The sequence below is a fragment of the Silvanigrella paludirubra genome, assembly GCF_009208775.1.
Classification (GTDB): Bacteria; Bdellovibrionota_B; Oligoflexia; order Silvanigrellales; family Silvanigrellaceae; genus Silvanigrella; species Silvanigrella paludirubra.
Genome location: NZ_WFLM01000004.1, coordinates 461,373 through 519,043, shown reverse-complemented (window position 1 = coordinate 519,043; position 57,671 = coordinate 461,373). Strand labels below are relative to the sequence as shown.

Sequence of the window (57,671 nt, the reverse complement as noted above, 5' to 3'; positions counted from 1 at the left end):
AGGTCCATATTATTATTACTATGTTGAAAAAAATATAAATATTAGTGGAAATAACTATAAATATAAAGTTTTAGCAGAAAGAACTCGACTTATAAATAAACAATTAAATCTTAAAGATAAAATAGTTTATTCGAGTTTAATAATTTTAATTTTACTATTATCAATTTCCATTTTTATTTTAAAAATAATATTATTACCTGTTGAAAATATAGTTAAAGATATTAAAGAAATAGATTCAAATAATTTACAAAAACGAATTCAAGTTCAATGGATCCCAAGAGATCTTGTGATAATTAAAAACTCTTTTAACTCTATATTAAACAAACTGGAAGAATCTTTTCAAAGGCTGTCTCAATTTTCCGAAGACATTGCTCATGAGCTAAGAACACCTGTAAATAATTTAAAAGGAGAAATTGAAGTTTCTTTACAAAGAAAGAGATCAAATAAAGAATACGAAGAGATTTTGGAGTCTAATTTAGAAGAATGTTTTAGACTTACAGAAATAATTGATAGTTTAACTTTTTTAGCAAGAACAGAAAAAAAAGATATTATTATTCAACGAACTCATTTTAATCTTTTTCATGATTTAAATAAACTAATAGAATTATATGAAGCTTTCGCTTTTGAAAAAAATATTATGTTGACTCTTGAATGCCCAAAAGTATGGGACGTAAATTTAGATAAAATATTATTTACACGAATTATAAGTAACTTAATATCTAATGCAATTCAATATAACAAACAAAATGGTAAAGTCCATGTAAAAGTAGAAGGTAATAATCATGATCTTAAAATAACAGTTTCTGATACTGGAATAGGGATAGATAAAAAACATATTTCATTTATTTTTGATCGTCTTTATAGAGTAAATAATATGAGAAGTTCTAATCAAAAAAACCTTGGTCTTGGTTTATCTATGGTAAAAAACATGATGCTGTTACATGATGGATCTATAAATATTGAAAGCAATTTAGGAGAAGGGACTAGTTTTATTTTATATTTTCCTAATTCGTTAAATATTTCTTAATTGAAATAAAAATAATTTATGCCTATATACATGAAGCAGATGTCGGTTGATAATAAATTGTATAATTTGCACTTTGACCACAATAGGACGAATTATTGGAATATATTTGTACATTTGTTGCTGCCCAACTTTGACAAGAACTAAAGGAACAAAAAGGCCCAGCAGATCCAGTATTGTGACCTAATGTATTTATACAAGCAGTTCCATTCAAGCATGACCAACTATTATAATAGTAATTATTACTTGAACTATTACTTTGATCTGTCTTTGAACACCCAATAATTAATAGCAAGAAAAATAAACAAGATAAAGTAACTTTCACTTTCATAGAAATCCTCCTTTTGCATAAAAGATATATAATATTCAAATATAAAGTTCAATTATTTTATAATAAAATTAAAATAAGGAAATCGAATCTCCATTATTTATAGCCTCTTGTTGAATCCAATTTAAATAGGATCCAATTTTCATATGCATTCCTTTTTTGTTTTTGCATATATCCACATTAGAGTTTCCAAGAGTTGCATGAATAACTCCTGATAACATAAATTCATTACCTCTTTTTACAAAAACAGGACCACCCGAATCTCCTTGACAAACTCCATTTTCATTTTCTAATCCTTCCGAAAACAAATAACCATTTTTTAGATTTTGATTCCTATCAAAATCTAATTTTATTTTCATTGAATTAAAATATTCCTGTTTTGATGAAACATTTTGCAAAAAAAGACCTGATAATAAGGATATGAAATTAGAATCGTCAAGCAGATATAAAAAAGAAATACCCCATCTTTTTGTTCTTTGTGAAGATGTATCATGATCGTTAAATTTTCCATACCCTATAAAAGTAACCATTTCACTATCTGATAGATTTCTTGTGATTTTGGCTTTAAATCCATTTAATTGCTGAACACTTTTTTCCGTTTTTAAAATAGCTAAATCAGCAAAGTTACAAAATGTTTTATTTGGATTAGAACAATTTTCGAGGAAATAAGGATGAATTTTAATTTTTGTAATTCTTGAATAATTATCTTGACTCTCATTTCCATTAAATGAATGCACTAGACCATTATATATAGATGCAAATTCACTTTGATTTTTAATTTTATCCATATTAAAACAATGAGCAGCAGTAATAATAGTATTATCTCCAATAAATGTTCCTGTGCAAAGAGAACCACTAGAGTGAACAGAAACAACTGATTTTGATTCTAAATACGTATTTTCAAAATTTTCATCTATATTACATCCATCATAAATTCGATTTGAATTCGAAAATAAAGAAGTATCACATTTATTTTTTGTTCTAGTATTAATTGATTCTTCAGATTTACAGCTATAAATTAATAATAAAACTAAGAAAGAGATTAATATATTTTTCATTTTTTCCGACTAAATTAAATATTTTTAAATATTTAAACTCTAATTAAAAATTAGAGATAAATTAACATATTTAACCTAAATCAATATTTATATATTAAGACTGAATTTTAAATGAAAGAATTGTTATCTATAATAAAAGTTAAGAAATTAATTTGTAATGAAAAAGTTATATTTGAAATTTTATATTATAAAATATTTCATTTTCTTAATCTAAAATAAAGTAAAATATTATAAAATAATACCATATTTTAATTAATAATTTCAATATATTATATAACAATAAAAAATCAAAGTAACTTAAATAATTAAAATCAAAAGTGTTTTTAAAAAAATAAAATTAATATACATAAAAAATTTTTGATGATAATTAAATTCTTGCTGTAAAGGAATTACATCAATTTTAATTCATAAGAATTTTAATGTTTAAAGTTCTTATATTTCTTAAACTCCTAGGAGAATGTTACATGAAATCAGTTCGTTCAAAAGTTTTAATTGCTGTTACTTTAGGATCAGCACTCGTTTTAGCATCTTGTAATAAAGGAGATTCTAAATCAGAAACACCAAGTTCTAATCAAGCTACAAGTGATGAAATAAATGAATTATATAAAAAAATTCAAGAACTCATTGCTAATAATAACAATTCTGAAGAAGTTGTTCAGGATGATAAGTTTAAGCCAATAAAAGATAAAGTAATCCCAGTTAACTTTGCCTATTTCTTAGGTGCAGATGATACCAAGTCAGAAGCAATAGTTACAAAATGCGGTATAAAAGATACTGAGAATATGAAGATTTCAGGACAATGCGAAGATTTAACATCAATTGAAAATAAAGCTTCTATAACAGATAAATTCAAACCAAGAGATATTTTAATTAATGAAAATAAAGCATTTATTCTTGGAGCATATGAACACAAAAGTGGTGTTGGAACAATTACAAATAATACTGCAGGAATAGTAACTCAGTGTGATATTGATAATTCAGGAGATCTTGGAAATTGCCAATACACCAAATTAAATAATTCAAATTTTGATATGTTAAAATACAAAAATTCTAAAATTTTTCAAAATAATTTATTAATATTAGCTAAAAATAAAGTTGGTGATAGAGATATTATTAGAAGTTGTTCAATAGATAAAACAAATGGATTAAAGGTTAATCCATTAGATTCATCTATTTCAGGATGTAAAGATTATACAATACCAGAAAGTGATTTATTTCCTTATATCAAAAAACCTTCTGTAAGTTTTGATATTAATAAACTTGGTACTATTTATGTTTCCCAAGGAGCAGATAAAAGAAACTTTTTAAAATGTTCCATTCCTCAATTTGGAAGCGATTTAAATTGCTCTTCTCCTGTTAGCGGCTCATTAAACACCGGAATTGATGCAAGTCCATATTCAATTGCTATTTTAAATAATAGAATTGTTCAAATGCATAGTGGTTATGTAGCATCATATGATATAGAAAAAGAAACTTACAAAAATGCTGTTAAAATTGATGATGCAGTTTATTTTGAAAACAAATATTTTATGGATTCAGTTAATATTAATTCTATTGTATTTAATAATAGATTATTTATGTTTGGTTCAGACACTAGTGGTGTAGATGCAAAAAATTACAAAATGGCAGGAACTAGCTGCTCATTTATTGATTTAACAAATACAGGAATTAATGGAACAAATAAAGATACTATTGAAGCTAATATTGCTGGGTACTGTAGCTATATTTTTAGCCCAGTTTCAACTTTAACTTCAGATGGAAGTAATGTATCAATTATGAGCAAAAAAGCATTTAAAAGCGTTGCTTTTAAATAAAAATTTCTTATAAATTTATTTTTAAGAAGAAATAATAATTCTATTATTTCTTCTTTTTTATATCTATCTATAAAAAGAAAAAATACCTTTTCAAATAATTAATATTATGAGGAAAATTTTATTAAATTTAATAATTCTAATTTAGATTAAAATATAATTCATTTTATCATAATCCAATAAAATTCCTTTTAGCTTATTAGTCAATCTTATTTTTATTGAGTATCTATTATTTTCAAATTCAACCAACTCTTTTCCCTATTCAAAATTTAAAAATATTATTTAAAGATAACAATTTTACCAAATAATATGATAGAATTTATCTTATTATTTGTATCACTTGATAAAGTATAATTAAAAAACGAATTCAATAAAATGAAAATAATTTTTCTAAAAAAACTTTTATAGTTTAGTTTAACATGTTAAGTTAAAATTTAAATCTTCATTATATTAAAAAATTAAAGGAATTAAAATGCCGAAACATTTATTAAAAAATGATCACAAAAATATTCATATTCTTCAACATCCTTTACTTGCTCATTCTTTATCTATTCTGAGAAAAAAAGAAACCAATAGTGGCGATTTTAGAAGACTCCTTAGTGAAGTCAGTCGTCTTATGGCCTATGAAAGTTCCCGAGATCTAAAAGTAAAAAATTTTATGATAGAAACTCCATTCGAAAAAATGGAAAGCCCGTTTATTTATGAAGATGTTACTATCGTTGGGGTAATGAGAGCAGGTATGGGTATGCTTGATGGATTTATGCAGATGTTTCCACACTCAAAGGTTGGTCATATAGGAATATATCGCGATAAATTTTTAAATAATACCGTAGAGTATTACTTTAGATTACCTAATGACATTGAAAGAAATAAAATATTTTTACTCGACCCTTTACTCGCTACAGGGGCAACCGTCGTTGCCGCTATTGATAGATTAAAACAATATGGTGTAAATGAAATTCGTTTTCACTGCTTACTTGCCTCACCAGAAGGTTTAGAAATTTTGCAAGAAACGCATCCTGATGTATCTGTCTATTGTTTATCTGTAGAAAGATCTATGGATGAAAAAGGCTATCTTCTTCCTGGTCTTGGCGATGCAGGGGACAGAATCTACGGAACAATATAAATCCAGTAATTGATAGAGGTTGGAAATTGAAAAAATCGGCAGGCACAACAATCATAGCTATAACTGGCGGAAGCGGCTCTGGAAAAACAACAGCAGCAAGAAGACTTTGGGAACTTATTGGCAAAGAAAACTGCCAAATTATAAGTCAAGATAGTTATTATCATGATCACAGTGCTCAATTTAAAGGAGATGGTACGGTTAATTTTGATCACCCTAATGCCATTGACTTTAAACTGATGGCTGATCACCTAAAAAAATTATCTCAAAACCAACCCATAGAAATTCCAATTTACGACTTTGTCACACACACAAGAAAAGAAAAAACAATTCGTGTTGAACCCTTTCCCTATATTATAGTGGACGGTATTTTAATTCTCTCTCAGGAAATATTAAGACCCTTTTTTGATTTTTCTATTTTTATAGATATTTCAGAAGAAACTCGATACGCAAGACGCCTAAAAAGAGATGTAGAAGAACGAGGAAGACACCCCGATGGAGTCAAAATACAATTTGATTCCTTTGTAAAACCCATGCATGAAACCTTTGTTCAACCTTCAAAACATTTTGCAACCCATGTCTCATATGACAATCAGAGTCTAAATGAAATGCTTGCCGATTTAACAAAAAATCTACTCTCAAAATAAAATACATATTAAATAATGTTTTCCTTATTAAAGTTCATGTGTATATTTAAATCGTTTTTATATTAATTTTGGAGGAATAATGAATTTACTTTTGTCAAAAATGAAGAAAATAAATAAATACCATATAGGTACATCAGTTACTATTTTAGCAGTTGCGATTGCGGGATGCGTATCTCAAAAAGATAAAACGAGCACCGAAGTTCTAGGTACTTATAACTCAAAACAAGTTAAATTTTCAGATCTTTCTATAGCTGAAAAAACAGAACTCGTGAACGCGCAAAAAAAAGTTTACGAAACAGCACAAGCAATTCTTGAAAAATATTATTTAGACTCTTGGTTTGCTGACTATCAAGCTAAAAATAAGATCGCAAGTTTAGATTTAGCGAAAAAAGACTTTTATACAAAAAATGCAAATATCTCCGATGAAGTTGTGCAAAATTTTATTAAAGAAAATGCAGCAAATCCGCAAATGCAACAAATTCCAGAAAAAGAAAGAGCTGGTTTAGTTAAACAGTATTTAACTAGAATGGAACAATCAAAAGCAGAACAGGGCATTCTTCTAAAGGCTCAAGAAGAAGGCAAAATTAATGTCGTTGGAATTGAAAAGCCAAAAGATATTCAAGTTACATTTAATAATGAAGGTTATAAGTATGACAGTTCATTGAAAGATCCTAAAGTAACTATTGTTGAATTTGCGGATTATCAATGCCCATATTGCGTACAAGCACATGAAACAATTGAAAAAGTTCTGGCAGCATATAAAGGAAAGGTTCAATATGTATTTAAAGACTTTCCTTTAACACAAATTCACCCTGAAGCTATGCCTGCAGCAATTGCTGCAAAATGCGCGTCAAATCAAAATAAATACTGGGAAATGCATAAATTATTATTTAGTCGCGCCCCTATGGATAAACTATCGGGTGATATGTACTATAAATATGCAACAGACTTAAAACTTAATATGAATGATTTTAAATCTTGTATGGAAGATAAAGACAAAACTCTTAGCAAATCTGTTATGGCCCAATTAGAAGAAGGCAATAGCATTGGCGTAAGTGGAACCCCCTCTATTTTTATCAATGGGCAAAAATATGAAGGTAATTTGAGTTTTGAAGGTATTAAAAAAGAAATAGATGAAAAACTGGCTTTAAAATAATAATTTAAACCTCTATTTTTTAATAAATCTTTTTTATGAAAAACAGATCTTACTATCCACTAGTATGATCTGTTTTTTTTATCATTTTTACCATCTAAATAAAAATATAAAATATATAATATTCAATAAAGAATAAAATAATTAAATTTTATATATTTATTATTTAATATAATATTATATAAATTTTTTCTTATAATTATAAATATTATCTATTTATAATCAGTTTAAAATCCATATAAATACTGTAAAAAATTTATACAAAATAAATTATTTATTAATTTTAATTAATTACATAAAATAATTTTATTTATATTTTTTTATAATTATCTATTATATTCATATCACAATGCCTTATCTTTTTAAAGAATAGAAATAATGATTAATAGATAATTATTGAGAGTCATTCTCAAACGCAATAAAGTCATATTTTTTTAACCAGAATTTAATCTATTATTCATTCATACTTATGTTAAAAAAAACAAAAAATACCTATTTTAAAATTTGGCACATGAATTGCTATTAGGTATTCATGGTTGAAATTCTATGGCTAAGGGAGGCTTTAATGGAAAATAAAATATTAAATAACTTTAAATATACTGTATTATATACTAGTTTAATTTCAATATTATCTACCGCATGCAGTAAATCTAATAATAATGAAAATTCGCCATCAAAAGATAATTCTATTCTTTATACAAATAATTTAAAAGATAAAGACCTTTCTATGGTCAGAAGTGCGTATGAAAATAATAGACGCGTTTATTTTGATTATAAATCATCTGATCCTGAAGTAGTTAAATATATATCTGAGCAATTAACTGGATTATCCATTAATGAAGATGAAAATGTGTTATTATTTAAAGAAAACAATATTCCGCACTTTATTTCTGGAAATAAAGAACAACTTAAAAAGTATATTGATTTAAATACAAATTTAAATTCGGAAAAAACAGGAACTTTAAAACAAAATCCAAATACTGAAGTTTCAAGTGCAAAAGCAAAAGTAACTTTAATAAGAGAAAACTTAAAATGCGAAATGCTTAAAATGTATGGTTCTCTTTATTTTTCCGACAGCACTGAATTACTTGATTATTGTGATGGAAATGCAAGTGTTCAGCTAAATTATCAATTAGACTTAATTGGATCTAAAGCTATTGCAAAAAAAGACAACTCAGAATCTGGTTATTCTTATGTGACTCCATCCGGAAAGTTTTTAATAGTGACTGTATCACCAAAAGAAGACAGCGGTTCTGGCTGGAAATTAGCAAATAAGTTAAAACATGATCACTCCTGGTTTCAAACAAATGCTCACAGATTTGATTACTTAGGACCATTTGCAAATGAATATAAATTTTCTATAAAACTTCTTAAAAACAGTGATGATATTCCTGTAAACCTTTCTGAAACGTTTCCTCAAAATATTAATAAAAAGGAAACCGTTACTGAAACAAGAGGTTTTAGCTATGGATTTTCAGGCGGCGTTAGTGGTGATCTTGGTTTTAATGATAAAGGCCCAGTAGGTAAAGTTGGTGTTGATTTAAAAGCAAATGTAAATTTCACAAACTCAAGATCTATCATTTTTGATACTTACAATTATGATGTTGAAAATAAAAGCTCTAAAGATTTAGCTGCTTGGTCTTGGAATGCAAAAGTATTTGAAAATTTGGATAATTACTTAACAGGTCAATCCTCCATTGGTGCTCATTGGGATAATAGTTGGGTCGCAAATATAAATAAATTTTCTGCAATTCACTACGCCCAATTTGTTCCTGCATTTCAAGCCATTTTTAAAGCGGATAAAGAATATATTGGAAAAACAGATTTTGAATTTGAAACTAGTGTTGTCGCAGGAGCTTTATTAGGAGCTGTTGTTCCAAATTTATTTTGGAGTCACTATCATTTATTTTCTACTAGTACCCCTATTCCTTATCTAGGAGCCTCAGATACAGAGCAAAATAGTAGAAAAATTTTAAAGCGTATTACAATCAACTGGAATTCTCCTGTTTTTGCCTCAGAGCAAAACATTGAATTACAAACAGCTACAGATCTATTCTCCGAAAATTACTTAACCGTTAATCCAAATGACATTAGTAGCAGAGGTAAAGTTATTATTGCTCACTCCAGAAAAGACCGTACACAAACTTGGGGTTACGATAACGATAACTATCAGTTTAAATCGAGATCAGGTAACAATAATTTATGTCTAACGATTCAAAAAGAATCTAATAATATTATTGCTGAACCATGCACAAATAGTAACAATAAAAAATGGACATTTGAGAGTGGTCTTATTATTCCTCATTTAATGAGAGATCATGCTATTGGTTATGATGAAAATGAAGATGAAAGTTTAGGAGAAAAACGTAAACTTAAGCTTATTGAGATTAATAATAATGAAAAGAATCTTATTAAATTTGAATCTTTTAAAGCAGCATATTAAATAAAGTTACTTAACTGTAACTTTATTTAGCTAAAGCAGCTACACCAAATAAGCCTTTAATATCTTCATCCGTAATTGAAAAGCCCGCCCCCACAAATGGAAAGGGCTTGCTATACAAGACAAGTCCATCCACACCAGCAGTAAGAAATATATTAGGCGTAATAAAAACATTGGAAAAAGCTTTAATATTAAATGGCCCCTTGCTGCCGTATTGTGTATCTGATGGAGTTGGACTGCCACCAAATTGAGAAAACTCAACGGTACTTACAAATCGATCATTAAATAAATAAACATCAGATGCAAAACCACCCGAACTCGCAAACATTCCTAAACGTAACCCAACAAATCCAAATCTCTGAGAAATTTGCAAATTATATCTTAAATTAGAAGTATTTTCAGTTGTGTTTTCTTGAGTCGTTGTCTGTGTTGTATTTCCATTAATTGTTGAAGTTGTTGTCGTATTTTTTACTTGTCTTCCGTAGGAGGCATTCGTAATCCCCAATAAATAGTACCTATCTGGTCTGGTTGAAAATAATAAATTAAATTCATTTACAAATTTATCTCCCGTGTCCGCATTTGCCACACGGTATTCTGCTCTATCCGTCATTGTTAATTTTAATTGTGATATAGGCTTCACAACATCTTGTATGCTTTTTAGAGTAGCTTTTACTTCTTCTGCTGTTTCATCCTTCGCAATAAGTTGACCAATTGTTCCTTCGCCTTTTTCTATTTTTGCAGCCATTCGTTTAAAGGATGCCGTAGCTTCATCTACGTTTGCAATAATACTTTCAATTCTTTCACGATTTTCAGGAGTAGATATTTGTCTTAATTCAGTTGTAAATGTTTTTATATCAGAAATAATTTGATCTATTTTTGTATCGTTACGTTGAATTAAGGATGAAATTTTTACAGCACTATCTCGAATACCTTGAATGGCTTCTTTTAAATTTGTTTTTTGCGATGCTGTTACTTCACGAAGATCCGAAGTCATTCCTTCAATGTTATCGACAATTTTGCGAATAGAGCTTTCACCATCTTTGGTACCTAAGACATTCGAAAGTGAACCCGTAATTTTTTTAATATCTCGTGCAATATTATTTAAATTTGTCATTAGGGCTTCGATGTCATTTGATTCTGGATTTCGTGGCATCATATCGCCCGATTTCATATATCCAATTCCAGAAGAATTACGAACAATTTCTATATAAACATCACCAAGAATCCCGCGCGACTTTATTTCTATAAATGATCCCTTAGGTATTTTTAGATTTCCATCTACACTAAAGTTAATGCGAGCGCCATCTTGTAAAATATCAACAGAAGTCACTTCCCCTACTTGAACACCTGAAGCACGTACCTGAGTTCTTTCTGCAACTCCTCTAACGTTACTAATTGTTGTATGAAAATATTGTTTTTTGGACGCAAAAGGATTCCCACCAAGAACAACAGCCGTAGTGGTTAAAACAGTTACTCCAGCAATAGCGAATAATCCAACTCTTACTTCTGAGGACAAAGACATGAAAAAAAAATCCTTTAAAAGCCAAAAGGCATTAATGATATTATTTTAGTTTATGCGATAGGAACTTCCAAAGGACCTTTTCTGCCGCCAGTTAAGAATTGCCTTACGAGTTCATCTTTACTTGATGCAAATTCTTGTGCTGTCCCATGAAAGTAAATTTTTCCTTTATGTAAAAGAAAGATATACTCTGCAATATTCATAACAGAAGTGATATCATGACTCACCACAACGGAAGTTATACCATCCAAGTTTTTTTGTGTATTGTAAATTAAATTATCTATCAAATCGGAAACGAGAGGATCCATACTTGTTGTTGGTTCATCATAAAGTAACAATTGTGGTTTTAATGCTAAAGCCCTTGCAAGGCCAACTCTTTTTCGTTCACCAATAGAAATTTCGGGTGGGTATTTATTTTGAATTCCAGGTAAACCTACAATATCTAATAATTTTTCAACTTCTGTTTCCATATCTTTTAAAGACATTTTTAAGTGATTCTGAATAGGGAAAGAAATATTTTCAAAAATATTTAAGCTATCAAACAAAGCGCCATCTTGAAAAAGAATACCAATTTTTTTTCGAGCTTCATTCCATTTAGCTTCATTGGCATCGTTCATTTTAAATCCATCAATCCAAACTTCACCAGAGTCAGGCTTAAGAATACCAATAATATTTTTTAATGTAACAGACTTTCCTTCACCGCTTCGTCCAATAATAAAAGATATTTTATGTTTAGGAATTTCTATATTTAAGCCATTTAAAACATGGTTATTTCCAAAAGATTTTTTCACATCAATTAAAGAAACAAGACTATCTTTAGACATAATTAAACTAAATTACCTTACTTGGAAAAGAGTAATAATAAAATCACCAACTAATATTGAAAGTAATCCCGCAACAACAGCACTTGTCGTCGCTTCTCCTACCCCTTTTGCCCCACCTTTTGCTTTAAAGCCTTTATAACAAGCAATAGAAGAAAAAATAAAGCCAAATACAGTTGCTTTTACCAATCCTTTTACAACGTCACTCCAATAAACAATCCATTTTAATTGCTGCATAAAAGTCATGGTATCGACACGATAAAATACGACTGCAACAAGGTAACAGCCAATAATTCCTACAAACAAAAAAATGCCGGCTAAAAGGGGCATCATTAAAGTACTGGCAATGACTCTTGGAACAACAAGGTAACTTATAGGGTTTACACCCATTGCTTCCATAGCATCAATTTGTTCATTTACTCTCATGGTGGCAATTTCAGCAGCCATTGCCGCTCCTGCACGACCTATAACAATAAAACCACACATAACAGGGCCTAATTCAAGAGCTAAAGATTTTCCTGTAGCTGCCCCCATTAATCCTTCTGCGCTAAATAACCTAAAAATAACTCCAAGCTGCAAACCTAAAACGGCACCAACAAACAAGGCAGAAATAAAAATAATAACGGCGCTTTTATTTCCAACAAATTCGAATTGTTTAATGATTAATCCCAAACGAAAGGGACGTTGAAAAGCCCAGTGAAAAAGTTCTTTTATAAATAGGAGAAATCGACCAAAACCAGCAAGGGTTTTAATTATCATTTGTCCTATGAATTCAGGAAACATGAGTATGAAATTCATTTTGTATTTTTACCTGTTTTTGATCGAATAATGTCACCTAAAGAAGATAAATCGGACAACCGCAAATCCTGTTCACCATCTAAACTAGCAGCAATAGGTATTTCTACAATAGTTAAAGAAGAACTAGAAAGTTGTTCATGAACTTTTAATTGAGTCGCAAAGTAACCAGACAAATAATTAGCAAATAATTTTTCATTTGAATTTATAAAATGATTTTTATTCATAAATAATTTTAAATATTCTTCATTTTTTAGATGAATAGGAAATGTTCGATTAATTACGGCTAATTTTGGGGGTAATCCAAGCTGAGTCAAAACACGATTGATTTCTTTTGCAACAGAAATGGCATCTTCACGAATTGAAGTAACTAATACAATATTTGTTGAAGAATGTTTTAACCATTTTTGAGAATATTTTAATCTTTCTAATGCTGTAATAAAAACTTCATCTAGCATAATTAAAAATTCGCCAAAATTAATAATAAAATTACGGCCACCAACTAAAGCAAGTCCATCTAAAACTTTTCGAGCGCCCGATTTAAAAGCTCTTGCTACAAAATTTTGTTTTTCATGAGCTCCACCAACAAACCATTTTATCCAATCAATAATTTTGCTGTCTAAAAATGAGGAAACTTTTTCAGGCTTAGCAATAAAATCTATTGCATGAATTCCTGGTGCCGTGTCAATCACAAGCTCTTCGGTGTCTGGATATTGCTCTAGCCATTCTGCAACACGTATAGCAGCGAGGGTATCTACCGCACTTGCCATTTTTGAAGATAAAGCTGCGAAATAAGGATTTTTAAATAAGTTTTCTCTTTTTTCGGGTGACATTCCTTTTTCATCAACCCAGCGGACTAAACTCTCGCCAATATGTAATATCGCGGCTCTTAATTCTCCTTTTGAATTATTTAAAGGAATTAAAGTACCAGATTCCGAAATTACACCAACTCCTAATGCTGTCTGAAGTCTTTTTGCTGGGTCTATGCTAATTAATCCTACTTTTTTTCCAGAGCTTGCTAAAGATAAAGCAAAAGAGGCAGAAAGAGTTGTTTTTCCTACACCACCCGCTCCTAAAAAAATATGTAGCTTTGGAAAAACGTTGGCCATTTATATCCTCAATTTAAACAAGTTTATCTAAAAATACTTTGATAATAATTCTATTAAATTTGGAGATGATTCAATTTTATGTAGAATATTTATATCTGGTAAAGAAATAATAGGAATATGATTATTTGATTGTTCTTGATATTGTTTAGACCATTTTATTAATTTTTCTTCACAAATATTTCTTTTTATTAGACTAGATAAAATGAGGTCAAGCTCATTTTTTGAAATATCTAATTTTAAATTTTGTTTTAAATTTATAAACCAGTCATCTTCATGATCCATTTTTAATTCTGGAAAATAATTGGGGTTATTTGATTGATTTACAATGATAGCTAAAGGTGGCCTTTGTAATTGATCTGTTACTTTAGGGACTGTTTCAATACATTCTTCAATAGGTAATTCTTCAGGTAAAGTAACAACCAAAACTCCTGTTTTTTCTTTATCCATAAGAAGTTTGGTAACACGCTCACATTCTGAAGCAAGAGGACCTGTCATTCCCAAGTTGGCAACAGCGGGTGCAATTCCAAATAAAGAAATCCCATGACCCGTTGCGGGGGCATCGACAATCACTCTATCGTAGGAATAGCCTTTTTCTTTTTCAGCAAGTTCCACAAGCCAAAAAAGTCTGCCTAAAAAAAAGAGTTCTTGAATTCCAGGGGCAGCATGAATGAGTCTTTGAACATGACGATTTTCAATGACCATGGAATAAATTAATTTCATTTTTAAATGATCAACAAAATATTCACGAATGGATTCGGATGCAGAAAAATTCATGACTTTATAACCATGTGGAGTCATGGATTCTTTATGAGAACATTGAGCAAGAGAATACAAAGGTGAAATTGCGTCTTTTATAGCCCATTGGACTAAAAGAACTTTCTCTCCTTTTTTCGCATATTCATAAGCTAAGGAAGCAGACACCGTTGTTCTGCCCACACCACCTTTGCCCATAACAAACAAAAGTTTTTGGCTGATATTTTTTAAAAGCGTCATGCCTTAAACTTTTGGAGCTTCTTTGTGTTCAACATCTACAACGTGCGCTTGATTTTGTTGCGCAGCAGGAGGATTTAATTGCTTATCATCCGTTGAAGCACCATTTAATCCTTTTTTAAAATTTGATATTCCTTCACCCAACGCTTTTCCTACAGAAGCAATTCTTTTGCCGCCAAAAAGTACAACAACAATTCCAAAAATTAGAGCAAGTTCACCAAAGCTAAAGGTGTGCATAACCACCCTCCAAATAATAACGAAGAATTTGTCCAACAAATAGTCATAAAGGCAAATTGAAAAAGCCTAAAAATGAACTACTCGCTTGGGATAACCTTAGCACAATCTTATGTCAAATATCAATTCGGCCTTGAGGCCGCTGCATTTTTCGCTTCTTGTGGCATTGCCATTGCAACAGCTTCTGCTAAATCCATAATTTCAATATCTTTTGTTTCTTCTAAGTTTTGAAACGCACTCTTGAAATTTATCATACAAAAAGAGCAGCCTGTTACGAGGGTTTTTGCACCCGTTTTTGCAACATGTTTTAATCTTTGCTCAACAATTTTACCGCCGCCTTCACTTTCATACCACATATTTCCGCCACCCATTCCGCAGCAGCTTGAAGTTTCGCGACTGGCCTCCATTTCAGATAAACGAAGTCCCGCAACTGCTTCGAGAATTTGTCTAGGTGCATCGAATTCGCCATTATGTCTTCCTAAGAAACAAGGATCATGAAAAGTAACAGATTTGTTTACTTCTACAGGCAATGTTAATTTGTTACTTTTAAATAATTCAGTTAATAATTGGGAATGATGAAATACTTGATATTTGCCACCATACTCTTGGTAATCATTTTTTAAAGTATTAAAACAATGTGGACAATGAGTTACTATTTTTTTAAATTTTAATTTATTTAATTGTTCTACATTGCTATTTGCAATTTCAGCAAAAGAATATTCATCGCCTAAACGCTTAACAGGCTCACCATTGCATTTTTCTGCTTTGCCCATAACAGCAAAATCGACACCACAATATTTTAATATATTCACAATTGATCGTGCTACTTTTTGGTTACCTTGATCATAGGATCCAGCACAACCAACATAATATAAATATTCTACTTCAGGAGTGTCTCCCGTAATTATAGGAACATCTAAACCTTCAGCCCATTTAAAACGATCTGCAGAAGGAAGCCCCCAAGGATTGCTATATTGTTTTATATTTTCTATGGCTTTTCCTGCAGAGGCAGGCACTTCTCCTAATGTTAACGTTTGATAACGACGCAACTGCATAATGGTACGTAATTGATCAATTCCTACAGGACATTCATTGACACAACCACCACAATTGGTACACGCCCAAATTTCATCGTGTGTGATCACTCCACTTTCATATAAAAAATGTTTTTCTTCGCTGCCTTCTTTAGGAAACAAAGCTTCAACTGTCATACTATTTTTTAATTTTAAAATGACTTCACGTGGATCAAGTGGTTTTAATACCGCATTTGCTGGGCAGATATCGGTACATCTTCTACATTCTGTGCAACTATCAAAACTTAAAAGATCTTTCCAAGAAAAATCACGAATATCTCTCGCTCCAAAATATTCTACCTCAGCATTTTCAAAATCCATTTTTGCAAGCATCACACTTGGAGTAAGTCTTTGTGTATATAAATTTAAAGTTGCTGTTACGATATGCAATGCTCTGGTATAGGGAATTGTGGCAATAAATGCCATTGTTGTTACCATATGAAAATACCAAATACTGGTATAAATGGCGTTCGCACTTTCAGGAGACATGTTTTTAGGAAATAAAAAGCTTGCTAAATAGCCAACAAAAGCCCACTTTGCATCCAATGCCGTTGGGTCAAATGCCAAGCGAAAACCTTGCAATAAAAATCCTTGAACAACCAATAAAAATAAAAAACTATATAATAAAATATATCCTAAACTATGAGTAAAGTTTTGACTTTTATCGGAGCGCCTTGCTATTCCCATAACAAGACCAATTGCTAAGGCAACACCACCAACTTGACATGTTACTTTAACAAAAGCATAAAACCAACCATGGTATAAATCAGCAACTGAATATTCTTTTAAGGCAACAATGGTTGTTCCAAAAACAAGAGCTAAAAAACCGTAAAAAATAAGACCATGCATCCAAGCTGCATATATGGAACGAGGTTTGGGATCTCGTTGCCTCCGAGAACGTAACACTTTTGCTTGCGCAACAACGTTTCTAAAAAATAAAATCACTCTATCTAATGGTCTATCAAAACATATTTCTTGTTTACCAGCTCTCCAAAGCTTTACATGCTTCCAGACTCCATAAGCAAACACACAAATTGCAATAGCCAACCAAAGATAAGTTGTTTTATGTAATAATTCGTTCAATCCACCAGAAGGGGACCAATAAATCTGTCGAGTAAGTTGTTGAGCGTCCATGCAAAAACCTTTACTGAGATCCCCTGCTATTAAATTAACAAAGGTATTTATGAAATTTTTTTAGTAACAAAATTTACTGCCCTCGCATTAAATGCTTTTGAACATATTTTGTTACTCCAGCTTTTAAACTTACAAACTCATGCGATATTCCAATAGAACGCAAAGTTGATAAATCAGCGCAGGTGTAATTCTGATACTGTTTAATGATATTATCAGGCATTGGAATATATTCAATGGACTCAGGCATAGAAAGAGCTGAAAATACTTCTTTTGCTAACGTGTTCCAAGATTCAGCAACCCCTCTCCCAATATTTAAAAACAACCCATTTTCAGGAAGTGAAATTTGGTTTGGTGATTTTTTTCTTGTAATAGACATACGAATTAAATCCATTGTTACTTCAATTAAATCGTCAATATAAACAAAATCACGCAATTGTTCGCCCGCTTTATATTGTAGAGAATTGCTTTCAAATAATTTTATTTTCCCCGTACGTGTGGCTTGATTGTATCCGTGAAAAACCATACTTGCTTGTCCGCCTTTATGGGATTCAAACTGACCAAAAACATTAAAGTAACGAAGTCCAAACCAAGTAGGAGGTGTTACTTTTTGTTTTAATGTCCAAATATCAAAATCTAATTTTGATTTTCCATATAAATTTAGTGAAGTATATTTTTCACAATCTTCTTTTTTATCGGAAAAGCCTAACGTACCATCACCATAGGTTGCTGCACTAGAAGCATAAATAAATGGAATGTTATTTTTAGAACAATAATTCCATAATGCTTGCGAATACTCTAAGTTTAATTTTAAAAATATATTCGGATCGGTCTCTGTTGTAGAAGAACAAGCGCCATTGTGTATCACGGCGTCGGGTTTTTCAGGTAATTTTTCTAAATATGAAATGAGCTCCGTGTAATCGACATATTGATATCGTGCCGAGCCTAAAAATCGTCTTGCCGTTGCACGACTAATACTATTAGAAAGATCGGTTGCAATAACGGAACAACCCTTTTCTTGATGAGCATTTTCATCAAAATTTGAAAATTTTAGATTTTTTGTTTTTTCAAAGCCAAGAAGCTCCGGATCCATGCCTAAAATCTTTTCAACAACATTTGTTCCAATAAATCCATGGGCTCCTGTAACAACAAAAAGTGGCATAATCCGCATCCTTTAACTTATTTAGTGATCCATTTGCTTCTTAAATGATAATAAGTTGAAACAAACAGCATAGTTTGCAATATAAGTATCTATCACAAATTTAGGAAGAATAGATGCCTAAATTTATGTGAACCACCATAGTATGAGATATAAAAAAGGGGAAATATATGAAAGTTGCTGTCATTGGGGCAGGCCTTGCGGGGAGTGAATGCTCTTGGATACTAGCAGAGCATTATAACTTAGAGGTAACACTCTTTGAAATGAAGTCTAAAAAAACGACTCCAGCACAAATCACGCCCCATTTATTTGCTGAACTTGTTTGCTCGAACAGTTTAAAGTCGAAAAGTCGTTTAAACCCAGCTGGTACTCTTAAAGAAGAAATTCATAAATTAGGAAGTATTGTCATTCCAAGCGCCCGTGCTGCCGAAGTCCCTGCAGGAGAAACCCTTGCGGTTGATAGAGAACTTTTCTCAGGTGCGATAACGGAAAAATTAAAAAATCATAAAAACATTACAGTTAAAGAGATGATCATTGAACAAGTCGATGATATTTTAAAATTTGGAGAATTTTCTGCGATTGTCATTGCCACAGGCCCTTTGACCGATGACGCCCTTGCAATCGACCTCCGCAAAATAACCAAATGCGAACAACTTTATTTTTACGATGCCATTGCACCTATTTTAGATGGCGATACGGTCGATCACGACATTGTTTTTTTAGCCAACCGAAAATCAAAAACCCATTCCTATGAAAAAAAGATTGCCCAAGAAGCCGCTGCTTTGGAAGGTTTACCTCAAATTGATGAGGGTGAAGAAGAAGGCGATTATTTAAATATTCCATTAAATAAAGAAGAATATTTTGCTTTTGTTGAAAAAGTTTTAAATGGTCCTAAGGTACCACACAAAGATTTTGAAGAACCCCGTTACTTTAATGGATGCCAACCAATCGAAGTTTTAGCCGAAAGCGGTCCCAGAACCCTTTCCTTTGGACCCATGAAACCAAAAGGATTAACCGATCCACGTACCGGTAGAATGCCTTATGCCGTAGTACAACTTCGTAAAGAAAAATTAGGGGATACCGCTTGGAATATGGTTGGTTTTCAAACCCGCCTCACTTGGGGAGCACAAAAAGAAATTTTATCTTCTTTACCCGGTTTAAATAAAGTGGAATTTTTTAGAATGGGAAGCATGCACCGCAACACCTATTTTGTTTCTCCTAATGTGTTAAATGAAGATTTTAGTTTAAAAGAAAACAATAAAATTTATTTAGCAGGACAAATTATGGGCGTTGAAGGCTATTTAGAAAGCTCTGCTATGGGTGTTTTTATTGGTCATGTGATTGGCAATAAGTTAACAAAAAAGAAACTATTAACGATCCCTCCAGCAAATACTTCTCTCGGCTGCCTTGCCCGTTACTGTATTTATGGCGAAGCAAAAAAGTTTACGCCCATGAATATTCACTGGGGATTATTTAATGAATTAAGCAAAGAAGATATTAATAAATACAGCTCACAACCTGAACAAGTTTTAAAAATGAAAAAAATAGATAAATCGGTAAAAAGAGAATTGATGGCCTGTCGTTCGGAAGATTTATTTCAGCAGTGGTATAAGATGGAGTTTGGGGAATAGAGAGGTGCTTATTTTTGTTACTGAAATAATAAAATAAATCAAGAGTTAAATTAATATTTCAAAGGAACTAAATATAAATTCAAAACTGACGTGTTTTTATCTACTTTTATCTCAAATTCTAAATTAGAAGGTTTATGTATTATTGCAGTAGTAGGATTATAATTACTATCATAATCACTTTCATTTTTATATTTTTTAGGATGATGCGATAAATCTTTATGAATTACCAATGCTAAATAGTTTGCATTTTTAATTTTTTGATCTTCAATTTTTTCAAGAAAATCATTATAATATCTTTTTTCTGGAGCATATATTAACTTTGCCAATGTAATAGTATATTTATTTATCAACATCGAACGAGTTCTTGTAGTGCTTTCAAGTTCTTTATGACCAGAAACTATATACTCTATATCTTTATCTTTTACTTCTCGGCTATATACGTAAACTTCTGAAGGTTTGTTTTCTCCTAAATAAGCTAAATCATCATAGAAACAAACTTTATATCCTGATGAGTCTATAGGAATTGAGTGAGTATGAATACTTTCTTTTCCTATATTATTATTACTAAATGCTAATTCAATTACGCCTGGCATTTTTGCATATTCATCACAAGGATTAATTTTATTTTGATTAGATAATTTCGCTACTTTTTTCTCTAGTTGTTCATTGCTTAATTTAAGAGAATCTACTTTATTCTTTAATTCATTGAAATTATATTCTGCTGATTTTTGTTCAAGTACTTTTTTTAATAAAGAATCGTAGTTTAAAGCTAACGCTTCGACTTTAGTTTTAAGTTCATTAATTGTGGCTAGTTGAGCCTTGTCTTTTCCGCTTACCATAAAGCCAGATAAATTTTTTACTGAAGTATCTAGTAGCTTAAGCTGATTTTTAAGATAATTAATATCAGCTGAGCAAGTTTCATGTGTTGTCGCAAATGCTGTGTTTGAAACCAAAAGCGCTAATAGTGTTGCAAGGCTTCTATTTCTAAAATGCATGAATAACTCCTTTACATATTTTTAGATTTATTTAAATTTATTGGCAAAGTTTTTAAAATTTCTTCAATTTTTTTTTGGTTTGCGAAAATTTCTTTTATTTTAATGTCCAAGTCTTTCAAAGTCTTTTCTTTTTGATTTTCTAAATCTATTTTCATTTTTGATCTATTTGTATAGGTAACAACTTCTGATTGCAGAGTATAAATATCGTCTTCAAGTTCATTAATTTGCGAAGTTAATGACTCGTTATTGGCAAAAACACTACAAGGAATAATGGCGAAGGTTGGGAGAATAAATTTTAATAAATATTTCATATATGATTAAACCTATAGCAAATTAAAAATGACCAACAAATATTTAAGTAACTATTTAATTAAATTTTGTCAATTTATAAAAATAAAAAAATATTTTTGACTAATTTATTAAATTTAAATATATAAATAAATTAATGTGTATTTAATATGCAAAATCACATTTTATATTAATTTCAATAGAATATGAGAATATTTATGATTCAAAAATTAAATTATTTATTCACTTTTACAACATTATTATGTATTTATGAAGCCAATGCGAATGAAACAAGCATGAAAAGATCGAAGCGCAGTGTTGTGTGGAATAATCATGAAGAAAAATTTAGAAGTTTATTTTCAAATAATAGCGCATTATGCTTAATAGCTAACAATAATAATTTATTATGCTATAATTTACACTCTGATCCCAATAAATTACCACCCAATACACAAAAAATAATTGGACAATATAAAACAGCAGCCGCTGGTGAAAAACATTTTTGCGCAATTGGTTTGCATGATTCTGCAATTTACTGCTGGGGTAGTAATAACGAAGGGCAACTGGGTACGGGCGATCAACAAAATTCGTTCTTCCCAGTCAAAGTATATTCTTTTGAGTTGTTTACTAACTTAGCAGTTAGTAAAAATAATTCCTATGCTTTAGATAGTACCGGTAAGATATGGGGTTGGGGCAGTAATCAATTTGGGCAACTTGGTTATGCCAACTTAGAACTTCCTTCTTACTATCCTTCACAAATTAGTTCAGATGATGATCAGTATTTTGCGATTTCAGCTGGGAATGATTATTTTTGTGCAATTGAACATGAAGGTGAAGATTCCTTTGGAAAATTTGGACAAATTTATTGTTACGGTAAAAATTTTACAGAACAAGAAAATGAGGATTATCCTGAATACAATCCCTTAATTTTAAAAGGAATGGGCGCAAACCATTATTATGCAGTATCATCCGCAGTTAATCATACATGCGCCATAAATAAACAAAGAAAAATTGAATGCTGGGGTGAAAATAAATTTGGACAATTAGGCATAAATCCAAGTGTAAAAAATTATTCTGATGTATCCGTTTTAGTTACCCACCCAACCGATAGCGAATTTAATAATAGCCAATTTAAAAGTATTGTAACAACCGCAAATGCAACTTGCGGAACAACAGATACAAATAAAACCTATTGTTTTGGAGATAATACTTTTGGACAACTTGGCTATAAATTAGGGAATGAAGCCATTAAAGAAGAAAATGGTTTTCGTTATTCTATACAATATTTGCCAAAGCAGTTGGACAAAAATTCAGATGTCATAAATAAAAGTTATGTAAGTTTAGCAGGAAACGCCAAAACATTATGTGGACTAACCCAACAACAAGAATTAGAATGTTGGGGTTTTACAGAAAAAAATTACTTTAAAGAAATTAGTTTAGGCGATGATTTTTACTGTGGATTAAGTTTAAAAGGAACTCGTGCACTTTGTGGGAGTGCTAAAAAAAGTAATGATAATCATTTAACTCATCCTTGGAATACAACAGTTCAGTTTCCCTGGGTAAGTAAAGAAGAATTCATACAAGTTAGTGCGGGAGAATTTGCGGTATGTGGAATCACTGGGGAAAATACAAGTAATACTTACTGTGCATTTAATAAAAAAACTCCATTGTTTGAAAATAAATTTAAATTTAAAAAAGTAAATTTACAAAATTCTAGTTTAAAAATAGCAGTAGGAGATAGTCATGTTTGCTCTATTCAAAAAAATAGTGGACAAATTTATTGTTCTGGAAATAACGCATTTGGACAATTAGGAATAGGGTCATTACGTTCTTCAAAATATGCAGTAGAATTTAAGCCAATAGTTAATCCTTTAAAAATTCAATTTAAAGATCTCGCTTTGAGTGGCAGAACAACGTGTGGATTGTCAGTGACAAATGAAGTTTATTGTTTTGGCTCTAATGAATATGGCGAAATAGGCTCTAACTTAATAGCTTCTATGTCTAAAACCACACTTCATAAAATAAAAGACTTAAAATTAAAAACCATAGTCGCAGGAAATAAGCATTTTTGTGGTGTTACATTAGACGATACTCAAAATAAAAATAAATTATATTGCTGGGGCGACAATTCATTTGGCCAAGTTGGAAAACAAAATATTGCAGACCCTTATCAAAATAATAATATCCATTTGCCACATGAAGTGCTCAATACACAAAATGTAGTTAGTGTTACAGCAAGTGAACATACCACCTGTTTTTTAAATAAAAATAATGAATCTTATTGTTTTGGCAAAGACTTGGAAAATGTCTTTGAAGAAAGATCATTAGCTTTTTTAAACCACATACCATATCAAGTGCAAAAAAATAATTCTTACACTTCAATTTCATTAGGAAAGAAAATGGCGTGCGGTATTTTAAAAACAGATAAAACTATAAATTGTTGGGGTATGAAAAATTAATTTTCATAGGAGTTGAAAATGCGAAAAAAAATATATCACTTATTGCTAGGAATAGCTTTTGTATCATGTAATAAAAACTCGGAACAAAATGTTCAAGAGTATGAAAATAATAAAGTAAACGCAATTAGCAGTTATTCTGCAAATAGTTCTTTTCAAAATATCTCTAGTATAGATAAAATAAGCAAAGAACAAATTGATTACAGAACAAAAAACTGTCCTATCACACACTCTAATTTAACTTCCGAGTTAGGAACTTTAATTAAAGACTTTAAGCAAGAAAATTTATTAAGAGTTGAAAACAGAAATACAATTCCTATATTTAAAATTTTAGAACAAACCAGCGCATTAGTTTCTGATAAGCCATCAAATATAACTTCAATTCATGGCTGTTACTTTCCTGAAATTTATTTAACCAATGCACTGATGATGAATGTGCTTCAGCAAATTCCTTTTAGCCCTTTCAATCAAGAAAATTTAAATATTACAAACGATTCCGCTGATGATTCCTTTGAACAAACAAACTGGCGTGACTTGGAGCAACTAAAAAACAGTCGATTTGCAAAACTAAATGGTTTAATTCGATCTGCTACAATTGCAAGAAAAGTAACTACTGTAGAAAAAGCAACATTAAATAGTGCAAATAAATTAAAAGCAAAAGTAGATGGTGCAGATATTTATTTGTTTGATACCGGAGAAATTCAACAAAAGGAAACATACTACGCAAATACATTAACACTTGCTAATTCATTATTAGCTATAGGGTATTATGAACGCGCACATTTTCGTTGGGACGGAAGTTTTTCAGCGAATGAATTAAACATGCCAGTGAATATGCCAAATGAAAATTTGCAAAATATTATTGATAAAATTTATTTAGGAAATTTATCAAGCAAAAATAATTTAGTTCCTTTAAAGTATGTCATTGCTTACGATTTACTTATGGCAAACAAATACGCCAACGAAGCTACTGAAGTTGATTATAAAAATACTTCATTTTGTGATGGAAAAAATATATCTACTCACCTTATTCCAGTTTGTTCAGAAGCAAAAAAAATACAAACCAAAGCTTATGATGTTGACTTAAAACGTCTTATTTGTACGTCTGGAAAAGAAATTGAAACACCAATTACAAAGGAAGACTATTTAAATAATTATTTTTGGGAAGAAGCTGTTTGTGTCGATTATTTAGAAACAAATCCAAGCTTAAAAAATATGCATTTAAAAGCAAATGGTGAATCTTATCATTCTTTAAATTATGGGTACTTAAACCCTTTAAAGCTAGATGAAAAGGTAAATTCTTTTCAAAAAACATTCCAAATTATCAAACAAAGGCTTGATCAAATTCGTTTTATTGAAAAAATTGATTTTGGAAATAAGCAAGTTGAACTTGCTAATGCTGTTGTTAATTTAAAAGCAGAAAAAGAGTTGCTTTTAAAACAACAAAATAAAGTAAGAGAAGAAATTACTTTAGCTGAATTCAATAAAAAAACTTCAGAAATTATTGCTGAATCTTATAAAGAAGAAAAAAAGAATTTAGAAATAGAGCAAAGTAATTTATTTAGAAATTATGTTACGCAACATTCAAGCTTGAAATCGTTAGAAAAACTGAAAGGAATTTTAGATAGATATGAAAACGATAAAGCAACTGCAATTAACAATTATAAGATAGAATATTGTGGTTCTACTGATGTTAATGCTTGTAACGGTGGAAGGTACGGCTTACAAAATAGACTCATTAATGAAAGAATGATTACTGTAAAAAATGATTGGAAAAATGAATGTCTTAGAGACGCTCAAACATTAAGTAACATCTATCGGCAAATTGGTAAAAGTGGTTGTGACATTAAAAAAATACTTCCAAACTTAAATGGAAATAATGAAAGAGAAATCAATGCTGCTCTTCTTAATGCTTTAAAAAACAACCCTGAAATTACAGCAACATGCCAAACAGCTGTTATTTCTGAAGCGCAATCACAAATAAAAAACAAAGAACTCCAAGATTTCTTAAATTCTTTTAAACCAGGGCAAACGTGTGAAGATATTTATCGGTGGGAAAGAACTGATTGCTCAAATAAAGATCGAGGGTATTGCGACGCATCTATGAGACGAGTAAAAGATAAAACTATTTGTAGAGATAATATTGATAAATTTAAAGATCTAATTGCTAAATTAGGATTAGATTCAACAAAACTGAATCAAAATAACTCATCGGAAAGTGTTCAATCTTATTTATCTTCTATAAGAACAAATTCAACATTTTCTGAAAACATTCTTAAAATGCACTCGGACAAAATAAATTATGAGAAGGTTTTAGAAATCAATGAAGCTAATAAAGATCTTCTTATACAGTCGCAAAATGGGTTTTGTTCAAATCGATTATCAGATATGGAAAATGGAAGTCGTCCACAATTTGATAAAATGTTACAAGTACGTTCTGAGTTTGAACAATTGCAAATGCAAAGATTACAAATTACAAAATCTATCAATGACGATCAAATAGAATTTGATAGGGTTGTAAATGAAAAACGTGTGCAATTAGCAGATCAAATTCAAAGTTTACAGCAAACAAATAAAAATTTAGCAAAACAACTAGGTTTAAACCAAAGTTTTGAACTTTTAGTTGCAAGTAAAGCTCAGGAATTGATGTTATCTGAATTTGCATTTGGGAATTTTTATTCTAATAATTTAAATGCTTTTTATTATTATCCAATTAAAAGTATTGATCTAAAAATAAAATCACAAGAAACGCAAAATTTAGCAGCAAAAACAAACGTCATTATATCGCAACAAAATTTAGAAATTAATAAAAAACAAATTGAAAATATTGATGTTTCCATTTTGCAAACAGAGCAAAAAGTAAAATCACATGATTTAACAAAATACCTTATTACTTCTTTAAAAGTAAATACAAATAGCTTTCAAAATGAGCTTGAATACCTAAAAGATTTAAATGAACTTTCTAAACAAATGGTATTTGTCGCATCAAATAGATTGTTACAAATGAACCCTAACTATACCTTAGATTTTAATGTGTTATACGATCTTTCAAAAGTTAAAGTGTTTTGTAGTTATCTTGCTAGTTTTGAAGATGGTTTGGTTTGTTTAAATTATTTAAAGAGCTTAAAAGAAAACTTTGACTTTAGAACTGAGAAAAAGTTTGCAAAAATTAAAAAAGGCATGACTTTTAAAATTTATTCTTCTGACTTAAGAAAAACAAAAGATGATGAGGATGATGAAGTAACTGAATTGCAACAACATAAAGATAATTTGTTACTCAATGAATTAAATGAAACAGGTATAATGCTAGTTAATATTGATGAGCAATTTTTAATTGACAAAGGATTCTTTCCAAGAAAGTTTGTCGATGAATATTATCGTGCACGTATTTTAGGAATGACAGTAAATATTATTCAAAAAAACCTAAAAAACAAAAAATATATAGACATGCCTTTTGATGAAACAGAAAGTATTGCTTATGTTTTGCATGATGGTTTAAATGCAGAAAAATCTGCTGATTTATTTCAATGTAATAGCAATTATTCAGCATTTTCACAAAAAATGTACGATCGCTTTATGCATGTGTTAAATAATAATCCAAATAAACTAAAAAATTATAGCAGATCAATGAAATATTTATTTTCTGCTGAGCAATTGCAAAATATCATGTGTACAAATGTCTTTGCTATTCATGCAAAAGGAATTACAAAAGAAAATTCTCAATTGAAATATGTTAATGTAAATAATGAACTCACTCCTATTTCTTTATTTAATAAAGATAAAGATATTAATTCGCAATCAAAATCAATTTTAAAAGTTGCAAGTTTTGATTGGATAGAAAATATAAAGGATGATCCAACAAGTTCTCCTGCACCGAGTGAAGTGTTTTGGCAGCCATTAACGGGACATATGACTGATACCTTGACACAAAATTTTCAAATTGGTAACTTAACAAGGCAAATTTATGAATGTATTAATTCTTCTTCATTAGATACATCAAACTGTACAATAGCAAACAATACGGTTTATAAATCGTTTGCTGGTTTTCCTTTGTTAGGTAAGTATACGTTTGTATATGCTCCACATGAAAAAGATAAAATTAAAAATTTAAAAAGAACACTAGAAAAGCAGACTTCCATTGAAGGAATAGAAATTGATATTATTTATTCTGAATAAAGAATAACAACGATACACGCCCTTTTAACAGAAAGGGCTTTTTTTAATTTCAAGGACGAATATGCAAAAATTAAATAATTATATTAAATTTATTATTCTTATTTTATTCTCACATTTATATTCAAATGTAGCATTTGCTGAAGTTTTTTCAGCACCAACACTATCAAAACCATCCGCTCCTGGTACTTTTGGTGCGAGGCATTTAGATTGGAGCGTTAGTGATTTAGGAGAAGTTGGTTATAGCATTCCTATTGCGGCACCTGCATTAAAACAATTAAGCATGAATTTAAGTTTAAATTACTCACCAACGCATGCTTATGGTGATGCTGGAGCGTTTTGGAATTTTTCCTTAATGAAAGTTTCTTTAGATTTAAAAAGAGGACAAACACAATTTTTAACCCGTAATTTATGTACGCAGTCCATGGCAGACAATTTATATATCAATGGGACAAAATTAATTCCGCAGTCTCCTGGTGTTTGGATGACTTCTTTAAATTCAGGAAGAGATATATTAAAATGCCATGAAAATGGATTTGTTTTTTATAAATCTACAGGAGATATTTTTCATTTTGGTTTGACTTCAGAATCTATCAGTATGACTGCGAGTGGAGAGGCTATTGAATGGTTAATAAGTAAACACTCTACTTTTCGTGGTAAGCAAGAAATATTTTATGAATACGAAAAGCCAACAGGTCAACCTACTGAATTTGGTTTAAGCAATACAAATATTCCAAATTTGTATGCAAAGCCAATGTTAAAAAGAATTTACTCTGATGATGTTGAGCTGCAAATTCAATATCAAGAAAATAGCTTTAAAAATTTACATTTTTACGGCGGCATTCCACAAATTTTATTTGGCAGAGTTTCTGAAATTTCTGTGTTAAAAAATACACATTTATTACACAAATATGTTTTTCAATATGAAAATTCTTCTAAATTCGCCTTTTCTAGACTTTATTCAATGCAAGAATTAGGCAGTGATGGGAAGAGTACCTATCCAAAAACAATTTTTAGCTATCGAGGAAGTAACTCAACTATTAGTAATGAATTAAGCAGTGTAAATGAAAAGTTTGATCGATCTTTTCCAAGCTTTTCTGACAACTATTTTAAATTTGCAGATTTACTAAGCACAGGTAAATCACAAATGTTATTTCATGCTGGCAGTGATTCATTTTGGTTAACTTCATTTGATCCCACTAAAGTATTTGCCGCAGAACCAAATGGTGGGCTGGTAACTACCCAAAAAATAAAAGTAAGACTAGAAGCATATGCTCAATATAGTAAAAATTTAAAAGATTTACAGTTTGTGGACTTAATGGGAACTGGTACCACAGATATTTATAGTTCCAATGGCGCCAATCCTGTTATTTTATTAAATGACCGAAAATTTAATGAAAAAGGCGAATTGATTTTTAAACGTTATGCGCGACTCAGTCGCGATGACTTTGATTTTCTCAGACAATGTGGGTTAGATCCTAGAAAGTGGAAAACTTTAAATTTAACTGGACAAGGGCGCAGTGATTTTATTTGTATCGGTAATAAAAATGCATTTATTTTAATAAATAAAGGAATAAAATTAGTTGATGCAAAAGAAAATCGTTACGAAATAATCGCAAAAAGATTAAAAGTTAAATTAGATTATAACTTGCAATCAACTCTCCAAGATGACTACGCAATTATTGATTGGAATGCCGATGGACTTTCTGATTTGCTTGTTAATCATGGAAATAGTATTTACTTATTACTTAATACAGGAAATTTTGCAAAAGGTGAAAATCAAAGTAGCTTTTTTGAAAAAGTAAACTTAGGGCTATACCGTTACCTTGGTGGTATCAAAGCTTCAAAAATGCTTATTGGTGATTTTACTGGTACTGGCTTACCAAGTATTAATTTTAAACACAGCCGTTTTTTAATTAATCACGGTTTAGGAAAACCCTTAACTGAATTATACATTGAAAATATTAAAAAATTTAACCCTGAATATGCTGCTGTTGTACAGTTAACAGGAACTGGCAAGCAACAAATTTTTGCTGCCACACCTGCGACACATGGTAACGCAATTATTGAACTTGCGAGCCGCTCTTTTCCAAATCATTTACACTCAGTGGTTAGCGCAGATGGTAGATTTTTAAGTTTTAACTACACATCTTCCGTCTTAGAAAACCAAGAAGCAATTACAACAGAACAAAATGCTGAAGTTAAACAACTTGAAATGCAACAACCTATCATGCCCGTAGTCTTACCTTTACTAAAACAAATTGGCTTTTCAGATGGGATTAACCCCACAAGAATGACACGCTATGCTTATCGCTTGCCTAGATTTGATAGTTACTTAAATAAGTATTTAGGTTTTTCATTGGTAAGAAAACAAAATGTTGGTGATGAAACGCAATTAGGTACCTTACAAGAAAAAAGATTTTTATCAGGTGTCCGTTTAAGTGAAGTAGAAAAATTCTCTGGATTTGTTGATTATCGCTTACAATCTGAAAAAAATGTGATTCAGCATGAAATGCTGAATCAATGTTTAAACCCTTCATTAACTGCTGAAAATACTCAATGGTGCACCGATTTAGCAGGGTTTTCTTATTACAGTAAATCGGGTGCTACAAATGATTCTATTTCTTTTGCAACTGGTCTTTTAAACACAAAAGAAATCTATACTGAAACCTTCACAAAATTTGAATTAAAATTATTTCAAAGTCATGATTACCCCGAAAATTTAAAATTAGCTTCTGAAAAACCAGAATTGGCTTTTATTGTTAATAAAATGGTAGAAAGTGAAAAAAAAGGGGATAATTATTTAAATTTACAAAAAATTTATGGAAAAGTAACAAATTATTTTGATGAAAAAGGAAGAATTTTATCGACTGTTACATCGAATCCAACGGAATTAATGGGAGATGAAAAAGTTGTAAATTTTAGTTATTTTTGTCCATTAACACATCCAGAAAATTTAAATATATTTTGCGATCAAGTTGAATTTGAGCAAAAAACTTCTTCACTAGGAAATGTAAAATCTATTTCGAAAAAAATTGTTTACGATCTCTTAACCGGCAATCCATTAGAAGAATGGCTAAGTAACCAAGACGGACAATTAACACTTCAAGCCAATGTCAGTTATGACCAATTTGGGCGCATTAAAAAAATTAAAAAAGGTTCTGGCGAGTTTTCCGAGTTTGAGTGGGAAAATAATAATAATAATTTAAGCTCAATTCTTGATCATGATAACATAAAATCCATTGCCATATATGATGAACTTGGGTACATAAAAAAAGTTGAATCAAACCGAGGAAATATTTCAGCTTATGAATACGATTCCTTTGGAAGAGTTACTCAAATTAGTACAAATCATAGCGGTACTGTTCCTTTAAAAGTAATTCACATTGTTCAAGATTATTGGGATATCTTTTTAAACTGGTTAAAAAAAATATTTTCTGCAAACAACAATTCAGAAGATGACTCGCCAAATACTTCATTGGTTAGTTCCGATTTAAAAACATATGTTACTGAAAAATATGAATATCAATTTCCTGAAATAACATTTACAAACTCAAATTCGTTTGATGCAGAAATAGAAAATCTAAATCAATTTGATGTTAATTTAGATAAAAACCCCAATGCTTATTCTTATCATGAAGGTGTTTTAGGAAAATTTAAAAATCATAAATTCATTCCTGGGCATATTATAGCATATAAAAGAAATCATAATGACGAAAATTTAGAGCTTGTTTCTAAATTATGGCTTACTGGTGATGATGAAAGTTTATATTCCGCAGTTAAAACAAACAAGGGAATGTATTCTATATCTAATAAGTCTAAATACAACAGCTTAGGAAACATTTATAAAGAGTTTTTAAATTTAGAAATTAGTCATGCGGACATTATAAATAATAATTTACCTTCACAAGATTCTTTTAAATTAAGAACAATATATCAATATTATGCAGATGGTGGAATTAAATCTGAAATTTTTGCAGATGGTTTAGAAATTAAACATATTGATGGTGTTGATTATGATGAATTAATCACCCCAGCCGGCAGAAAAAATCGAAATATCTATAACTCCATTGGTCAAGTTATTCAAAAACAATTAGGACTAAATTCCCAAAGTAGCATTACAGATAAAACATTAATAAGTAATATTAGCTATGATGCTTTTGGTAGAATTAAAGAAATATCTAATAATGATAACTTACTAGCAAGCCAATCTTTTGGACATAATAATTTAGTTGAATTTCAAAACCATAATGGATTAGGGGTTTCTCGTTTCTTTTATGACAATTATGGAAGACTCAATCAAAATTTAATTTGCCCGGTTGGAACAAATATTGAAGATTGTAATATTTTAACTTCAGCTAAATTAAGCAAAGCCATCACTTATTCAAATACTGGAAAAGTGAAACAAGAAGAATTTAAAAGTTATAATAGAAATTCTAATACAAATTCTGTTGAATTAATTTCATATACATTTGGAACTTTAGCAAATCAAACTCGAAATGAAGATTTAGGTCTTCCGATTGAAATTAAAATAAGTTCCCAACATAATATTGGTTATAGCGAAAGTATAAAAAAATTATCACATAATAGAATTGGTTTAGTTGCAAATGAAGATTTAGAAATATTTGTAGGCAAAACCCAAAACGATAAAAAAAGTATAGGTGTTTACCAAGTTGAACGTGTTTTTGATTTATCTTCTAATTTAGTTCAATTAAAATCCCGTGGTGGTTTTAGTCGTGAAAACTTAAATAAATTAAAAACAAATTACTTTACGGGTTATAGTGTTTCCTATGAGTCAGGAACAAATAAAATTTCGCAACTTAGTTTTTTACAAAATGGCGTTGCGCAGTCTGTTCCTTTAGAAAAAGTCGAAATTGATTCTGAAGGGTATATTAAATCTGTTCAACTTTCTAATAATTTACTTGTTAAGTCTTGTTGGCATCATAGAAAAGAAGTTCCTTTATCAATGTGGGTTGGAAATTCACAAATGTCCTCTTTTGATATTTGTGATGATAACGTATCTCAAGTGTCACAAGGTCTATTTCACAATAAAATTGAATATGATGAAGATTTATACCCTGTTTCTGTAAGAGATCTTTCTAAATTTAATAAACAAAATTCAATTTTGTCTGCCGATACAAATTTTAGTTACGATATTCAGGGAAGACTCATACGAGCTCAAGGAATAAACGAAAACTCTTGGGGACAAATTGATTATGAATATTCCTTAAGTGGAAGAATTCAAAAAATTTCTCGTTCTGGAAATTTTGTTAAAAATAGAATTTCAAAATCTGCAGGAAGTTTAAATGATTCTTATTCTTATTCAAGCTCAGGACAAATAGGTGTTTTAAGTGATGTTCATTCTAGCGATGGATTTGAATCTGCAAATTTAAAATTTCAATCTGATAATTTAGGTTTTAGAAATATTGGTGTTATTCCTTCTTTATCTGTTTTTGGAGAACAAAATAAAAATATATCTTGGAAAAATAAAAATGAAATTCCAATGCAAAAATATGAATGGAATGGCAGAGGTTTAATAGCTGGTACTTATGAAGGAATTATGAATAAAGAAGATCAATTTATTCAAAATGATCTCATAAATTTTAAAATTAGCGATGAAAACGGCGGTACGTTAGCAGAATTAGATGGGATTGAGTTTTTTAATGATACTAACGAAACTCAAGATAAATTTAAAACCACAAAACTTCCTAGAAGTGTTTATGCAGCACAAGGTATTTCATTTGAAAGAGATGAAATTCATTTTAATATTAATATAGGAGCCTTTACATCTCTTAGGCTCATTACCCGCTACCCTACTTTAAATGCGCTAAACCCAACAACTATATCTGATACTCATATGCAAACAAGAAAAGAACTTGTCATTAAAGATCAAGTTTCTTCTATTTCACAGGTTATAGATATAGATACACAGAAGGTAGTAGAACGTAACACAACAGAACCTTATGGTTTATCTAAAGGCATTCCCTTAATAGGAAACTCTATTTTATCTGATTTTAAAACAAATAATAAAAGAGCAGATGTTTCTTTATATGTAAATAGCCAAAGCAATATGCGAGACGATTGGAATATAAAATCATTTGAATCCATAAATCAAAATGATGATTCTGATAAAAAAGGAATGAGAAACTCTACTATTTTTGCCACAGGTAAATTTTCACACTCTACAGGTTTGAGTACTATGGGAGTTCGAACATTTGACCCTGCAAGGGGACAATGGATTTCACCTGATATTCATGTTGCTCAAAATTTTTCCACAATTTTAAGTTCACCTATTGAGCAAAATTTATTTCAATACGCATTAAATAATCCCGTACAATTTAATGACCCATCTGGAAAAATTGCTCCTCTTGTTGTTTATGGAGTTTTTGTTGGGACTGTTCATGTAGTCCGCTTCGTCCAAACAGCCATGGCCGTACAGCGTGTTGTTCAAGCAGCCACTGTTGTTGCAACTGCAGGACATATTGCTTCAAATATTCCGGTTAAAATACAATCGGCAAGTATTCAAAATACAGCAAATATTGGTACGACTGCTTCTGTCTCCATTTCTATGCAAGGACAAACAACAAATAATATTGATACTCAAAAGAAAGCGGTATCTTTAACTAATTCTGCGTCTAAAGTGGATAAATGCGCGCCAAATTTTGACCTAAGAAGCAACCAAGCAAAAGGAAGAAGTGCGGAAGAACAATATGCAGCAAAATATAATTTAACGAAAAACACAAAAACGTATCAAACTTCAATTGGAAACACGATTCCTGACTTTGTTACACCTAGTAAATTTATAGAAATAAAAAATGTAAATAAACAAGGATGGACTGCTCAACTTCGAAGAGAATTGGAAGCTGCTAAAGCAAATGGTAAAACATTAGAAGTCGTCGTTGATGAAAGAACAAAGATTTCTAGTAAATTAGATAAACTAGATAGTGATCCTAAATCAGGATTAAAAGTGACTCGTGAAAACTTTCAAAATAAGAAAGAGTCAAATAATCCTTGTAAATCGGAAGGAAAAGAATCACCAAACAAACCTTCAAAAGACAATAAACCAAATGATAATTCAAATACTGGGGCAAGTAGCGATAGTAAAAAACCAGATACTGGGACTGATAAAAAATAAATTATATTAAGGATTAATTATGACAAGAAACTATTTATCACTACGTTTTTTTACAGATTATGAACCCTATGAAACTAAAGAATTTGGTGCCGAAGTTTTTGACAAATGGTTTGCATTAGACAAAAAGTTTCACCCTGAAGAATTTCAAGCTTATGAGGGTGCAAAAAATAAAGTTATTGTTGAAAGAGATGGTATTAATGCTCTTAAGGAAAAATGGGTGAGTGATATTATTCTTGGCAAAAGAAAAAGCGAACCTAAATATGAAATCAATTTTAGTTGGCTTTTTTCTGTGAAAAAAGACATCGAAGAAGGATATAACTTTCCTATTTATACTGCCATATATATGAGTTTAAAACAAAAAGAAATTTATATAATTGAGTTATTTAAAAATTTAGTCCCTATTTTTAAAACAAAATTTGCTGAGACTTCTAGCAATTATTCGTTAAAAAGAAAATATGAATTTCATTATAAATACCCTGAAGGAGCTACGTCCCAAAGAAAGACCGGACATGGTGTTACAAAATCAATTGCAACAAATATAATAACATTACCTTTAGTAACATGGATAAATTATTATGGAAGCGAACTAGTTAACTATATTGGCGAAGAAAAATTTAAAACCTTAAACACTTATAAAGTTGAAAAATTTTACGAAGGATATTTAGTAATTTGTTACCCTTCCCATAAATTAATGGAAAAAGAAGAAGCTTTAATCGAAGAAGAAAAAGTCATGCAACATTTAGGAAAACATCATTTTTTCGATCGTAGTAAAGTCGATATTCATGAATTATTTAAATAATATTATTTTATAAATTAAAACACTTAAAGTTACTTATGATTCATAATAAGTAACTTTTTAAAATAAAAAAATTATACAAAGGATTAATAATGTCAAGAAATCACTTATCGTTCCGTTTTTTTACAGATTATGAACCATATGAGACAAAAGAATTTGGTGCCGAAGTTTTTGACAAATGGTTTGCTTTAGACCAAATTTTTCACCCCGAAGAATTTCAAGCCTATGAGGGAGCAAAAAATAAAGCCATTGTTTCAAGAGATGGTATTAACGCTCTTAAGGAAAAATGGGTGAGTGATATTATATTTGGCAAAAGAAAAACCGAACCTAAATATGAAGTTAGTTTTAGTTGGCTTTTTTCTGTGCAAAAAGATATAGAAAAAGGATATAACTTTCCAATTTATACTGGTATACATATGAGTATGCGACAAAAAGAAGGCTATATTATAGAACTTTATAAACATTTAATCCCTATTTTCAAAACTAAGTTTGCAGATCTTTCCAGCAATCACTCGTCAATTAGAAAATATGAATTTCATTATAAATACCCCGAAGGAGCTACTTCTCAAAAATGGACAGGTAATAGTGTTAAAAAATCAATTACCACAAATATTATTACATTACCATTAGTTACATGGATAAATTATTATGGAAGCGAACTAGTTAACTATATTGGCGAAGAAAAATTTAAAACCTTAAACACATATAAAGTTGAAAAATTTTACGAAGGTTATTTGGTCATGTGTTACCCATCTCATAAATTAATGGAAAAAGAAGAAGCTTTTATCGAAGAAGAAAAAGTCATGCAACATTTAGGTAAGCATCATTTTTTCGATCGTAATAAAGTCAATATTCATGAGTTATTTAAATAATATTATTTTATTAATAAAAACACTTAAAGTTACTTATAATGAATAATAAGTAACTTTTTAAAATAATAAAATTATACACAGGATTTATCTTATGGAAAGAAATTATTTAAAACTACGTTTTTTTACAGATTATGAACCCTATGAAACTAAAGAATTTGGCGCCGAAGTTTTTGACAAATGGTTTGCATTAGATAAAAAGTTTCACCCTGAAGAATTTCAAGCTTATGAGGGAGCAAAAAATAAAGTTATTGTTGAAAGAGATGGTATTAACTTTCTTAAGGAAAAATGGGTGAGTGATATTATTCTTGGCAAAAGAAAAAGCGAACCTAAATACAGAATAAGTTTAAGTTGGCTTTTTTCTGTACAAAAAGATATAGAAAAAGGATCTAACTTTCCTATTTATACTGGCATATATATGAGCTTAAAACAAAAAGAAAATTATATAATTGAGTTATTTAAAAATATAGTAACTATTTTTAAAACGAAATTCGCTGAAACTTCTAGCAATTATTCATTAATAAGAAAATATGAATTTCATTATAAATACCCCAAAGGAGCTACATCTCAAAGATTAACGGGACATGGAGTCAGAACATCAATTGCAACAAATATTATTACATTACCTTTAGTAACATGGATAAATTATTATGGAAGCGAACTAGTTAACTATATTGGCGAAGAAAAATTTAAAACCTTAAACACATATAAAGTTGAAAAATTTTACGAAGGTTATTTGGTCATGTGTTACCCTTCCCATAAATTAATGGAAACTGAAGAAGCATTAGAAGAAGAAGAAAAAGTCATGCAACATTTAGGAAAGCATCATTTTTTTGATCGCAGTAAAGTCGATATTCATGAGCTATTTAAATAATATTATTTTATAAATTAAAACACTTAAAGTTACTTATTATGATTAATAAGTAACTTTTTAAAATAATAAAATTATACAAAGGATTAATTATGACAAGAAATTATTTAACAATAGGCTTTATAACCGATGAAGAAGCATATGAAACTAAAGAATTTGGCGCCGAAGTTTTTGACAAATGGTTTGCTCTAGACAAAAATTTTCATCCTGAAGAATTTCAAGCTTATGAGGGTGCAAAAAATAAAGTTATTGTTGAAAGAGATGGTATTAACGCTCTTAAAGAAAAATGGGTTGATGGTATTATTTTTGGTAAAAGAATAAAGGAACCTAAATATAGTATAAGTTTATGTGATCTTTTTTCGGTAAAAAAAGACATAGAAAAAGGAATTATTTACCCAAGTTCTACATATATATATATGTCATTGAAAAACAAAGAAAATTATATAATTACACTTTATAAACATTTAATTCCTATATTCAAAACTAAATTTGCAGATATTTCAACTAGACATTCTAATATAAAAAGATATAAATTTATTTATCATAAACCGCAAGGTTGTTCCAGTGAAATAAGCATCGGCAATGGTGTTACAAAATCAATTGAAACAAATATTATTACATTACCATTAGTAACATGGGTAAATTATTATGGAAGAGAACTAGTTAACTATATTGGCGAAGAAAAATTTAAAACCTTAAACACTTATAAAGTTGAAAAATTTTACGAAGGTTATTTGGTCATGTGTTACCCTTCTCATAAATTAATGGAAAAAGAAGAAGCTTTAATTGAAGAAGAAAAAGTCATGCAACATTTAGGAAAACATCATTTTTTCGATCGTAGTAAAGTTGATATTCATGAGCTATTTAAATAATATTATTTTATAAATTAAAACACTTAAAGTTACTTATTTTTAATAATAAGTAACTTTTTAAAATAATAAAATTATACAAAGGATTTATCTTATGGAAAGAAATTATTTATCACTACGCTTTTTTACAGATTATGAACACTATGAAACTAAAGAATTTGGAGCCGAAGTTTTTGACAAATGGTTTGCATTAGACAAAAAGTTTCACCCTGAAGAATTTCAAGCTTATGAGGGAGCAAAAAATAAAGTTATTGTTGAAAGAGATGGTATTAACTTTCTTAAGGAAAAATGGGTAAGTGATATTATTCTTGGCAAAAGAAAAAGCGAACCTAAGTTCAATATAATTTTTAGTTGGCTTTTTTCTTTACAAAAAGATAAAGAAGAAGGATATAATTTTCCTATTTATACTGGCATATATATGAGCTTAAAACAAAAAGAAAAATATATAATTGAGTTATTTAAAAATATAGTAACTATTTTTAAAACAAAATTTGCTGAAACTTCTAGCAATTATTCATTAATAAGAAAATATGCATTTCATTATAAATACCCCGAAGGAGCTACTTCTCAAAAATGGACAGGCAATAGTGTTACAAAATCAATTGCAACAAATATTATTACATTACCTGTAGTAACATGGATAAATTATTACGGGAGCGAACTAGTTAACTATATTGGCGAAGAAAAATTTAAAACCTTAAACACTTATAAAGTTGAAAAATTTTACGAAGGTTATTTGGTCATGTGTTACCCTTCCCATAAATTAATGGAAAAAGAAGAAGCTTTAATCGAAGAAGAAAAAGTCATGCAACATTTAGGAAAACATCATTTTTTCGATCGTAGTAAAGTTGATATTCATGAGCTATTTAAATAATATTATTTTATAAATTAAAACACTTAAAGTTACTTATGATTCATAATAAGTAACTTTTTAAAATAAAAAAATTATTTAAAGGTTTTATCATATGACAAGAAATTATTTAGCAATTCGATTATCTACTGACTATGAAACATTTGGTTCCAAAAAATTTGGAGCAGAGGTTTTTTACAAATGGTTTGCTTTAGACAAAAAGTTTCATCCCGAAGAATTTAAAGCTTATGAAGGCTCAAAAAATAAAGTTATTTTAGAGAGAGATGGTATAAATGTACTTAAAGAAAAATGGCTGAATGATATTGTTCTTGGTAAAAGAAAAAATAAACCAAAATATGACTTTATTTTTTTCTATCTTCCTTCTTGGCAAAAATCATTAGAAAAAGGAGATATGTTCCCTATTCGAACTGGTTTCTATATGCCCATCAATCAAAAAGAAGACTATATTATTGAGTTTAATAAATTTATTATACCCATTTTAAAAACAAAGTTTGCCCATATTTCAACAAATCATTCTATTGAAAAAAAATATAGATTTATTCTTGAAAAGCCAGATGGGGGGTCTTCACAATTAATTTCAGGAACAACAGTTACAAAATGCCTAAATACCAATTTCATTACATTACCTTTAGTAACATGGATAAATTATTATGGAAGCGAACTAGTTAACTATATTGGCGAAGAAAAATTTAAAACCTTAAACACATATAAAGTTGAAAAATTTTACGAAGGTTATTTGGTCATGTGTTACCCTTCCCATAAATTAATGGAAAAAGAAGAAGCTTTAATCGAAGAAGAAAAAGTCATGCAACATTTAGGAAAACATCATTTTTTTGATCGCAGTAAAGTCGATATTCATGAGTTATTTAAATAATATTATTTTATAAATAAAAACACTTAAAGTTACTTATTATGAATAATAAGTAACTTTTTAAAATAATAAAATTATACACAGGATTTATCATGGAAAGAAATTATTTAACAATAGGCTTTATAACTGATGAAGAAGCATATGAAACTAAAGAATTTGGCGCCGAAGTTTTTGACAAATGGTTTTCTTTAGACAAAAAGTTTCACCCTGAAGAATTTCAAGCTTACGAAGGAGCTAAAAATAAAGTTATTGTTGAAAGAGATGGGATTAACGCTCTTAAAGAAAAATGGGTGAGTGATATTAATCTTGGCAAAAGAAAAAGCGAACCTAAATATAATATAAGTTTATCAACAAGAACTTTTATACAGAAATATATTGAGCGGGGCGCCTTTTTCCCTATATGCACTGAAATTTATATATCATTAAAGTATAAAGAAGACTATATTATTGAATTATATAAAAATTTATTACCTATTTTTAGAACTAAATTTGCAGATCTTTCAAGCAGACATTCATCAATTAGAAAATATGAATTTCATTATAAATACCCCGAAGGAGCTACTTCTCAAAAATGGACAGGTAATAGTGTTAAAAAATTAATTACCTCAAATATTATTACATTACCTTTAGTAACATGGATAAATTATTATGGAAGCGATCTAGTTAACTATATTGGAGAAGAAAAATTTAAAACCCTAAGCACATATAAAGTTGAAAAATTTTACGAAGGTTATTTGGTTATGTGTTACCCTTCCCATAAATTAATGGAAAAAGAAGAAGCTTTAATCGAAGAAGAAAAAGTCATGCAACATTTAGGAAAAAATCATTTTTTCGATCGTAGTAAAGTTGATATTCATAAATTATTTAATTAATAAATTGCATCATTATAAATTAATTTTTACTTTTCTATTCTTAAATTAAAAGGAATTTTTTCTTCTGCATAAACTATCAATTGATCAAATGATTGAATATGTATAACATGAATATTTTCTTCATCAAATTTAGAAAAATCAACTTGAGAACGTTCTAATATAGGGACTAAATTCTTTCTTTCAATTAAAAATGATTTAGAATCATCATCATGTGGGATGAGAACATACTCTGAAGGTGGCAAGATAAAATTGACATCCACAAGTAACATAGCAATTAAAACGTTACCTAAAGAATGATTCCCATAATAGTTCCATTGAGAAGCATAAAAAATATCTCTTTCTTCTAAAGTTTGTAAATAGTTCATATGACTATAATAGGCATCTGATAGAGATATATTGTTATCTTTTGAAAATTGATTCAATTTTTCAACCATAAATTTACCCAAATACATGCTTCTTCTAGAGCCTATCACTTCCACTTTTTCTTCTAATGCTTTATTCATAAGAAAATTACAATCCGTCTCAATGCAGCTCATAATCCAATTTTCATTAAATTTATTATTAAAGTCTAGCAAAGAATATTTCTCTTGGTTTTCAAAAATAATTGGTTTTTCTTCTTTTTTAATAGCATAGTTTGTAATTAAAAAATTGATTATTTGAAAGGCTAACTGAAAATCAAACTTTGAAGATCCTGATAATATTTTAATACTATAATTTTTCTCACATATTTTTAAAATTTCAACAGAACGACAGGTATTTTCACTGATAAAAAAATGAACTTCATGAAACGGCCATTTCTTAAAATATAATGGTAATTCAAGTTCTTCTTCTCTACAAATCACATTACTATCTTTAAAATGACTCATAAAATCTTTATATAAAAAATCTTTACATTTTATTTTAAACATATAACTCATTATTAAAACTACCTTTAATTATAAATTCATATAACACAATCCTTATGGATTTAATCAATATTCTACAAAATATCAATAAATTTTTAAATTTCTTAGCATGCAGGACAAATTAGGGGCGTTGAAGGCTATTTAGAAAGTTCTGCTATGGGTGTTTTTATTGGTCACGTAATTGGAAATAAGTTAACAAAAAAGAAACAATTAACGATCCCTCCAGCAAATACTTCTCTCGGCTGCCTTGCCCGTTACTGTATTTATGGCGAAGCAAAAAAGTTTACGCCCATGAATATTCACTGGGGATTATTTAATCAATTAAGCAAAGAAGATATTAATAAATATAGCACTCACCCTGAACAAGTTTTAAAAATGAAAAAAATAGATAAATCGGTGAAAAGAGAATTGATGGCCTGTCGTTCAGAAGATTTATTTCAGCAGTGGTATAAGAGTGAGTTTGGGGAATAGAGATAAAAATTACAGAGGATCTCAACTTTTATTTCATTAAGATCTCGATGTTGTTTTTGAGCGCCCTCATTTTTTTGAAATTTCCGATATATTAAAACCTTGGTCACTCATTTCTTGAACATCATTTTTTAATAGATTAAAATTAATTATTTTTCTTAAACCAAACCAAAGCGAATAGAATGAGGCATAAAAAAAGGGCGATATAAAGCGCAATTGTTGGTATTTGAAAGTAAAATACTTTTTTATTATTATAAGAATACTCAATCGAAAAGCCAATGTTTTTATTGTTCTCTATTTTTCTAATGAAGGGAATTTTTTCCTCTTGTCAAAAAAATTCTTCAGAAAAGGGTCAGCTTTCGCCGACCCAACCCTATGACAAAATTTTCCAACCGAGGATCATTATTGTCAGGAAAACGAGTAGGATTATAAGACCTTGAGTGTTACACTCAATTTTCAACTTAGACTTGCGGTTAGACAATTTAAGTTGAAATGGCTTGCATTCCGTGCTAGATTCCATTTTAGGGAGTTTCCGATGCTTCATCATCGTACTCCTTTCTAAAGTACCGAGTAGTCCGTCTACTCGGTATCTTTTTGATAGGCCATGTCTCCTACCTCGTCAAACCTAGTACAAATTTATTTTAATTTAAATTTATTTTCATAAATAAAATAGTTACCTTGCTTGTTACTGTATTTATGGCGAAGTAAATAAGCAAACACCCATAAATATTCGCTGGGAATTTTATTTTAGTAATAAAATGATAAATAATTCATCTTTCATTTAATCAAATTACTTTCTATTTTCTTTATAAAATTCTATAAAAGTAATGAATAAAATAATAAAAGCAAAAAGAAATGTAATTGACTCAGCAAAAATGATAACATAATCTTTAATTAAAATTCCATATACTAACCAAAAAAAGACCCCAATTGTAAACATGGAATACATAACAATAGAAATACCTTTGGTACATTTTGTTTTAATTGTTTTTATTGCTTGTGGTAAAAATGAAAATGTTGTTAGTATGGCTGCAAGATATCCAATATAAAGATCAATATTATTAAACATAAAATATTTTCCTTAAAATTTGTTCAATAAATTTTGAGAAAAAGCAGAGAAAAGAAACAAAAATGCATATAAATTCTTTTATAGCAATAAGCTTTATTTGTAAAAAAAAATGGAGGTAAAAATAAGTATTCACCTCCTGTTTTTACAAATTATATTTTTTATCAATCCAAAAAAATAACATATTTTATAGATAATGATTTTAAATTTTTTAAGAAAAATTCATACCATAAAGCAAATTTAAACAATCCCTCTTAAAATACCGCCTTCAGCTCTTAACGAAGCTCCATTTGTCGCAGAAGCCAATGGACTACATACAAAAGTAACCATATTAGCAACCTCTTCAACGGAAGCAAATCTTTGAATTAAAGAAGAAGATCGGTATTCTTTAAAAAATGTTTTTTCCATGTCTGAATTAGAAACATTATTTTGGGTAGCGAGTTCAGAAATATATTTTTCAACTCCTTCAGACCAAGTAGGCCCTGGTAAAACAGAATTTACAGTTACACCTGTTCCCGAAGTTGTTTCGGCAAGTCCTCGAGCCAAAGCTATTTGTGCTGTTTTTGTTACTCCATAGTGGATCATTTCAGACGGAATATGAATACCAGATTCACTGGAAATAAAAATAATTCTTCCCCAATTTTTTTTCTTCATTTTAGATAAATAAGCTCTACTTAATCGAATTCCAGATAAAACATTTTGATTCATAATTCGAATCCAATCTTCATCCGTAATTTGATCAAATTCTTTTGCCGAATATATACCAAAATTATTTACTAAAATATCAAGGTCGTTTACTTGATGGATTAATTTTTCAGTACCTTCAAGGGATCCCACATCGGCAGCAATTCCATGAATATTTTGTTTAAATGGATTTGATTTGGATAAAGATTCAATCGCTTTTTCAACACGCTCTTCGGTTCTACCATTAATAATAACCGAAACACCTTCATTTAATAAAGCTTGTGCAATGGCAAAACCAATTCCAGTTGTAGATCCCGTAATAAGAGCTTTTTTACCACTTAACTTTAAATCCATTTCAATTCCTTTCAAATTAAATAAATTAAATTCCATTCACTCTCTTATTTTTTATATAATTAACAAAAGTAATAAATAATATTATAGATGCAAAAATAAAAGTAATTAAATTTGCTAATATAATGATAAAATCATTTATTAGATATCCATAAAGTAACCAAAAAAATATTCCCGTTGTAAACATAGAGTACATGACAATGGAAATTCCTTTTGTACATTTTGATTTTATAGTTTTTATAGCTTGGGGTAAAAAAGAAAATGTTGTAAGACAAGCTGCTAAATAGCCAATATAGACTTGAATATTATGGGACATTAAATAATTTCCTTAAACTAAAAATCATTTTATATCCTAACGCTTTTATTTTAATCAATCAAGTTTGATTGTTTTTCTATTTCAGGTGGAAGAATTAGATTTTTCTTTTTTAATTCTGATTTACTGAATATAAAAATGCCTTCTTGCAAATTAATTGGATTATAAGTTCTTGGCAATAAGTTTTTATTTGAAAGAATTTTAAAGGATAACTCAGCAGCCGCTTTTCCTTGAGATTTTGCAGTCGTTACGAGCCCTCCAATCGCTTTTTCTTTTCCTATACTAAAGTCCCAAAAACCAAAAACAGGGATTTTTGAATTTTCTGACGACCAATGAATCACGTCTTCTGTATCAACATTTTTTTTATTAGAGTCTATTAAAGAAGAAAATAGACCAACAATAATAGCGTCATAATTATGTTCTGCTTTTATTATATTTTCTTGCCAATCTAAATATGTAGATACAATTTTAAAATCAAATTTTATTTCTGATTTTAAAATATAAGATTCTTTTCTCAAAAATTCTTTTTGAATTATATTTGAAGTGACATCATTATCAAATAAAATGAGAACTTTTTTTGCTTTTGGAATTAATTCTTTAATATATTCTCCAGCTGATTGTATTAAAGGACGTTCTAAAACACCTGTTATATAATTTGGGTTTTGATTAAAATATTCTTGTGGATTATTATTTATTCCAAGATAAACTGTTTTTATTTTTTTTTCTTCTAATTTTGTTCCCAAATATTTTAAGGCTGCATCGTCTCCTAATATTACCAAAATGGGTTTTACTTTTAATATTTTTTCAAAAGCAAACTGAGCTACTTTTTCATGTTGATCTTTTGGTAGAATTTTTGTGTTCATTTGAAAAATCTGAATTTTATAATCTAAACCTAAATATTTTTTTATCTCTTTAACATAGTCTTGATCCCATTTATATTCCTGGCTGTAGCTTTCAACAATAAAAATATCTCTTTCTCCGGAATAAGCATTTTTGGTTAAAATAAAAAAAACAAAATATAAAATTATTTTAAATATATAATTTTTATATAGATACATAAAATTTCCTTAAAATAAAAAATATTCTAAAAATAATTTTATGTTTTATATTAAATTGTAGCTAATTTATTTTCGCCAAAAAAATGGCTTAAGACTTAAATTTATGAGGAAATAGTTTATTTAAAACCATAGCTCCAGCTAGTATTCCAAGCATTAAACCAAGAAAAAGTTCTTCATGCATTGCTTTATCAATGGTGAGTGTTGTAAATCCAAGGTTTAAATCTTTTAATTTTAAAATGACATTTAATCCTGCAATACCAACAAGAACAAATGCTGTTTTTTCTAGAATTGGAAATTTTTCAATGAGCGAAACAAAATATTGAGCCGCAACTCTCATTAGTAATACACCTAATACGGCACCTGTAATAAGTACCCATTTTACATCGGATATAGCTAAGGCAACCGCAATGGAGTCGACAGAGAACATAATATCCATTAATTCAACTTGAAGAATAACCATAACAAAGGTTCTTGTACTAACAAGTAAAGATGCACCTATTACCGCATTTGAAGAGTCCGATTCATCAACAGCACTCTTTTTATGGAAAAAGAGTTCATGAATTGCCAAATACACCAAATAAATACCAGCTAATGCTTTTACCCATTCAAATTGCATTAACCATACACCAATAAAAATAATTCCTACCCTAAAAACATAAGCTCCCCAAAGCCCCCAAACTAATGCTCGTTTTCTTTGCAAAGGGTCTTTTAATTTTTTTCGAACTAATGCGGCTAAAGCAAGGGCATTGTCAAAACTCAATAAGCCTTCCAGAATAACTAACTGTATAATAATAAGCAGATGCGTTGTGTTTAATTCGCTCAATGGAATTTCCTTTCTTAAAAGAGAAAATCAACGAAAACATTTAATGATTTGAACTAAAACTTATGATAATGCAAGGATTGATAAATTATCATTTGAAATGACAATATAAAGTCTTTTTTTTGATAATCCTAACGAAGGGAGCCCTTAAAAAGTGGAACTAAGTGAAAAATACATCTCAGAATTATTTTCAATAAAAGAAAGACTAAAAAAAAGTTTACAAGCTTTCAAAAATGGAGAGCTTATTCTTGTAGGTGATGATGGCTTAAGAGAAAATGAGGTTGATCTTGTTTTTCATGCTAAAGGTTCTACCCCTCAAAATGTAAATTTTGCGATTACTCATGCTAAGGGACTATTATGCGTTTCCTTAAGTCATGATATTGCAAATCGCCTTGGAATTGGTACAGCACCAAATTTACCAGGAGGTATTTCTCATACAAACTTCACTTTAAGTGTCGATGCAAAACATGGGATAACAAGCGGAATTTCTGCAAAAGATCGAGCTCATACGATTTCACTTATGGCAGATCCCCAAGCTACAATTCAAGATTTTATTTCGCCTGGCCATGTATTTCCATTGCGCGCCATGAATGGTGGACTTTTAGCAAGAGCTGGACACACAGAAGCATTATATGAGCTTTGTCGCATGACAAATTTACCTTATGCAGCAGCTATGTGTGAAGTTTTAGGTGAAAATGGAGAAGCAATAAATCCAAATTTATTTACTTGCGATCATAAATATCCAGTATTTAAAAATATTCCTTTTATTTCAACAGTTGATATTCTTTGGAATCGTATTTTATTTGAAAATTCAAATGAATCTGTTTTTGAAAAAAATGAAGAATTCATACCTTCAAATTTAAGAGAAAAACCTATTGCTGTTTATTTATTAAATCCTAAATTAGAAAAAAGTATTACTTTAACAACTATTGTTACAATTTATAATCAAAATATAACTCCAGAAACTACACGAATATCTATAACAAACACAGCACAAAGTTGGGACAACTCCGTTTCTTTATCAAATTGTAGTGTATCTATTTCCATGTTCAGTACTGGAAATTGTTTAGAAAAAATTCCAACCTGCATAAATGATTTTTGTGATATGAGTGCTAAAGAAGGTCTAAATAATACAAAAACTTCTGTAAAAAGAGTTTTAAGCTTATTAAGAAGTTTTCAATTTATTAATGAATTAACCAAAAATAAATTCAATTTAATTCAAAATATAAATAAATTAAATTTTATTGTTGAAGAAGATAAATCCTTTTTAGCTGCCTTATTAAAATGCAATGAAAACGACTGATAGCCAATATTTATTTCTCTAAAGATTATTGGCTTAAAAAATATAGGATATAAAAAATGAATATAAAAAAATCTATAATAGCTTTATTAAGTTCTTTAACTTGTTTTGCATGTTCTGCTTCAGAAAATAAAATAAATGCAGAAAACAAAAATTCAAACAAAACTCCAAAAAATATTTTAATTCTCATGGCTATGCAAGATGAAGCAAATCCTTTCATTGAGAAATTAAACTTAAAAAAAGAAGAAAAATTAAATCCTTTATATAGAAATAATTATTATTCGGGAAATATAAATGGAAACCATATTTACTTATTAGTGAACGGTAAAAAGGGAAACACAGATTATGTCGGCTCCGAAGCAACTGTAATTAGTTTAGTATTAGGAATTGAAAAATTTAAACCTGATATTCTTATAAATGTAGGAACTTCTGGTGCCTTAACAAAAAGTGGAATAAAAATTGGTGATATTTTAAATATTTCTGAAAGCTATTATTTGGATCGTAATATCCCAATTCCAGATTATAAAATTTACTCAGAGGGTCATTTTAAAGCGAGTTTATTAGACACTAAAGCAAAAAAACATAAAATATGCTCCTCATTATCTTTTGTAACTAAAGATAATATTAATAGCAAAATGAAATCTTTAGGATGTGAAGTTTTTGATATGGAAGCGGCATCTTTTTCATTTATTTCTTCTGAAGCAAATAAAAAGTTTTATATTATAAAAGGGGTCACTGATTATGTGGATGGAGAATTTAATGCTGTTGCATTTCAAAATAATTTTAAAATAGTAAGCAATAAACTAGCTGAATACGTAAAAAATAAATTGGAAAATATAAATTTAAATTAAGATTCTGCAAACAAAGCATTTACAAATTCATGTGCTTCAAATACTTCAAGATCTTCAACAGATTCACCAACCCCAACATAACGAATTGGCAATCCAAGCTCTGAAGCAATCGCAATTGCTATACCACCTTTTGCGGTGCCATCTAATTTTGTTAAAACAAGACCCGTTATATTAACAACTTCTAAAAATACTTTTGCTTGCTGAAGAGCATTTTGACCTGTTGTGGCATCTAGTACTAATAAAACTTCATGCGGAGCATCGGGATTTTCTTTTGAGATCACACGTCCAATTTTAGCTAATTCTTGCATAAGATCTTGTCGATTTTGTAATCTTCCAGCAGTATCAATTAAACAAACGCTGGAACCATTTTCTGAGGCCTTTTTAACCGTTTCAAATGCAACAGATGCGGGATCAGAGCCCTCTTTTAAACGAATCATTTCCGCATTGGATCGTTGCGCCCAAACAGCAAGCTGTTCTACGGCAGCAGCTCTAAAAGTATCGGCTGCACCAATGACTACTTTTTGTCCTCTTAAATGGGCTTTATAGGCAAGTTTCCCAGTTGTTGTTGTTTTTCCAACCCCATTTACACCAACCATAAGCACAATATGTGGTAATTTTTTATCGGAAAGACTTTGTAAAGGATTTTCAAGAATTCCTTTTGGATTTTCTTTTGTGGCCGTTAAAATAGTAAAAATTTCTTCTCTTAAAATATTTTTAAATATTTTTGGATCGGAATAATCTTCCGCATTCATGCGTGCTTTCACTTTGTCAACCAAATATTCGGAAGTACGAACTCCGACATCGGCTTGAACTAATAATTCAAAAAGTGTTTCAAGCGCCTCAGCACGACTCGCCTTATCTTTTTTAGAAATAAAAAACTCATCTAGTCCAGTAATAATTTGGCTGTGTGTTTTTCTTAATCCACCCTTTAATCTATCAAACCAATTATGAGTAGGTTGCGATTCCTTTAAAGAAACTTCTTTAGGAACATCTTTAATTACAGGTGGTGATTTTTTTTGAGTTTTATTTTCTAATAAATGTTCTTGTGCTTTTCGTTCTGTTAAATCGATTAAAGATTCACGGAGAGATTCTTTTTCTTTTGGAAGAGAATCTGTATGAATTTTCTTTTTTCTATTATAAAAAATATTAATAATAATAAGAACTATTATGGCCGAAACAACAACGCCGGCAGCAATCATAAATTGATCGCTTGTTAAGTTATTCATTCTTTATTTCCTATTATACCAAAAATATTCTACTAAGTTTCCAAATGGATCGCGAAAATAAAACGCTCTTCCATCGGATCTATTATGAGGCTCACGGACAATTTCAAGTTGAAAACTTTTTATTCTTTCAAAAAATAAATCAACAAGCTCTGGGGTTTCTGATTGAAAACCATAATGATCAAGAACTTGTTTTCCAAATTCTCCATTTTGTCTTGATTTATCTACGGCATCTTTCGATAATTTAGCGACAAGTATAGAAGAGTCTAACTCAACCATAATTTGCTCGCCCTTGTACATAAAAAAGCTTGCCCCGAGAACTTCTCCAAAAAACCATTTTCCTTTTTCAAGATCATCTATAACAATTGCTAAATGACCTATATTTTTTACCCAAGGGCTAAAGCTAGACATAAGATTATATCCATTTATGATTTTGAATAATTGAGTTTACAACTCCTAAAAATCTTGAATTTTCATCTGTAATAGGAGCTTTTGAAAGATCAAGAATAATCATTTTAGCTTTTGTACTATTTATTGCTTGTTCTTCTAAGCACTCTAAAGCAGCCATGCGGACATTGTCATCACGGCTAGATAAAAATTCTGTTACTTTATCAACAATGGCATCATTTGCTTCTTTTACGTCTTTCAACGCGAGTAAAATTTCTTCATTTCTTTCCAATGAAGATTCATCAAATTCTGCAACCTGAGTAGATAAATTATTTAATAATAAATGAACGTAATCTTCATGAGAATAAATTTTTTCAGCAATTTTAATAGGCCAAGAAATTTTTCTTTCTTTTGCAAGAACTGCAGAAATATAAGGCTTTGCCTTATCACCAAAAGCAACGATTAATTTTAAGCATTGCTCTTTTTCTTTATTGTCTTGAAGTCCAGAATCTACAGCAATTTCAAATCTTTTTAATAACTGAGGAACAGATTGCTCTGCAGTTAATCCTTGTAAAGACTCAATAGCCTCAAGCCTTTGCTCTTTTGTTGTCATTATTTTTTTCAAAACATCACCATATTTATCATATGATTTTGCATTTGATGAAAAAAGTTTATTAAAAATACTCACTTTCAACCCCTTAACGATAATACTTTGAAGTATACAAAACCATGACTATACCAATAATACAAAAGAGAATTCCTATTATAATTCCTGCATCTAAATAGCCTAAAGGAATTTGAGAGGCATTGTGTACTTTAACAATTTGAGTAGTCATGGGTCTTTCCTTAATACGCCAAAAAATGGCACGGTTATTTCTTTGTAATCGGGATCATTGGTTTTTACAACAAAAAATCCAGAAACATTAACCCCTGGTGATGCTTGCGAGTCTATATTTAAACTATTTAATTTTTTGGGAAAATTTAATTTAAATGTAACCAAATAAGAAGTCACACTGCCATCAGAAGCGGCTTGAGATAATACCAATTTGTCTTTTTTAACATCAAATAATTCGGAATCTTTAATGTTTTTTAATTCGGGTAATTTTTTAAGATCAACTTTAACCCCGGTTATAGCGAAGCCCTTATCCATTGATTTAAAAGTAATCACTCTTTCAGAAGGCTTAGAACCATTTACAACACCAAATTCAACATACTTTGCAGAAGCTTGAACATGTCCTACGGATTCTCCAATAACGGGAATTTCAAAATTTTTATAAAAAGTAGAATTATTCCACACCTTAATTTTTGCATTGATAGAACCAATTGGTAAAGATTTTTCATCAAAATCAACCGAAATTTGAGGAGGCTGCCCTTCAATCGTAGGAATTAATTTGGCTTTTAAATATGGCACATTTGATTCTACTGCAATTATTTTTAAGGCTTCACTATTTGATAATATATTCTCTTTAAAAGAATCAGCTATTTTTGAAGATGAGATTTCTTTAATTACAAAATCATTTACATCAGGCTTACCAGTTACCTTAGCTCTTCCTATTAAATTCATATTAATAGTGAAAGTTTTTTTTATTTCTCCTTGAATTTTTCCAACATAAAGCAATGCAGGATTTGAGCTAATTTCTTGTAAAACATTCGATGTCGTTGTTAAAGTAACTGTAGGCGAAGAAGAACCCATATTTGTTTCTAAAGTAATTGTTCTTATAATGTTTCCGGAGAAATCTTGCGAATTAAATTCAACACTAACGATTCCACTTTCACTTGGTTTAAAAACATTTTTAGAAGTTTTGCCATCATCTGAATATATTTTTGTATTAATACATCCGCATGCAGCATGAATATTGCTAAATACTAAAGTTCCATTTCCTGTGTTTTGAAATTTATATAAATGCGTTAATTTTTGACCTCTGTAAATATCTCCAAAATCATAACGCGTTGAGTCAAATTCAACTCTTGGTATTTGGCCTTGCATATTAATATCAGTCGTATTTTCTGCAAACACAAAAAAAGTTGTTTTTATCAAGTAGAGAAATAACAAAACCATAAAGTGATTTCGTTTTAAAATTCGTGAAAAGCACATGTTGTGATCCCCATTCCCACATGTTATCATTTAACCCGCAGTTGGTATAAACTTTTTTATTCCTTAAGTCCAAACCTAATAGGTCAAGATAAATACATGGTAACAATTAAATCAAGAATTCTAAAGTATATTGGTTTTATTTTAAGTGGGATTCTCGTTTCAATGGGATTTCCCGGCTATCAATTTCCAACCCTTGGATATGGAATTGTTCTCCCTTTTTCACTTATTCCTTTATTTATTGCAATAGAAACATTGCCAAAAATTCATGCAATACATTCTAATTTAAAGGAACATTATACCTCGTTTTCACCAAATCAAAGAGCATTCCAAACTTTTATTGCATTTTGGATTTTTGGTTTTGTCATTCAAATTTTTGCATTTTTCTGGATATCAAAACCCATAATTTATTTTAGCTCTCTCAAACCATATATAGCTTATCCCATGTATGTTGGAATTAGCATTTTAACTTCACTTTATTTTCCATTTATTTTTTCTCCTATAATTTTTAAAACATGGTACTCGACAAGACATCCTAATAAAAAATTCCCTTTAGCTGCGTTAGCTATGTGTGTCGTACTTCTTGAAATTGCTGCTCCACGTTTTTTTAATTGGACTTTTGGAAGCTTAATGCATTCCGAAATTTATATAAGTCAAATTGCAAGTATATTTGGGTTTAATATTATTTCCTTTTTTATCATTTTTACGAGTTTATCATTAGCAAAATCAATTGTTGAATTTTCAAAAAACAAGGGTTCGCTGTTTGTCACAATTTTAATTAATTTATTTTTGTGGGGAATTATTTTTACATTTGGATATTATAGGCTTCAGTTTGCAGATACAATTATTCAAAATTCAAAGACAACACGTGTTGCCTATGTACAACCAAACTTTACATTTAATTCTATTGCCTCAATGACCTTGCCATCAGAAGATTCGCAGCGACAAAATTTAACCCGCCTCATTGAAATGAGCTATGAAGCAATTCACAAAGCACTGAATGCTGATGGTAGAAAACCAGACCTACTTGTTTGGCCTGAAAGCGCGACACAAAGCTTTTTTATGCTAGATGAACGTGATTTAAAAGCCGTAAAAATACTTACAGCTGCAACTCAAGTTCCCATTCTTATCCAAGCAACAAAATGGAATTTGAGTGATATTCAAACTATGGGAATTGAAAAAGCCCCTGTATGGTCAGCTTCATTTTTAATTCGTCCTGACGGATCAAAGAGCAAAGATTATGAAAAATGGATTCCGATGCCCTTTGGTGAAAGCTTCCCACTAGAATCTTATTTTCCTATTTTAGGAGAAACCTATCGCAAAGTATTTGAAAATGCGAGCAAGCTTGAAATTGGAAAAAGTTATGATGCACTTGCCTATACAGAAAAAGAATTTGTTGCTCCATTAATATGTTTTGACTCCATTAATCCTGAATTACCTAGACTTGAAGCCACAAAAGGCAAAGCAAGTATTTTTGTGAATCAAGCAAACTTTGTTTGGATGGTGAATAGCAATGCTGGTCTTGAATTTAGTATTTTAAATCAGTTTAGAACGATTGAAAATTCCCGTGGTCTTGTTATGGTATCAAATACGGGTCCAACGATGGCTTTTGATCCTTATGGCAGAACAATAATGCAACCAACAAAGTTATTAACACAATCAACCGGATATATTGATGTTCCTTTATCTAATGAAACAACAATTTATTCTATGTTTTCTAATTGGCCTTTGATTATTTTAGGCTTATTATCGACATTATGGTTATTTATTTCTATGAAAAAAAACACGAATGAGCATAAACGATAATTTATCAAATATACTTCTTGCAGAAAAATTAAGACCAACATTAAAGGAACAAAATTATTTATTGGGATCTGCAAAAAAAATATGGGAAAGAGATCTCCATCAATGGAGAAATACACATAAATTTCATTTAATTTTATGGGGTCCACCAGGATCTGGGAAAACAACCCTTGCTAAGCTTTTAGGCGAATCCTGTGGACTCCCTTTTATTTCATTATCAGCCGTTAGAGATGGTGTAAAAGAAATTCGGGCTGCTGTTGCAGGAAATGCATTAACTCCAATTGTTTTTATAGATGAAATTCATAGGCTAAGCCGCTCCCAACAAGATAGCTTGTTACCTATTTTAGAATATTCCGAAGCCTGGATAATCGGAGCAACAACTGAATCCCCTACTACGGCATTGAGCGCACCAATATTAAGTAGAATTCGATGTATTTATGTTTCAGCCTTAAAAGAAAATGAAATTTTAGAAGGCCTTATTCACGGATTTACTTTTATTAAAAATATAGAAAAAAATATTTTAGAAAATAAAGATCAAGATTATTTAAAATATATTGAAAATGAATGTCTCCCAAAAATCGCAAAAATGAGTGGTGGCGACCTTCGTTTTTCTTTAAATCTTCTTGAAAATATTATTCATTGTAAAAATAAAGAAGAAGAAAATGATGTTTTTAATAATTCTTTAAAATCATTTTCAGATAAAAATCATTATGATTATATAAGCGCCATGATCAAAAGTATGAGAGGAAGCGATCCCGATGCTGCCTTATTTTATGCAATCACATCTTTAGATAAAGGAGAAGATCCTTTATTTATCATAAGAAGATGTATTATTTTTGCTAGTGAAGATATAGGAAATGCAGATCCTCAAGCTCTTATTCTTGCAACAAGTGCTTATAAAGCAATTGAATATGTTGGGATGCCTGAAGGAAGAATCCCTTTAGCTCAATGTGTTACTTATTTAGCAAGCACACATAAAAGTAACAAAGCTTATAAAGCTATAGATAAAGTACGTAATTGGCGAATTCATGCCGAAGAAAATGGCCTTTCTATTCAACCCCCAGTTGAATTGACAATAAAAGGAAAAGACAAGTATAAATATCCACATAATTATGAAAACTCGTTTGTCATGTTTGATTATTTACCTGAGTCTATTTCAAATATTAAAAAGAAAGAAAAAGTAGCTGCTTATTTACCAACAGATTATGGTATAGAAAGTAGATTTAAATTAAGATTGTCAGAATTATGGAGAAAAATAACAAAGTAACAATTAAGCTGCAGGCTCATTTTTTGTATCATTATTTTTTTTATCGTAATCAGTAGCTTTTCCTCTTGGGACATAACTAACAGTATCAATATAACTCAAAATCAAACGAACAAAATGCCTTCTTGCCCGAATAACACTTTTTGATTTAGAAATATCAAAATTAAAAAGTGGCTCGCGTGTAGTCTTTGAATAAACAATTAAACGCAGATAATCTTCATTTAAATTTGTATCATATTCAATAACAACAGATCCCATTTGATCCCATGTATATACAATCTTTTTTAAGCCGTAAAAAACATGAATTCCTGTTAATCCAACTAATATTTTTTTAATTCCTTGCATATTTAAAATAAGTAAAAGAACCCATGGAATAACAACTAAAGTTAAAAATGAAATCAATAATCCTGAAGTTATAGGAGCAGAAGAATTATCAAAAAAGCTCGGACTTGTTATTAAAAAAAGAAAACAGCCCATAAGTCCAATTAATGAAATAAACATTTGCATAGGAGAAAATTGAAAATACCACCTTCCTTCTGGGGTCAGGCGGCTATAAATGAGAGACTCTCTATCTTCATCAATTCTTTTGTCCAGTTCAGCATAAGGCTCTTCTTCAGACGAAGATAATTTGCCTAAAGCATGTAAAAGAGCTAGTGACTCATCAAAGCGCCCCCAAGAATCCAAAACAAATGCTTTAATTTTTAATGCTTCCGTATTTCTTGGGGATAGGGAAAGAAGATTTTCTACAATTTCCAGCGCCCCCGCTGAATCCCCTTGCTCTAATAATAATTTTGCTTCTTTTAAATGTTTCATATTGTTAAAGGTCGGAACTAAAAAAATAAAACTTGAGAAAAGTGACAAAAAAAAGCGGGCAAATATACATTTGCCCGCTTTATTCATTCAAACACAAATTAATTTTGAGCAACAACCCAAATGTTAAATTGAGCAGAAACTTCAGGGTGAAGTTTCACAGAACCTTTATAAACACCAACAAGCTTAATTTCATCGATGATTGTAATCATACGACGATCAATATCATGACCAGCAGCGCGGAAAGCATCTGCAAGCTCTTGAGTTGTTACAGTTCCAAAGATTTTATCTTCTTCACCAACAGGTTTTTGGATTGTTAAGGAAAGAGCGCTAATTGTATTAGCTAACTCTTGAGCTATAGAAAGATCTTTTTGCTTTTTCGCTTCCGCTTGACGGCGTTGGTGTTCAAGAAGTTTTTTATTTCTTTCATCAGCCAAAACAGCTAATTCACGTGGAAAAAGATAATTTCTAGCGTATCCAGACTTCACTTTAACAAGGTCGCCAATGTGACCTAAGTTTGGTACATTTGCTTGCAAAAGTACGAGCATATTTATTACCCTCTTAAATATAATTAACAAAATTCATTTAATAAGCACGAAAAAAATTAAACTTTTTTCCCACGCCAATCATACACATAATCTAAAAGTCCAACAGCACCACACAAAGCAATTACGCTGTAAGGGGCGTTGGTATACTTACTCAAATACAAAACAAGAATCATCAATGCTAAACCAACGAACATTGGTAATCTTTTGTATATGGTAAACATGCCTTGCAAAGCAACAATAGCTATCATTATAAATGATAAAACACTTGCAATTGCGATAAGCGGGGCAAATGGAGCATTTTTTAACAAAGTCAGTACAGATTCATGATTTCCATACCAAAAAGCAATTCCACCGACAACTGCTATGGCAGAAATAGCTAACGGCAATGGCAAAGCAAAATCTCTTAAACCCCAAGGACTTTTTCCTTCAAATTTAAAAGAATAACCCTGCCAATGAATCTGATTCTTAGACCTCAAAGGCTTCCATAAAAACGATAAAAAGTTCGATTTATTGTTCTCAGAGTGATTTTGAGTGCTAGTATGCTGAGTTATCAAAATTGGGGTTTGCAAACGGTTTGCACGAACCATTGGCAATGCTAATAAAGAGTTTAACAACT

48 protein-coding genes (2 of these 48 cut by a window edge) are annotated in these 57,671 nt (G+C 29.9%); 22 read left to right on the top strand and 26 right to left on the bottom strand.

Annotation, left to right across the window (positions count from 1 at the left end; translation table 11 throughout):
- Positions 1 to 1,027, top strand: partial view of a heavy metal sensor histidine kinase gene (locus GCL60_RS12920; RefSeq protein ID WP_161998208.1) — the 3' portion only. The gene continues 413 nt to the left of window position 1, outside the view; the window shows 1,027 of its 1,440 coding nt (coding positions 414–1,440); the start codon falls outside the window, past its left edge; the stop codon is at positions 1,025 to 1,027.
- Positions 1,028 to 1,049: 22 nt separating this feature from the next.
- On the opposite strand, the gene GCL60_RS12915 is transcribed toward GCL60_RS12920, so the two are convergent.
- The gene (locus GCL60_RS12915) at positions 1,050 to 1,355 is read right to left on the bottom strand and encodes a hypothetical protein (RefSeq protein WP_153421079.1); all 306 of its coding nucleotides are present in this window, start codon (positions 1,353 to 1,355) and stop codon (positions 1,050 to 1,052) included.
- 68 nt (positions 1,356 to 1,423) lie between these two features.
- Positions 1,424 to 2,410, bottom strand: a complete 987-nt coding sequence (locus tag GCL60_RS12910) for a trypsin-like serine protease (protein WP_153421078.1) — start codon at positions 2,408 to 2,410, stop codon at positions 1,424 to 1,426.
- 464 nt (positions 2,411 to 2,874) lie between these two features.
- Between GCL60_RS12910 and GCL60_RS12905 the strand changes: the two genes are divergently transcribed.
- The 5 genes from GCL60_RS12905 to GCL60_RS12885 all read left to right on the top strand — a co-directional run bounded on the left by GCL60_RS12905 (position 2,875) and on the right by GCL60_RS12885 (position 9,587).
- On the top strand, positions 2,875 to 4,224 hold the full coding sequence (locus GCL60_RS12905; RefSeq protein ID WP_153421077.1) for a hypothetical protein: 1,350 nt from the start codon (positions 2,875 to 2,877) through the stop codon (positions 4,222 to 4,224).
- A gap of 469 nt (positions 4,225 to 4,693) precedes the next feature.
- The gene (upp, locus tag GCL60_RS12900; protein ID WP_153421076.1) at positions 4,694 to 5,347 is read left to right on the top strand and encodes a uracil phosphoribosyltransferase; all 654 of its coding nucleotides are present in this window, start codon (positions 4,694 to 4,696) and stop codon (positions 5,345 to 5,347) included.
- 26 nt (positions 5,348 to 5,373) lie between these two features.
- Positions 5,374 to 5,991 carry a uridine kinase gene (gene udk / locus GCL60_RS12895; protein ID WP_153421075.1) on the top strand — a complete coding sequence of 206 codons (618 nt, stop codon included), beginning with the start codon at positions 5,374 to 5,376 and terminating at the stop codon, positions 5,989 to 5,991.
- A gap of 79 nt (positions 5,992 to 6,070) precedes the next feature.
- The gene (locus GCL60_RS12890) at positions 6,071 to 7,147 is read left to right on the top strand and encodes a DsbA family protein (protein WP_153421074.1); all 1,077 of its coding nucleotides are present in this window, start codon (positions 6,071 to 6,073) and stop codon (positions 7,145 to 7,147) included.
- A 562-nt stretch (positions 7,148 to 7,709) separates the two neighbouring features.
- Positions 7,710 to 9,587, top strand: a complete 1,878-nt coding sequence (locus GCL60_RS12885) for a leukocidin family pore-forming toxin (RefSeq protein ID WP_161998207.1) — start codon at positions 7,710 to 7,712, stop codon at positions 9,585 to 9,587.
- Between the two features lie 22 nt (positions 9,588 to 9,609).
- Here the strand turns inward: GCL60_RS12885 and GCL60_RS12880 are convergent, their stop codons facing one another.
- The 8 genes from GCL60_RS12880 to rfaD form a co-directional block, all read right to left on the bottom strand.
- Entirely contained in the window at positions 9,610 to 11,106 is a 1,497-nt protein-coding gene (locus GCL60_RS12880; RefSeq protein ID WP_153421072.1) for an MlaD family protein, read from the bottom strand.
- Between the two features lie 50 nt (positions 11,107 to 11,156).
- Positions 11,157 to 11,927, bottom strand: coding sequence for an ABC transporter ATP-binding protein (locus GCL60_RS12875; RefSeq protein ID WP_153421071.1), 771 nt, complete (start codon positions 11,925 to 11,927; stop codon positions 11,157 to 11,159).
- A 12-nt stretch (positions 11,928 to 11,939) separates the two neighbouring features.
- Positions 11,940 to 12,722, bottom strand: coding sequence for an MlaE family ABC transporter permease (locus GCL60_RS12870; RefSeq protein ID WP_153421070.1), 783 nt, complete (start codon positions 12,720 to 12,722; stop codon positions 11,940 to 11,942).
- Positions 12,719 to 13,828 (bottom strand): ArsA family ATPase, encoded by a 1,110-nt coding sequence (locus tag GCL60_RS12865; protein WP_153421069.1) that lies wholly within the window; start codon positions 13,826 to 13,828, stop codon positions 12,719 to 12,721. The genes GCL60_RS12870 and GCL60_RS12865 overlap by 4 nt, the downstream gene beginning before the upstream one ends.
- A 27-nt stretch (positions 13,829 to 13,855) precedes the next feature.
- A complete protein-coding gene (locus GCL60_RS12860; protein ID WP_153421068.1) occupies positions 13,856 to 14,821 on the bottom strand; it encodes an ArsA family ATPase in 966 nt (321 codons plus the stop codon).
- A 3-nt stretch (positions 14,822 to 14,824) separates the two neighbouring features.
- Positions 14,825 to 15,055, bottom strand: coding sequence for a Sec-independent protein translocase subunit TatA/TatB (locus tag GCL60_RS12855; RefSeq protein WP_153421067.1), 231 nt, complete (start codon positions 15,053 to 15,055; stop codon positions 14,825 to 14,827).
- Positions 15,056 to 15,174: 119 nt separating this feature from the next.
- On the bottom strand, positions 15,175 to 17,259 hold the full coding sequence (locus GCL60_RS12850) for a heterodisulfide reductase-related iron-sulfur binding cluster (protein WP_153421066.1): 2,085 nt from the start codon (positions 17,257 to 17,259) through the stop codon (positions 15,175 to 15,177).
- A gap of 73 nt (positions 17,260 to 17,332) precedes the next feature.
- A complete protein-coding gene (gene rfaD / locus GCL60_RS12845; RefSeq protein WP_161998206.1) occupies positions 17,333 to 18,418 on the bottom strand; it encodes an ADP-glyceromanno-heptose 6-epimerase in 1,086 nt (361 codons plus the stop codon).
- Between the two features lie 167 nt (positions 18,419 to 18,585).
- Between rfaD and trmFO the strand changes: the two genes are divergently transcribed.
- On the top strand, positions 18,586 to 20,046 hold the full coding sequence (gene trmFO, locus GCL60_RS12840; RefSeq protein ID WP_153421064.1) for a methylenetetrahydrofolate--tRNA-(uracil(54)-C(5))-methyltransferase (FADH(2)-oxidizing) TrmFO: 1,461 nt from the start codon (positions 18,586 to 18,588) through the stop codon (positions 20,044 to 20,046).
- Between the two features lie 50 nt (positions 20,047 to 20,096).
- Here the strand turns inward: trmFO and GCL60_RS12835 are convergent, their stop codons facing one another.
- Both GCL60_RS12835 and GCL60_RS12830 read right to left on the bottom strand, forming a co-directional pair.
- Positions 20,097 to 21,041: a hypothetical protein gene (locus GCL60_RS12835; protein WP_153421063.1), complete on the bottom strand. Its 945-nt coding sequence runs from the start codon at positions 21,039 to 21,041 to the stop codon at positions 20,097 to 20,099.
- Between the two features lie 11 nt (positions 21,042 to 21,052).
- Positions 21,053 to 21,352 carry a hypothetical protein gene (locus GCL60_RS12830; protein WP_153421062.1) on the bottom strand — a complete coding sequence of 100 codons (300 nt, stop codon included), beginning with the start codon at positions 21,350 to 21,352 and terminating at the stop codon, positions 21,053 to 21,055.
- Positions 21,353 to 21,547: 195 nt separating this feature from the next.
- On the opposite strand from GCL60_RS12830, the gene GCL60_RS12825 reads away from it, so the two are divergent.
- The 10 genes from GCL60_RS12825 (at position 21,548) to GCL60_RS12780 (ending at position 41,112) form a co-directional block, all read left to right on the top strand.
- Positions 21,548 to 23,788, top strand: a complete 2,241-nt coding sequence (locus GCL60_RS12825) for an RCC1 domain-containing protein (protein WP_161998205.1) — start codon at positions 21,548 to 21,550, stop codon at positions 23,786 to 23,788.
- An 18-nt stretch (positions 23,789 to 23,806) separates the two neighbouring features.
- Complete coding sequence (locus tag GCL60_RS12820; protein ID WP_153421060.1) at positions 23,807 to 27,961, top strand: hypothetical protein; 4,155 nt, start codon at positions 23,807 to 23,809, stop codon at positions 27,959 to 27,961.
- Between the two features lie 61 nt (positions 27,962 to 28,022).
- A complete protein-coding gene (locus tag GCL60_RS12815; protein ID WP_153421059.1) occupies positions 28,023 to 35,093 on the top strand; it encodes an RHS repeat-associated core domain-containing protein in 7,071 nt (2,356 codons plus the stop codon).
- A gap of 19 nt (positions 35,094 to 35,112) precedes the next feature.
- A complete protein-coding gene (locus GCL60_RS12810; RefSeq protein WP_153421058.1) occupies positions 35,113 to 35,892 on the top strand; it encodes a hypothetical protein in 780 nt (259 codons plus the stop codon).
- A gap of 89 nt (positions 35,893 to 35,981) precedes the next feature.
- Positions 35,982 to 36,761, top strand: a complete 780-nt coding sequence (locus tag GCL60_RS12805) for a hypothetical protein (protein WP_153421057.1) — start codon at positions 35,982 to 35,984, stop codon at positions 36,759 to 36,761.
- A 91-nt stretch (positions 36,762 to 36,852) separates the two neighbouring features.
- Positions 36,853 to 37,632 carry a hypothetical protein gene (locus tag GCL60_RS12800; RefSeq protein WP_153421056.1) on the top strand — a complete coding sequence of 260 codons (780 nt, stop codon included), beginning with the start codon at positions 36,853 to 36,855 and terminating at the stop codon, positions 37,630 to 37,632.
- Between the two features lie 89 nt (positions 37,633 to 37,721).
- Positions 37,722 to 38,501 (top strand): hypothetical protein, encoded by a 780-nt coding sequence (locus GCL60_RS12795; protein WP_153421055.1) that lies wholly within the window; start codon positions 37,722 to 37,724, stop codon positions 38,499 to 38,501.
- Between the two features lie 91 nt (positions 38,502 to 38,592).
- The gene (locus tag GCL60_RS12790; RefSeq protein WP_153421054.1) at positions 38,593 to 39,372 is read left to right on the top strand and encodes a hypothetical protein; all 780 of its coding nucleotides are present in this window, start codon (positions 38,593 to 38,595) and stop codon (positions 39,370 to 39,372) included.
- A 91-nt stretch (positions 39,373 to 39,463) separates the two neighbouring features.
- Positions 39,464 to 40,243 carry a hypothetical protein gene (locus tag GCL60_RS12785; protein ID WP_153421053.1) on the top strand — a complete coding sequence of 260 codons (780 nt, stop codon included), beginning with the start codon at positions 39,464 to 39,466 and terminating at the stop codon, positions 40,241 to 40,243.
- A gap of 89 nt (positions 40,244 to 40,332) precedes the next feature.
- Positions 40,333 to 41,112, top strand: coding sequence for a hypothetical protein (locus GCL60_RS12780; RefSeq protein ID WP_153421052.1), 780 nt, complete (start codon positions 40,333 to 40,335; stop codon positions 41,110 to 41,112).
- 26 nt (positions 41,113 to 41,138) lie between these two features.
- On the opposite strand, the gene GCL60_RS12775 is transcribed toward GCL60_RS12780, so the two are convergent.
- Positions 41,139 to 42,029, bottom strand: a complete 891-nt coding sequence (locus GCL60_RS12775) for a hypothetical protein (protein WP_153421051.1) — start codon at positions 42,027 to 42,029, stop codon at positions 41,139 to 41,141.
- Between the two features lie 108 nt (positions 42,030 to 42,137).
- Here GCL60_RS12775 and GCL60_RS12770 point away from each other — a divergent pair, with 108 nt between their 5' ends.
- On the top strand, positions 42,138 to 42,488 hold the full coding sequence (locus GCL60_RS12770) for a Rossmann-fold NAD(P)-binding domain-containing protein (protein WP_153421050.1): 351 nt from the start codon (positions 42,138 to 42,140) through the stop codon (positions 42,486 to 42,488).
- 787 nt (positions 42,489 to 43,275) lie between these two features.
- Here GCL60_RS12770 and GCL60_RS12765 read toward each other — a convergent pair.
- The 5 genes from GCL60_RS12765 to GCL60_RS12745 all read right to left on the bottom strand — a co-directional run bounded on the left by GCL60_RS12765 (position 43,276) and on the right by GCL60_RS12745 (position 46,780).
- On the bottom strand, positions 43,276 to 43,554 hold the full coding sequence (locus tag GCL60_RS12765; RefSeq protein WP_153421049.1) for a SemiSWEET transporter: 279 nt from the start codon (positions 43,552 to 43,554) through the stop codon (positions 43,276 to 43,278).
- 237 nt (positions 43,555 to 43,791) lie between these two features.
- A complete protein-coding gene (locus GCL60_RS12760; RefSeq protein ID WP_153421179.1) occupies positions 43,792 to 44,589 on the bottom strand; it encodes an SDR family NAD(P)-dependent oxidoreductase in 798 nt (265 codons plus the stop codon).
- Between the two features lie 25 nt (positions 44,590 to 44,614).
- Complete coding sequence (locus GCL60_RS12755; protein ID WP_153421048.1) at positions 44,615 to 44,902, bottom strand: SemiSWEET transporter; 288 nt, start codon at positions 44,900 to 44,902, stop codon at positions 44,615 to 44,617.
- 50 nt (positions 44,903 to 44,952) lie between these two features.
- A complete protein-coding gene (locus GCL60_RS12750) occupies positions 44,953 to 45,957 on the bottom strand; it encodes an ABC transporter substrate-binding protein (RefSeq protein WP_153421047.1) in 1,005 nt (334 codons plus the stop codon).
- Positions 45,958 to 46,045: 88 nt separating this feature from the next.
- The gene (locus GCL60_RS12745; protein ID WP_161998204.1) at positions 46,046 to 46,780 is read right to left on the bottom strand and encodes a TerC family protein; all 735 of its coding nucleotides are present in this window, start codon (positions 46,778 to 46,780) and stop codon (positions 46,046 to 46,048) included.
- Between the two features lie 151 nt (positions 46,781 to 46,931).
- On the opposite strand from GCL60_RS12745, the gene GCL60_RS12740 reads away from it, so the two are divergent.
- Both GCL60_RS12740 and GCL60_RS12735 read left to right on the top strand, forming a co-directional pair.
- Positions 46,932 to 48,080: a 3,4-dihydroxy-2-butanone-4-phosphate synthase gene (locus tag GCL60_RS12740; protein ID WP_153421045.1), complete on the top strand. Its 1,149-nt coding sequence runs from the start codon at positions 46,932 to 46,934 to the stop codon at positions 48,078 to 48,080.
- A 56-nt stretch (positions 48,081 to 48,136) separates the two neighbouring features.
- On the top strand, positions 48,137 to 48,928 hold the full coding sequence (locus GCL60_RS12735) for a phosphorylase family protein (protein WP_153421044.1): 792 nt from the start codon (positions 48,137 to 48,139) through the stop codon (positions 48,926 to 48,928).
- Here the strand turns inward: GCL60_RS12735 and ftsY are convergent.
- The 5 genes from ftsY to GCL60_RS12710 are packed head-to-tail and all read right to left on the bottom strand — an operon-like array spanning position 48,925 to position 52,633.
- Positions 48,925 to 50,154: a signal recognition particle-docking protein FtsY gene (gene ftsY, locus GCL60_RS12730; RefSeq protein ID WP_202614026.1), complete on the bottom strand. Its 1,230-nt coding sequence runs from the start codon at positions 50,152 to 50,154 to the stop codon at positions 48,925 to 48,927. The genes GCL60_RS12735 and ftsY overlap by 4 nt on opposite strands.
- 3 nt (positions 50,155 to 50,157) lie before the next feature.
- Entirely contained in the window at positions 50,158 to 50,562 is a 405-nt protein-coding gene (locus tag GCL60_RS12725; RefSeq protein ID WP_153421043.1) for a VOC family protein, read from the bottom strand.
- A 4-nt stretch (positions 50,563 to 50,566) separates the two neighbouring features.
- A complete protein-coding gene (locus GCL60_RS12720) occupies positions 50,567 to 51,226 on the bottom strand; it encodes a hypothetical protein (RefSeq protein ID WP_153421042.1) in 660 nt (219 codons plus the stop codon).
- A 10-nt stretch (positions 51,227 to 51,236) separates the two neighbouring features.
- Entirely contained in the window at positions 51,237 to 51,374 is a 138-nt protein-coding gene (locus GCL60_RS12715; protein WP_153421041.1) for a hypothetical protein, read from the bottom strand.
- Positions 51,371 to 52,633: a DUF1573 domain-containing protein gene (locus GCL60_RS12710; RefSeq protein WP_161998203.1), complete on the bottom strand. Its 1,263-nt coding sequence runs from the start codon at positions 52,631 to 52,633 to the stop codon at positions 51,371 to 51,373. The genes GCL60_RS12715 and GCL60_RS12710 overlap by 4 nt, the downstream gene beginning before the upstream one ends.
- Positions 52,634 to 52,729: 96 nt before the next feature.
- Here GCL60_RS12710 and lnt point away from each other — a divergent pair, with 96 nt between their 5' ends.
- Together lnt and GCL60_RS12700 are read left to right on the top strand one after the other, a co-directional pair.
- Positions 52,730 to 54,436 carry an apolipoprotein N-acyltransferase gene (gene lnt / locus GCL60_RS12705; protein WP_153421039.1) on the top strand — a complete coding sequence of 569 codons (1,707 nt, stop codon included), beginning with the start codon at positions 52,730 to 52,732 and terminating at the stop codon, positions 54,434 to 54,436.
- Positions 54,420 to 55,700, top strand: coding sequence for an AAA family ATPase (locus tag GCL60_RS12700; protein ID WP_153421038.1), 1,281 nt, complete (start codon positions 54,420 to 54,422; stop codon positions 55,698 to 55,700). Before lnt ends, GCL60_RS12700 begins: the two co-directional genes overlap by 17 nt.
- 3 nt (positions 55,701 to 55,703) lie before the next feature.
- Here GCL60_RS12700 and GCL60_RS12695 read toward each other — a convergent pair whose 3' ends face one another.
- The 3 genes from GCL60_RS12695 to GCL60_RS12685 form a co-directional block, all read right to left on the bottom strand.
- Entirely contained in the window at positions 55,704 to 56,510 is an 807-nt protein-coding gene (locus tag GCL60_RS12695) for a tetratricopeptide repeat protein (protein ID WP_161998202.1), read from the bottom strand.
- A 98-nt stretch (positions 56,511 to 56,608) separates the two neighbouring features.
- Complete coding sequence (gene rplI / locus GCL60_RS12690) at positions 56,609 to 57,055, bottom strand: 50S ribosomal protein L9 (protein WP_153421036.1); 447 nt, start codon at positions 57,053 to 57,055, stop codon at positions 56,609 to 56,611.
- Between the two features lie 56 nt (positions 57,056 to 57,111).
- Positions 57,112 to 57,671: the end of a hypothetical protein gene (locus tag GCL60_RS12685; protein WP_153421035.1), read on the bottom strand. 823 nt of this gene lie beyond the right edge of the window; the window shows 560 of its 1,383 coding nt (coding positions 824–1,383); the start codon falls outside the window, past its right edge; it ends in the stop codon at positions 57,112 to 57,114.

Coding starts and splice junctions, on each gene's coding strand:
- GCL60_RS12715 (WP_153421041.1), bottom strand. CDS start 51,374: ATGACTACTCAAATTGTTAAAGTACACAATGCCTCTCAAATTCCTTTA.
- GCL60_RS12795 (WP_153421055.1), top strand. CDS start 37,722: ATGACAAGAAATTATTTAACAATAGGCTTTATAACCGATGAAGAAGCA.
- GCL60_RS12725 (WP_153421043.1), bottom strand. CDS start 50,562: ATGTCTAGCTTTAGCCCTTGGGTAAAAAATATAGGTCATTTAGCAATT.
- GCL60_RS12695 (WP_161998202.1), bottom strand. CDS start 56,510: ATGAAACATTTAAAAGAAGCAAAATTATTATTAGAGCAAGGGGATTCA.
- GCL60_RS12805 (WP_153421057.1), top strand. CDS start 35,982: ATGTCAAGAAATCACTTATCGTTCCGTTTTTTTACAGATTATGAACCA.
- GCL60_RS12820 (WP_153421060.1), top strand. CDS start 23,807: ATGCGAAAAAAAATATATCACTTATTGCTAGGAATAGCTTTTGTATCA.
- rplI (WP_153421036.1), bottom strand. CDS start 57,055: ATGCTCGTACTTTTGCAAGCAAATGTACCAAACTTAGGTCACATTGGC.
- GCL60_RS12915 (WP_153421079.1), bottom strand. CDS start 1,355: ATGAAAGTGAAAGTTACTTTATCTTGTTTATTTTTCTTGCTATTAATT.
- upp (WP_153421076.1), top strand. CDS start 4,694: ATGCCGAAACATTTATTAAAAAATGATCACAAAAATATTCATATTCTT.
- GCL60_RS12860 (WP_153421068.1), bottom strand. CDS start 14,821: ATGACGCTTTTAAAAAATATCAGCCAAAAACTTTTGTTTGTTATGGGC.
- GCL60_RS12870 (WP_153421070.1), bottom strand. CDS start 12,722: ATGAATTTCATACTCATGTTTCCTGAATTCATAGGACAAATGATAATT.
- GCL60_RS12735 (WP_153421044.1), top strand. CDS start 48,137: ATGAATATAAAAAAATCTATAATAGCTTTATTAAGTTCTTTAACTTGT.
- GCL60_RS12755 (WP_153421048.1), bottom strand. CDS start 44,902: ATGTCCCATAATATTCAAGTCTATATTGGCTATTTAGCAGCTTGTCTT.
- GCL60_RS12880 (WP_153421072.1), bottom strand. CDS start 11,106: ATGTCTTTGTCCTCAGAAGTAAGAGTTGGATTATTCGCTATTGCTGGA.
- lnt (WP_153421039.1), top strand. CDS start 52,730: ATGGTAACAATTAAATCAAGAATTCTAAAGTATATTGGTTTTATTTTA.
- GCL60_RS12905 (WP_153421077.1), top strand. CDS start 2,875: ATGAAATCAGTTCGTTCAAAAGTTTTAATTGCTGTTACTTTAGGATCA.
- GCL60_RS12710 (WP_161998203.1), bottom strand. CDS start 52,633: ATGTGCTTTTCACGAATTTTAAAACGAAATCACTTTATGGTTTTGTTA.
- GCL60_RS12750 (WP_153421047.1), bottom strand. CDS start 45,957: ATGTATCTATATAAAAATTATATATTTAAAATAATTTTATATTTTGTT.
- GCL60_RS12700 (WP_153421038.1), top strand. CDS start 54,420: ATGAGCATAAACGATAATTTATCAAATATACTTCTTGCAGAAAAATTA.
- GCL60_RS12760 (WP_153421179.1), bottom strand. CDS start 44,589: ATGGATTTAAAGTTAAGTGGTAAAAAAGCTCTTATTACGGGATCTACA.
- GCL60_RS12790 (WP_153421054.1), top strand. CDS start 38,593: ATGGAAAGAAATTATTTATCACTACGCTTTTTTACAGATTATGAACAC.
- GCL60_RS12835 (WP_153421063.1), bottom strand. CDS start 21,041: ATGCATTTTAGAAATAGAAGCCTTGCAACACTATTAGCGCTTTTGGTT.
- trmFO (WP_153421064.1), top strand. CDS start 18,586: ATGAAAGTTGCTGTCATTGGGGCAGGCCTTGCGGGGAGTGAATGCTCT.
- GCL60_RS12765 (WP_153421049.1), bottom strand. CDS start 43,554: ATGTTTAATAATATTGATCTTTATATTGGATATCTTGCAGCCATACTA.
- GCL60_RS12780 (WP_153421052.1), top strand. CDS start 40,333: ATGGAAAGAAATTATTTAACAATAGGCTTTATAACTGATGAAGAAGCA.
- GCL60_RS12875 (WP_153421071.1), bottom strand. CDS start 11,927: ATGTCTAAAGATAGTCTTGTTTCTTTAATTGATGTGAAAAAATCTTTT.
- GCL60_RS12785 (WP_153421053.1), top strand. CDS start 39,464: ATGACAAGAAATTATTTAGCAATTCGATTATCTACTGACTATGAAACA.
- GCL60_RS12830 (WP_153421062.1), bottom strand. CDS start 21,352: ATGAAATATTTATTAAAATTTATTCTCCCAACCTTCGCCATTATTCCT.
- GCL60_RS12775 (WP_153421051.1), bottom strand. CDS start 42,029: ATGAGTTATATGTTTAAAATAAAATGTAAAGATTTTTTATATAAAGAT.
- GCL60_RS12865 (WP_153421069.1), bottom strand. CDS start 13,828: ATGGCCAACGTTTTTCCAAAGCTACATATTTTTTTAGGAGCGGGTGGT.
- GCL60_RS12815 (WP_153421059.1), top strand. CDS start 28,023: ATGCAAAAATTAAATAATTATATTAAATTTATTATTCTTATTTTATTC.
- GCL60_RS12855 (WP_153421067.1), bottom strand. CDS start 15,055: ATGCACACCTTTAGCTTTGGTGAACTTGCTCTAATTTTTGGAATTGTT.
- GCL60_RS12910 (WP_153421078.1), bottom strand. CDS start 2,410: ATGAAAAATATATTAATCTCTTTCTTAGTTTTATTATTAATTTATAGC.
- GCL60_RS12885 (WP_161998207.1), top strand. CDS start 7,710: ATGGAAAATAAAATATTAAATAACTTTAAATATACTGTATTATATACT.
- GCL60_RS12800 (WP_153421056.1), top strand. CDS start 36,853: ATGGAAAGAAATTATTTAAAACTACGTTTTTTTACAGATTATGAACCC.
- GCL60_RS12825 (WP_161998205.1), top strand. CDS start 21,548: ATGATTCAAAAATTAAATTATTTATTCACTTTTACAACATTATTATGT.
- ftsY (WP_202614026.1), bottom strand. CDS start 50,154: ATGAATAACTTAACAAGCGATCAATTTATGATTGCTGCCGGCGTTGTT.
- GCL60_RS12890 (WP_153421074.1), top strand. CDS start 6,071: ATGAATTTACTTTTGTCAAAAATGAAGAAAATAAATAAATACCATATA.
- GCL60_RS12850 (WP_153421066.1), bottom strand. CDS start 17,259: ATGGACGCTCAACAACTTACTCGACAGATTTATTGGTCCCCTTCTGGT.
- rfaD (WP_161998206.1), bottom strand. CDS start 18,418: ATGCCACTTTTTGTTGTTACAGGAGCCCATGGATTTATTGGAACAAAT.
- GCL60_RS12810 (WP_153421058.1), top strand. CDS start 35,113: ATGACAAGAAACTATTTATCACTACGTTTTTTTACAGATTATGAACCC.